The organism is Peribacillus tepidiphilus (assembly GCF_009466385.1).
Classification (GTDB): Bacteria; Bacillota; Bacilli; order Bacillales; family DSM-1321; genus Bacillus_BN; species Bacillus_BN tepidiphilus.
This window is the reverse complement of sequence record NZ_WIAQ01000007.1, coordinates 1-57671: the sequence shown is the minus strand read 5'-3', so window position 1 is coordinate 57671 and position 57671 is coordinate 1. Positions and strand designations below refer to the sequence as shown.

Annotated in this window: 55 protein-coding genes (1 of these 55 running past the window's edge); 22 read left to right on the top strand and 33 right to left on the bottom strand. The window is 38.6% G+C overall.

The annotated features are described in order from the left end of the window. A protein-coding gene (locus GD441_RS06310) for a YajQ family cyclic di-GMP-binding protein (RefSeq protein WP_153124859.1) crosses the window boundary here: on the top strand, nt 1-84 show its final stretch. It extends 408 nt beyond the left edge of the window; 84 of the gene's 492 nt are visible here — the last part of the coding sequence; its start codon lies beyond the left edge, outside the window; its stop codon occupies nt 82-84. A 306-nt stretch (nt 85-390) separates the two neighbouring features. Here the strand turns inward: GD441_RS06310 and GD441_RS06305 are convergent, their stop codons facing one another. The 3 genes from GD441_RS06305 to asnB all read right to left on the bottom strand — a co-directional run bounded on the left by GD441_RS06305 (nt 391) and on the right by asnB (nt 5690). Continuing rightward, nucleotides 391-2055, bottom strand: coding sequence for a glycoside hydrolase family 13 protein (locus GD441_RS06305; RefSeq protein ID WP_153124857.1), 1665 nt, complete (start codon nt 2053-2055; stop codon nt 391-393). Between the two features lie 83 nt (nt 2056-2138). Then, nucleotides 2139-3674, bottom strand: coding sequence for an alpha-amylase family glycosyl hydrolase (locus GD441_RS06300; protein WP_153124854.1), 1536 nt, complete (start codon nt 3672-3674; stop codon nt 2139-2141). Nucleotides 3675-3842: 168 nt separating this feature from the next. Then, nucleotides 3843-5690: an asparagine synthase (glutamine-hydrolyzing) gene (gene asnB, locus GD441_RS06295; protein ID WP_153124852.1), complete on the bottom strand. Its 1848-nt coding sequence runs from the start codon at nt 5688-5690 to the stop codon at nt 3843-3845. A gap of 393 nt (nt 5691-6083) precedes the next feature. On the opposite strand from asnB, the gene GD441_RS06290 reads away from it, so the two are divergent. Further along, nucleotides 6084-6653, top strand: a complete 570-nt coding sequence (locus GD441_RS06290) for a DUF2777 family protein (RefSeq protein WP_153124850.1) — start codon at nt 6084-6086, stop codon at nt 6651-6653. Between the two features lie 93 nt (nt 6654-6746). On the opposite strand, the gene GD441_RS06285 is transcribed toward GD441_RS06290, so the two are convergent. From GD441_RS06285 to GD441_RS06270, 4 genes are all read right to left on the bottom strand, one after another. Then, the gene (locus tag GD441_RS06285) at nt 6747-9662 is read right to left on the bottom strand and encodes a bifunctional diguanylate cyclase/phosphodiesterase (protein ID WP_153124848.1); all 2916 of its coding nucleotides are present in this window, start codon (nt 9660-9662) and stop codon (nt 6747-6749) included. Nucleotides 9663-9794: 132 nt separating this feature from the next. After that, complete coding sequence (locus GD441_RS06280) at nt 9795-10148, bottom strand: YisL family protein (protein WP_153124846.1); 354 nt, start codon at nt 10146-10148, stop codon at nt 9795-9797. 88 nt (nt 10149-10236) lie between these two features. Beyond that, nucleotides 10237-11133 (bottom strand): fumarylacetoacetate hydrolase family protein, encoded by an 897-nt coding sequence (locus GD441_RS06275; RefSeq protein ID WP_153124843.1) that lies wholly within the window; start codon nt 11131-11133, stop codon nt 10237-10239. 24 nt (nt 11134-11157) lie between these two features. Beyond that, on the bottom strand, nt 11158-12456 hold the full coding sequence (locus GD441_RS06270; RefSeq protein ID WP_225434151.1) for a DUF418 domain-containing protein: 1299 nt from the start codon (nt 12454-12456) through the stop codon (nt 11158-11160). Nucleotides 12457-12513: 57 nt separating this feature from the next. Here GD441_RS06270 and GD441_RS06265 point away from each other — a divergent pair, with 57 nt between their 5' ends. Next, nucleotides 12514-13128, top strand: a complete 615-nt coding sequence (locus GD441_RS06265) for a class I SAM-dependent methyltransferase (RefSeq protein WP_225434150.1) — start codon at nt 12514-12516, stop codon at nt 13126-13128. 74 nt (nt 13129-13202) lie between these two features. On the opposite strand, the gene GD441_RS06260 is transcribed toward GD441_RS06265, so the two are convergent. Next, entirely contained in the window at nt 13203-14795 is a 1593-nt protein-coding gene (locus GD441_RS06260) for a long-chain-fatty-acid--CoA ligase (RefSeq protein ID WP_153124841.1), read from the bottom strand. Nucleotides 14796-15047: 252 nt separating this feature from the next. On the opposite strand from GD441_RS06260, the gene GD441_RS06255 reads away from it, so the two are divergent. From GD441_RS06255 to GD441_RS06230, 6 genes are all read left to right on the top strand, one after another. Next, nucleotides 15048-15269 carry a spore germination protein gene (locus GD441_RS06255; RefSeq protein WP_153124840.1) on the top strand — a complete coding sequence of 74 codons (222 nt, stop codon included), beginning with the start codon at nt 15048-15050 and terminating at the stop codon, nt 15267-15269. A gap of 29 nt (nt 15270-15298) precedes the next feature. After that, entirely contained in the window at nt 15299-15493 is a 195-nt protein-coding gene (locus GD441_RS06250; RefSeq protein ID WP_153124838.1) for a spore germination protein GerPB, read from the top strand. Nucleotides 15494-15642: 149 nt separating this feature from the next. Beyond that, on the top strand, nt 15643-16221 hold the full coding sequence (gene gerPC / locus GD441_RS06245; RefSeq protein WP_153124836.1) for a spore germination protein GerPC: 579 nt from the start codon (nt 15643-15645) through the stop codon (nt 16219-16221). Between the two features lie 18 nt (nt 16222-16239). After that, nucleotides 16240-16419 carry a spore gernimation protein GerPD gene (locus GD441_RS06240; RefSeq protein WP_153124834.1) on the top strand — a complete coding sequence of 60 codons (180 nt, stop codon included), beginning with the start codon at nt 16240-16242 and terminating at the stop codon, nt 16417-16419. Between the two features lie 7 nt (nt 16420-16426). Further along, on the top strand, nt 16427-16822 hold the full coding sequence (locus GD441_RS06235; RefSeq protein ID WP_153124832.1) for a spore germination protein GerPE: 396 nt from the start codon (nt 16427-16429) through the stop codon (nt 16820-16822). A 3-nt stretch (nt 16823-16825) separates the two neighbouring features. Next, entirely contained in the window at nt 16826-17044 is a 219-nt protein-coding gene (locus tag GD441_RS06230) for a spore germination protein (RefSeq protein ID WP_153124830.1), read from the top strand. A gap of 219 nt (nt 17045-17263) precedes the next feature. Here the strand turns inward: GD441_RS06230 and addA are convergent, their stop codons facing one another. The 4 genes from addA to GD441_RS06210 form a co-directional block, all read right to left on the bottom strand. Next, nucleotides 17264-21001, bottom strand: a complete 3738-nt coding sequence (addA, locus tag GD441_RS06225; RefSeq protein WP_153125022.1) for a helicase-exonuclease AddAB subunit AddA — start codon at nt 20999-21001, stop codon at nt 17264-17266. Between the two features lie 20 nt (nt 21002-21021). Continuing rightward, nucleotides 21022-24519, bottom strand: coding sequence for a helicase-exonuclease AddAB subunit AddB (gene addB, locus GD441_RS06220; protein ID WP_153124828.1), 3498 nt, complete (start codon nt 24517-24519; stop codon nt 21022-21024). Nucleotides 24520-24992: 473 nt separating this feature from the next. Next, complete coding sequence (lepB, locus tag GD441_RS06215; RefSeq protein ID WP_153124827.1) at nt 24993-25544, bottom strand: signal peptidase I; 552 nt, start codon at nt 25542-25544, stop codon at nt 24993-24995. A gap of 39 nt (nt 25545-25583) precedes the next feature. Beyond that, the gene (locus GD441_RS06210; protein WP_153124825.1) at nt 25584-26195 is read right to left on the bottom strand and encodes a TVP38/TMEM64 family protein; all 612 of its coding nucleotides are present in this window, start codon (nt 26193-26195) and stop codon (nt 25584-25586) included. 191 nt (nt 26196-26386) lie between these two features. On the opposite strand from GD441_RS06210, the gene GD441_RS06205 reads away from it, so the two are divergent. After that, complete coding sequence (locus GD441_RS06205; protein ID WP_153124823.1) at nt 26387-26680, top strand: hypothetical protein; 294 nt, start codon at nt 26387-26389, stop codon at nt 26678-26680. Between the two features lie 49 nt (nt 26681-26729). Then, on the top strand, nt 26730-27149 hold the full coding sequence (locus GD441_RS06200) for a YhjD family protein (RefSeq protein ID WP_153124821.1): 420 nt from the start codon (nt 26730-26732) through the stop codon (nt 27147-27149). Between the two features lie 2 nt (nt 27150-27151). Here the strand turns inward: GD441_RS06200 and GD441_RS06195 are convergent, their stop codons facing one another. Continuing rightward, nucleotides 27152-27709 (bottom strand): competence protein ComK, encoded by a 558-nt coding sequence (locus GD441_RS06195; RefSeq protein ID WP_153124820.1) that lies wholly within the window; start codon nt 27707-27709, stop codon nt 27152-27154. 204 nt (nt 27710-27913) lie between these two features. On the opposite strand from GD441_RS06195, the gene GD441_RS06190 reads away from it, so the two are divergent. Continuing rightward, nucleotides 27914-28153, top strand: a complete 240-nt coding sequence (locus tag GD441_RS06190) for an IDEAL domain-containing protein (RefSeq protein ID WP_153124818.1) — start codon at nt 27914-27916, stop codon at nt 28151-28153. Nucleotides 28154-28439: 286 nt separating this feature from the next. On the opposite strand, the gene GD441_RS06185 is transcribed toward GD441_RS06190, so the two are convergent. After that, nucleotides 28440-29705: a M48 family metallopeptidase gene (locus GD441_RS06185; RefSeq protein WP_153124816.1), complete on the bottom strand. Its 1266-nt coding sequence runs from the start codon at nt 29703-29705 to the stop codon at nt 28440-28442. 245 nt (nt 29706-29950) lie between these two features. Here GD441_RS06185 and GD441_RS06180 point away from each other — a divergent pair, with 245 nt between their 5' ends. Next, on the top strand, nt 29951-30535 hold the full coding sequence (locus tag GD441_RS06180; RefSeq protein WP_153124814.1) for an SCO family protein: 585 nt from the start codon (nt 29951-29953) through the stop codon (nt 30533-30535). Between the two features lie 107 nt (nt 30536-30642). Here the strand turns inward: GD441_RS06180 and GD441_RS06175 are convergent, their stop codons facing one another. The 8 genes from GD441_RS06175 to GD441_RS06140 form a co-directional block, all read right to left on the bottom strand. Continuing rightward, nucleotides 30643-30954: an AzlD domain-containing protein gene (locus GD441_RS06175; RefSeq protein WP_153125020.1), complete on the bottom strand. Its 312-nt coding sequence runs from the start codon at nt 30952-30954 to the stop codon at nt 30643-30645. Further along, nucleotides 30954-31673: an AzlC family ABC transporter permease gene (locus tag GD441_RS06170; protein ID WP_153124812.1), complete on the bottom strand. Its 720-nt coding sequence runs from the start codon at nt 31671-31673 to the stop codon at nt 30954-30956. Before GD441_RS06170 ends, GD441_RS06175 begins: the two co-directional genes overlap by 1 nt. Before the next feature lie 135 nt (nt 31674-31808). Beyond that, nucleotides 31809-32603, bottom strand: coding sequence for an ABC transporter ATP-binding protein (locus tag GD441_RS06165; protein WP_153124810.1), 795 nt, complete (start codon nt 32601-32603; stop codon nt 31809-31811). Beyond that, entirely contained in the window at nt 32578-33609 is a 1032-nt protein-coding gene (locus tag GD441_RS06160) for an ABC transporter permease (protein ID WP_153124808.1), read from the bottom strand. The genes GD441_RS06165 and GD441_RS06160 overlap by 26 nt, the downstream gene beginning before the upstream one ends. Before the next feature lie 76 nt (nt 33610-33685). Next, nucleotides 33686-34696, bottom strand: coding sequence for an ABC transporter substrate-binding protein (locus GD441_RS06155; protein WP_153124806.1), 1011 nt, complete (start codon nt 34694-34696; stop codon nt 33686-33688). A 199-nt stretch (nt 34697-34895) separates the two neighbouring features. Then, nucleotides 34896-36449: a fatty acid--CoA ligase family protein gene (locus GD441_RS06150; RefSeq protein WP_153124804.1), complete on the bottom strand. Its 1554-nt coding sequence runs from the start codon at nt 36447-36449 to the stop codon at nt 34896-34898. 208 nt (nt 36450-36657) lie between these two features. Next, complete coding sequence (locus GD441_RS06145; protein WP_153124802.1) at nt 36658-37647, bottom strand: lipoate--protein ligase; 990 nt, start codon at nt 37645-37647, stop codon at nt 36658-36660. Nucleotides 37648-37662: 15 nt separating this feature from the next. After that, entirely contained in the window at nt 37663-38397 is a 735-nt protein-coding gene (locus tag GD441_RS06140; RefSeq protein WP_153124801.1) for an MBL fold metallo-hydrolase, read from the bottom strand. A gap of 182 nt (nt 38398-38579) precedes the next feature. Between GD441_RS06140 and yhfH the strand changes: the two genes are divergently transcribed. Beyond that, nucleotides 38580-38711 carry a protein YhfH gene (yhfH, locus tag GD441_RS06135; protein WP_153124799.1) on the top strand — a complete coding sequence of 44 codons (132 nt, stop codon included), beginning with the start codon at nt 38580-38582 and terminating at the stop codon, nt 38709-38711. A gap of 351 nt (nt 38712-39062) precedes the next feature. Here yhfH and GD441_RS06130 read toward each other — a convergent pair whose 3' ends face one another. From GD441_RS06130 to hemE, 6 genes are all read right to left on the bottom strand, one after another. Further along, entirely contained in the window at nt 39063-41276 is a 2214-nt protein-coding gene (locus GD441_RS06130; RefSeq protein ID WP_153124797.1) for a YhgE/Pip domain-containing protein, read from the bottom strand. Nucleotides 41277-41351: 75 nt separating this feature from the next. Further along, on the bottom strand, nt 41352-41927 hold the full coding sequence (locus GD441_RS06125) for a TetR/AcrR family transcriptional regulator (protein WP_153124795.1): 576 nt from the start codon (nt 41925-41927) through the stop codon (nt 41352-41354). A gap of 110 nt (nt 41928-42037) precedes the next feature. Continuing rightward, nucleotides 42038-42172, bottom strand: a complete 135-nt coding sequence (locus GD441_RS17420) for a hypothetical protein (RefSeq protein ID WP_263862427.1) — start codon at nt 42170-42172, stop codon at nt 42038-42040. Between the two features lie 293 nt (nt 42173-42465). Further along, on the bottom strand, nt 42466-43923 hold the full coding sequence (gene hemY / locus GD441_RS06120; RefSeq protein WP_153124793.1) for a protoporphyrinogen oxidase: 1458 nt from the start codon (nt 43921-43923) through the stop codon (nt 42466-42468). A 27-nt stretch (nt 43924-43950) separates the two neighbouring features. Further along, the gene (gene hemH, locus GD441_RS06115) at nt 43951-44889 is read right to left on the bottom strand and encodes a ferrochelatase (RefSeq protein WP_153124791.1); all 939 of its coding nucleotides are present in this window, start codon (nt 44887-44889) and stop codon (nt 43951-43953) included. A gap of 105 nt (nt 44890-44994) precedes the next feature. Continuing rightward, nucleotides 44995-46035 carry a uroporphyrinogen decarboxylase gene (hemE, locus tag GD441_RS06110; RefSeq protein ID WP_153124788.1) on the bottom strand — a complete coding sequence of 347 codons (1041 nt, stop codon included), beginning with the start codon at nt 46033-46035 and terminating at the stop codon, nt 44995-44997. Nucleotides 46036-46266: 231 nt separating this feature from the next. Here hemE and GD441_RS06105 point away from each other — a divergent pair, with 231 nt between their 5' ends. Beyond that, a complete protein-coding gene (locus GD441_RS06105; RefSeq protein WP_153124786.1) occupies nt 46267-46779 on the top strand; it encodes an antibiotic biosynthesis monooxygenase family protein in 513 nt (170 codons plus the stop codon). A gap of 181 nt (nt 46780-46960) precedes the next feature. Beyond that, nucleotides 46961-48355 (top strand): hypothetical protein, encoded by a 1395-nt coding sequence (locus GD441_RS06100; protein WP_153124784.1) that lies wholly within the window; start codon nt 46961-46963, stop codon nt 48353-48355. A 39-nt stretch (nt 48356-48394) separates the two neighbouring features. On the opposite strand, the gene GD441_RS06095 is transcribed toward GD441_RS06100, so the two are convergent. Continuing rightward, nucleotides 48395-49045, bottom strand: coding sequence for a phosphatase PAP2 family protein (locus tag GD441_RS06095; protein ID WP_153124782.1), 651 nt, complete (start codon nt 49043-49045; stop codon nt 48395-48397). Between the two features lie 167 nt (nt 49046-49212). Here GD441_RS06095 and GD441_RS06090 point away from each other — a divergent pair, with 167 nt between their 5' ends. The 3 genes from GD441_RS06090 (at nt 49213) to GD441_RS06080 (ending at nt 51167) form a co-directional block, all read left to right on the top strand. Next, a complete protein-coding gene (locus GD441_RS06090; protein ID WP_153124779.1) occupies nt 49213-50388 on the top strand; it encodes a M20 family metallopeptidase in 1176 nt (391 codons plus the stop codon). Nucleotides 50389-50703: 315 nt separating this feature from the next. Then, entirely contained in the window at nt 50704-50877 is a 174-nt protein-coding gene (locus GD441_RS06085; protein ID WP_153124778.1) for a hypothetical protein, read from the top strand. Next, nucleotides 50874-51167, top strand: a complete 294-nt coding sequence (locus GD441_RS06080; protein WP_153124775.1) for a hypothetical protein — start codon at nt 50874-50876, stop codon at nt 51165-51167. Before GD441_RS06085 ends, GD441_RS06080 begins: the two co-directional genes overlap by 4 nt. Nucleotides 51168-51237: 70 nt before the next feature. Here GD441_RS06080 and GD441_RS06075 read toward each other — a convergent pair whose 3' ends face one another. From GD441_RS06075 to GD441_RS06065, 3 genes are read right to left on the bottom strand one after another with little or no spacing between them, the layout of a single operon-like run. Continuing rightward, complete coding sequence (locus GD441_RS06075) at nt 51238-51963, bottom strand: EcsC family protein (protein ID WP_153124773.1); 726 nt, start codon at nt 51961-51963, stop codon at nt 51238-51240. 55 nt (nt 51964-52018) lie between these two features. After that, nucleotides 52019-53230 carry an ABC transporter permease gene (locus GD441_RS06070; protein ID WP_191992113.1) on the bottom strand — a complete coding sequence of 404 codons (1212 nt, stop codon included), beginning with the start codon at nt 53228-53230 and terminating at the stop codon, nt 52019-52021. Continuing rightward, nucleotides 53223-53966, bottom strand: coding sequence for an ABC transporter ATP-binding protein (locus GD441_RS06065; protein WP_153124769.1), 744 nt, complete (start codon nt 53964-53966; stop codon nt 53223-53225). The genes GD441_RS06070 and GD441_RS06065 overlap by 8 nt, the downstream gene beginning before the upstream one ends. Nucleotides 53967-54598: 632 nt before the next feature. On the opposite strand from GD441_RS06065, the gene GD441_RS06060 reads away from it, so the two are divergent. The 3 genes from GD441_RS06060 to GD441_RS06050 all read left to right on the top strand — a co-directional run bounded on the left by GD441_RS06060 (nt 54599) and on the right by GD441_RS06050 (nt 57179). Then, nucleotides 54599-55018, top strand: coding sequence for an HIT family protein (locus GD441_RS06060; protein ID WP_153124767.1), 420 nt, complete (start codon nt 54599-54601; stop codon nt 55016-55018). Between the two features lie 446 nt (nt 55019-55464). Continuing rightward, nucleotides 55465-56565 (top strand): 3-phosphoserine/phosphohydroxythreonine transaminase, encoded by a 1101-nt coding sequence (gene serC, locus GD441_RS06055; protein WP_153124765.1) that lies wholly within the window; start codon nt 55465-55467, stop codon nt 56563-56565. Between the two features lie 98 nt (nt 56566-56663). After that, nucleotides 56664-57179: a tryptophan transporter gene (locus GD441_RS06050; RefSeq protein ID WP_153124762.1), complete on the top strand. Its 516-nt coding sequence runs from the start codon at nt 56664-56666 to the stop codon at nt 57177-57179. Nucleotides 57180-57268: 89 nt separating this feature from the next. On the opposite strand, the gene yhzF is transcribed toward GD441_RS06050, so the two are convergent. Continuing rightward, entirely contained in the window at nt 57269-57463 is a 195-nt protein-coding gene (gene yhzF / locus GD441_RS17720; RefSeq protein WP_476742314.1) for a membrane protein YhzF, read from the bottom strand. Nucleotides 57464-57671 lie beyond the last annotated feature (208 nt).

The following is a 57671-nucleotide window of genomic DNA, read 5'->3' as shown; positions in this document are numbered from 1 at the left end:
AGTAAAGATGATCTTCAAAAAATCATTGCAGCAATTCGCGAGGCCGATCTACCAATCGATGTTCAATTTATTAATTTCCGTTAATAAAAACGCTTGGATAAGCCAAGCGTTTTAGGTTGGAGACAAAGTATATTTCTCGCACATTCAGACTGATTGAAAACGCTTGTCAGTCGAGGAACGAACCCGTGCGAGGAGCGGAGTTACCCTAAATGGTAATGAGCACCGGAGGAGGGTTCGTGACGAAGAATGCGAGCGTTTGTCAACAGTCTGAAACGCTTGGATAAGCCAAGCGTTTTTTACTTTACTATTTAGATCTTAGAGGTTATAGGACAGCTTTTTCTCTTTATCCTGCATTAATGGGCAGTAATCCACCACTTATGGAAATTCACTTTATTGGAATAAATATACTCTTGTTTCATAAGGATTAAGCTTGAGTGGATCCGTTAAAGCTTCTGTAGCATCATTGTAATTCTTTAATAGAAGCTTACCTTTTTTACTTTTAAATTCCGGCAAGCTGATCGTAGAAGCATCGATCGTAAAATTACAGATGATAAGGGCTATTTTGCCTTTCAAGCTTCTCGTATAGGCGTAAACCGTCGAATGATCCTCTAACAGCAGCTCATAATCCCCGTATACAAATACTTCATGTTGTTTTCTTAATTCAATCATTTTTTTATAAAAAGAGTAAATAGAATCCGGATCGTTCAGTTGTTTTTCAACATTGATCTCTTTGTAATTCGGATTAATTTTCATCCATGGAGTTCCAGTTGTAAATCCAGCGTTCTTTTCAGCATTCCATTGCATGGGAGTGCGCGAATTGTCACGGCCGCTCTTCCAGATAATCTCCATAATTTCTTCATGAGATCTGCCTTTTGCTGTTTCTATTCGATAATAATTTTTCATACTAACATCATCATAATCATCAATGGATGGAAACTGGACATTCGTCATACCAATTTCCTGTCCCTGATAAATAAATGGTGTACCTTGCATAAGGAAATAACATGCTCCAAGCATTTTAGCGCTTTCCTTCCAATACAAATCATCATTTCCCCATGTCGAAACACTTCTTGGCTGATCGTGGTTCTCAAAGAATAAGGCGTTCCAGCCCTTTTCATGTAAGCCCTTTTGCCAACTTGTTAATGTTTCCTTCAAGGCCAAGACATCTACTCCATTATTGGCACCTTTTTGCCATAAGCCAAGGTGCTCGAATTGGAAGATCATATTGAATTTTCCGTTCTCTTCTCCCACCCATTCATCCGCTTGATCGACCTTAACACCGTTAGCCTCACCGACCGTCATAATGTCATATTTATCAAAGGTTTCTTCTTTTAGTTCCTTTAAGTATTCATGAATTCCCTCTTGATTTGTGTGCATGTCAAAAGCAGGTACGTAGTCAAGCTTTTTAGGATTCGGCATATCTGGAAGACCTTCGCGCTTTTTAATGTGGCTGATTGCATCCACCCGAAAGCCGTCAATTCCTTTATTAAGCCACCAATTCACCATATCATATAACGCTTTGCGTACATTTCCGTTTTCCCAATTTAAATCTGGCTGCTTTACCGCAAACAAATGCATGTAATATTGGTCTGTTTTTTCATCATATTCCCAAGCACTGCCCGAGAAAATACTTTCCCAATTATTAGGTTCTTTTCCGTCTTTTCCATCCCTCCAAATGTACCAATCTCTTTTTGGATTGTCTTTGGAAGAACGTGATTCAATAAACCAAGGATGCTCATCACTCGTATGATTAATCACTAAATCAAGAATAACCTTCATTCCACGTTTATGAATTTCTTCAAGAAGAAGATCAAAGTCCTCCATTGTCCCAAACTCATCCATAATATCTTGATAATCACTAATATCATAGCCATTATCAGCATTCGGGGACTTAAAAAACGGGCAGATCCAAATGACATCTATTCCTAATTCCTTCAGATAGTCAAGTTTAGAAATGATTCCTTTTAAATCGCCGATTCCATCTCCATTACTGTCCATAAAGCTACGTGGATAGATTTGATAGCAAACGGCTTCCTTCCACCATATTTTCTTCATATGCAAAGCCTCCCTATTTTAAAGCGAACTCAATGTAACCATACATTACGATATTGATAGGAATTAAGAGGTCTTTTAGAAAATTACTCGGACTTTCTTTTGGATCGTTTCCACACAACTACAATGAAAGCGATGAAAGCGGCATATACTGATCCCATAGCCAACAAATAGGAGGTATTAATTCCCGTTTTTTCGGCTAATGCATATATCTCGGCCTTTTCACGATCTATGATGAGGGTGTATTTTCCATCCTGCTCACGGACCAAGTCTCCTTCAAGGAGCCCTCGCAATTCTTTTCCCGGCTCTATTTTTTCACTATCAATGGTTATATTTTGGGATTTTGATGTATTATTAATGGCTACAATGATTGTTTCCTCTTTATAAGTCCTTTTAAAAACAGCCAGTCCACCATCTTTATGTAGCAATTCAAAATCACCACGGGTTAAAGCAGGAAGTTCTTGACGAAGCTCGCCAAGCTTGGTTACATAATCAATAATTTCTTTATCCGCTTTAAATCCCATCAGTCTTCGATTATCTGGTTCTTCACCGCCAGCTAATGCAATTTCAGAACCATAATAAACGATTGGTATTCCTGGTACCGTGTATAAATAAGTCAATGCCATTTTCCAGCGTGTTCCTGGGTTTTGCTTGTACTGAATAATATCTTGGGTAAATCTAGGCATATCATGGTGATCCAAAAATGTCCCTAGCAATTCCGGTCGGTTATCATTCGTTTTATTTTTATCGATGGAAGCGAATAGTTCCCCAAAACTTTGATCTGGCCTAGCGAATGCTGTGCGAAGAAGCTTGTTTTGAGAGTAATCCAAAAATCCGTCAATGCCACTATCCTGATAGGAAGCAACGGCTCTTAAATCGTGATCTTTTACGTCACCTAACAAATAAAAATCTTTCTTGACTGACTTTACTTCCTTTGAAAAATCACTCCAAAAATCTTTCGGGACATGCATGACAGCATCTAGTCTATAACCATCAACGTCTGTTTCTTTCATCCACCATTTTGCAGCATCAAGTAAATACTTACGTGTTTCTGGATTATCTTGATTCAAGTCTGGTAAGCCAAAAAGCCAGTTGTTTTCTAATTCCTTATGATTGTCCCAATTTACAATGGGCTTCTTCTCATGGAACCAATCTTTTTTCTCCGGATCATGAACCCATGGATGATTCGGTCCGACATGATTCACGACGAAATCCAGTATGACCTTCATATCACGTTTGTGTGCCTCTTTTACTAGAGTTTTGAATTCGTCAAGCGTTCCAAAATGCTCTTCCGTATTATAAAAATCAGACACCCAATATCCATGATAGCCCCTTTCTTCATTGTCAAAGACCGGTGTCAGCATAATAGCGGTAAAACCCATACCCTTAATATAATCAAGCTTATCCATGATCCCTTTAAAATCTCCGCCGTTATATGCTTTCGGATCATTTACATTTACCTTGAAATCATTCTTGGTACTTCCATTATGAAAACGATCCACCATAATAAAATAAATGCTTTCATCCTGCCATTTGCGTCCTTCTTTTTCTACAGCTCCTGCTGGTAGAGCGTAAAAAAGAAGAAACGGAATCAACATGAGCGCTCGTAATTTCTTTCTCATCTTCCGCTCCCCCTTCATTTCCTTTTACGCCTTTAAGATTATCCTTTTGTACCACCAACAGTCAAACCAAAAACGAAATATTATGAAAAGATTACAAACAGTTTAGCAAACTTTTATAATTTTATACATGAAGCACCTGTACATGTTGTACAAGTGCTTCCCTCTTTTTTATGATTCAACAATTCCAATATTATAATCCTCAAACCAAACGTGAATTTGTCCCAGATGGGCGAGAAGCTGTGGACCAGACATCAGTTGACCAAACCAGGGAATTTGAAAAGCGGTTCCTTGTGTTTCAATCAATTCTTCTAGCTTTTTAGTATCCAAAAATTCATATAGAGCAGAATTTTTGTTTTTTAATAGTTCTTTCAGCCAATTTGTAACTTTTATTGTATAGGCTGGATGATGTGTTTTCGGATATGGACTTTTCTTTCGATCAAGCACTTCATTCGGTAAAACCCCTTCTAGAGCCTTCCTTAATAACCCTTTCTCACGGTGTCCCGTCATTTTCATATCCCAAGGTACATTCCATACATATTCTACCAATCGATGATCCGCGAATGGTACACGAACTTCAAGACTTGCTCCCATGCTCATGCGATCTTTTCTGTCTAGTAAAGTTGTCATGAACCAAGCCATGTTCAAATAAAATAACTCTCTTCTTTTCGCTTCTTCAGTTGTTTCTCCTTCAAGCTTAGGAGATTCTAGCACTGTTTCCTTATATTTCGCTTGAACGTACTCAGCTATGTTGAGCTTTTTACGCCAATCACCTTTTAATAACTGCGACCTTAATTCCGTGGAACGCATCCATGGAAAACCTTCTCTGTTCAAATCATCGCTTCTGTGGAACCATGGATAGCCGCCAAAAATTTCATCTGCACATTCCCCTGACAAGCTAACCACGAAATCCTTCTTTATTTCTTTGCAAAACCAAAGTAAAGATGAATCTACATCAGCCATACCTGGCAAATCTTTCACATGAACTGCTTCTGTTAGGTAATCTGCCAATTTCTCTTGAGAGATGACACAACGATGATGTGTAGTACCAAATTCTTCTGAAATCATTTTGATCCAAGGCTCATCGAAATCTGGCTGAAAATCATTTTGTTTAAAATAACGATCATTCTCTTCATAATCGATGGAGTAAGTATGGAGCGCAGGCTTTCCTTCTACTTTATACGCCTCTGCCGCAATAGCAGTAATGGCACTTGAATCTAGACCACCTGATAAAAAGGTACATAAAGGTACATCTGATACGAGCTGTCTTGTTATTGCATCCTTCACAAGAATCCTTACTTTTTCTGTCGTTTCTTCAAGTGAATCAGTATGTGTTACACTTTTCACATTCCAATACCGCCAAATTTTCAATCCTTCACGAGACAGTTTTAACGCATGTGCCGGCCGTAGTTCTTGAATATTTCTAAACACGCCTGAGCCAGGTGATCTTGAAGGACCTAATCCAAAAATTTCTGCCAGTCCTTCTCGGTCCAATTCAGGCTTCACTTCTGGATGAGCTAATATCGCCTTTAGCTCAGAACCAAATACGAGACCATCATTAATGAATGAATAAAAAAGCGGTTTTACCCCTAATCTGTCTCTAGCCATAAACAAAACATTTTCTTTGGAGTCCCAAACGGCAAAGGCAAAAATTCCGTTTAATAGATCTACACATTTTTCTTTCCATTCTATGAAAGATGTGAGTAAAACTTCAGTGTCAGAATGACCTTTGAACGAATATCCTTTTAATAATAGCTCTTTTCGTATATCTTCCGTATTATACAATTCACCATTGTAGCAAATTGTAAAACGGTTGCCGTTTTTTTCCCTTGTCATTGGTTGCTTTCCACCGACAGGATCTACGACTGTGAGCCTTTTATGCCCAAAACATGCATGTGTATCATACCAAACATTGCTATCATCGGGTCCGCGTTTTCTCAGAGTTTCCGTCATTTTATTTACGATCTCTTCTTTTTTCACATTTCTTTTCAAGTCCACCCAGCCTGTGATTCCGCACATGGTACTCATCCTTTCATTCCAACAATTCCACTAAAAGCTGTGGACAAATATTCCACAAAGGAAAATTGGATTCATTATTTTTACTATTCTTTTCAAACCGAATTCGCTGACAAGGCAGCCGTTGATCCTATATTTATCTTAGCCTATGCACGAAAAGTCAAATGGTTAATTGTCCTACCTTATAAAATCGAATAGACATCAAAACCACTCTGTAAGTAATAAACTTACTAAACTGAAATTTATTTCAAAAGGACTCCCATTTTCTCAGATTGCATAGGGCATAATATATTCAAAACAGCTTGCTGAATTTGCAGACAAATCATATTTTGATGTATGTTTTGTAGAATATTTGTCAAAAAAGAAGGAGAGGTTATCCATTTTGGAGGTACATTTATGAATCGGCAGCATCGTACAAAATTGCTAAACCACCAATCCCGTGCCTATCATGAAGGGGTTGTAGAATTTATTAATCAAGAATGGACATTTTTTAATGATCTGACAGACGAAGCATCTTCCCTAGATGATTTTTTGCACCAAGAAGTCGAAATCAATCGTAATAATAGATGGAGAAAGGGGCTTCTAATGGAGGAAGGAGCCGTAAAACTTTCAAAGGAAGTGGTTTATCTCTATGACCAGGAAGAAATAAAAATAAAAAAGCATCTTCAATACTCATTTGATCAATTACTGGATGACTTACATGACGATTCCTTTTTTCAGTTTGTCATGACACTAAATTCTTTACATTTCTCTATATATGATTGTATTTACGGATATAATCAACTTACCTTTCTCGAAAATGAACCAAATAAATCTGGTGCAAATTTCTTCATTTTTGATAATGAAAAAGATATTTGTAGCGTACAGCACCATTTTGTTTACTCTTCACAAAAGCACGATCGGTTTGAATTTACGCTAAACAACGGGAAACGAATTATTATTGAAAAACTAAACTCGTCAAAATAGAAAAGCGAAAAGCGTCTGCTTAGCTTTGTTTAACGGAGCGATAAATAAGAAGTCCGCCATTTATATGTTAAGGAAATGGCGGACTTCGATCTTTTATAATGATTGAGACATTGAATTCTTTAATCCTTCTTCAAACTCTTTTTGTCGAAGAGGCTTATTGATGTAAAAGCCTTGTGCATAATGGCATTTTAATTCTTTTAATAAATCCATTTGCTCCTTGGATTCTACCCCTTCGGCAACTACCTTGACAGATAAGCCGTGTCCCATCGTGATGATGGCTTTGACGATCGCGATATCTGAAGTATCTACCTTTAAGTTGTTAATGAACGAGCGATCAATCTTCAAATAATCAATCGGCAAGTTTTTCAAATAACTGAGTGAAGAATATCCTGTTCCAAAGTCATCAATGGATACCTTAACTCCAAGCTTCTGCAATTCCTGCATTACAGAAATGCTATAATTGATGTTCCGAATCATCACACTCTCTGTCAGCTCAAGATGTAAATATTGAGGGGCAAGACCTGAATCGTGCAAGGCTCGCTTTACTTGCTTGACAAATTGGGGCTGCTGAAACTGATGTGCCGATACATTGACGGAAATAATCAAATTGCCTAAACCACTTTCCTGCCACTTTTTGTTTTGCTTACACGCAGTTTGTAAAACCCATTCTCCTATTTCATCAATAAGTCCTGTCTCCTCAGCAACCGGGATAAATTCTCCTGGTGAAATTAAGCCGTTGACCGGATGTTCCCAACGAATTAATGCTTCACTCCCATAGATTTTTCCAGTGTTAAGTTCCATTAATGGTTGATAGCAAAGGAAGAATTCTGGTTTCATTATGGCTCTTCTTAAGCTGCTTTCCATTTCCAGGCGTGACAAAGCTTCTTGATTCATTTCTATGGAATAATAGGTAATACGGTTTCCTCCAGCATTTTTTGATTGATTCATAGCGGTATCGGCATTTTTCAATAAGCTTTCTACATCATATCCGTCATTCGGATAAAAAGAGACGCCAACGCTCGCTGTTACAAAAAATTCTTGATGATTATAAAATATAGGCTTACGAATGCTTTCAATGAGGGACTTAATGGTTTTCCGAATATATTCCACTTCGGAATTTTTTGTCATCATTAAGATGAACTTGTCGCCTCCAAATCGTCCTAGATATGTACCTAATGGCATTCGTTCTTTTATCCTGTTCGTCAGTTCCTTCAATATCTGGTCGCCTGCATAATGCCCCAAGCTGTCATTAATGATCTTAAATCGATCCATATCAATAATTAACACAGCTAATTTACGTTTTTTCTTTTTGGCACGCTCTATATGCTCTTTAATCATTTCTGTGAATTTCACACGATTTGGCAAGCCCGTTTGAGAATCATAATAAGCAAGCTGCTCCATTTGATCACGAATCTTCTTTTGATCCGTTATGTTTTTTCCAATTCCATATATGCCTATGATTTCATTATTCACCGTGATGGGAATATTTTTCATTTGAAAATGCTGCTTTCCTTCACTTTTTGTAAGCAGTTCTAATTCATATATTTGTTCTTTCCCTTTTAAAGAGTTGTAGAAATGTCTTTTTACCTTTAGTACATCTTCTTTCTGAACATAGTTTAGAGCAGAATCACCGATGATTTCATCAACATCATAGCCAAAGGCAGCTGCAAAGCTTGGATTTGCACTTGTAAATCGGCCTTTTAAATCTACCGAGTAAATAATATCGGTATTATTATTAAATAGAGATTTATAGTTTTGTTCAGATGCCATTAATTCCTGATTTAGACCTTTGATTTCACTTGAAGTGGCTTCAATTAAATGCGTCAACGTTATAACAGATTGGATTTCTTCAGGAATGGTGTATTTGTAAATTCCATGAATCTCCTTTTTTACCGGTTCATTTTCTGATAGTGCAATAGCTGTAGTGGTATATTCTTTTACCTGTAATCCCTCTTTGTCCAATGAACAAAATTCGCTGCTTGAAAAAAATCCAGTGGTTTTTCCGATTCCATTTAAAAGCTCCATTTCTTTGGACGTATAGTCTTTTAGCAGCTTTTTTCTGGAAGAACTGCAATAAGCAAAGACTGTTTCATAAGAATGCTTTGCGAGTGATTTTAAATCATGTAAAGAGTCTTGAATCATTTTGGGAATATTTACGTAAGCAAACGATAATACATCGCCTTCTTTTACATTTCCGGCTACCTGGATCGCACCGTTAGACAAGAAATCCTTAATAAATACCGTAAATTCTCTGCCATTTCTTTTCACTAACAGTGGAAACTCCGCCCCAGTCTTAGGAAGCCCTTTTACAAAATCTTCTCCTAAATATTTTTTTATTAGCTGTACGGGTTTTTTTGATTCAATTCCGTAAATGATCCCATCTTTTACTTTATTAACCGTGAATGTCTTTCCAATCGGTCTCCATTGATAGTTCGTATATGTTTTGACAAACAAGTCTTCATTATTTAATACAGCCGCTACAACACCGCTATTTGTCATCTCATTTTCATTAAACACTAGTGTGTCATTATTTATTCCTGAGGCATCGGCAGCACCGCCAATCATGATGACATCCTGATTCTCTTCCTTTATTCCTTCTAGGAAGGAATGGATGTCCACATTTTTTGTAGGGAATGCTATAACAATCTTTGAGCCCAATTCACAAAGCTCGTGAACAACCTTTTTTCCCATCCTTCTACTATTAGAGAAATCCTTCGTATGTAGAAGCGTACTTTTAATGACTGTTTTTTCAAAGGCAGTAAAAGATAGAACAATTTGGTTGTCAGACAGTTTTCCATCTTTAATCACACCATTCGTCGTACATCCAATGATTACGAGCTTCGGAATAGCGGATTTTAATAGAGAAATGATCGCATTGATTTTTTCCGTATTATAGATTCCTGCGAATATTTGAGCCATTATACTAGGATAATCTTGCAGCTCATTTTTTAGGATAAAATCCTCAAGTTCTGAAAACCCTTCAAACGTACAATTAAGGGAAACGGCCATCCTTTTCACCACACTAACCAATTGACTAACATATTCTTCCTCTAAAATATCATAAATATTGTTAATTTTGTGTGAAAAATAAAAAAACCGCCATTTTTTTTTGGCGGTTCAGACTGTTGACAAACGTCTCTACTATCCTATGTAAAATCCTTGAGGCAAGACCAATCCATAGTAAATGACGATAAGCAATGCTGCAATGAAAAGAATCCACATAACCCCCTTGATCGAGCCCTTTACAGATCGAACAAGCACAACCTCCATCAGCCCGATCACAAAAATACCAAGCAATGCTTTGACTACATACGCTCCTGTTAATGCAGTGACAGCGATTAGATGGACTCCAGTAGCTACTATTAAAATATAAAAAACTCTCAAAATCATATGGGTGATTTTGTAGCCTTTTTGATTGCCTGATTTGAATAATCCAAGAGCGACAAATAATAAGATCAAAGCCACAAACCATGTTGTAATGTGCATATGCGTCATAACATAATCCTCCTAATTCATCATCTATTTCATCTTATCACAAGAGAATGAAATATCCTATTAATACGTTTACAACATGATTATGTTTTTATTGAACCGAGTTTTGTAAAGTACCAATAGATTGGACGGATATTTCAATCACGTCCCCACTCTTTAAAAACTTAGGCGGGTTAAAGCCTTTTCCAACTCCAGCAGGTGTACCGGTTGCAATGATGTCTCCCGCTTCAAGCGTCATTCCTCTTGAAATGACAGAAATGATTTCTTCTATAGGAAAAATGAACTGAGATGTGTTCCCCTTCTGCCTAATTTCTCCGTTTACTTTTGTCACAATATCCAGCACTTTCGGATCTTCAATGAGGCTTTTATGGACGATATATGGTCCCATTGGACATGAGCCGTCCAAGCTTTTCCCTAATAAAAATTGCTTATGCTTAGCTTGCAGGTCCCTTGCAGTCACGTCATTGATGATTGTATATCCAAAAATGTGATCCAAAGCTGCCTCTTTTGGAATAGCCTTACCCGTTTTTCCAATGACAACGGCTAACTCCCCTTCGTAATCTAGCTCATTAGTAACCTCGCTATGATTAGGAATTCCTTCCTTATGACCTATAACAGTGGTCGGAGCCTTAGAAAATAGCATAATATGTTTAGGAATGTCTGCTTCACTTCCCATTTCAATGGCATGGTCCCGATAATTTTTCCCTACACAAAAAATATTCTTGCTTGGTTTTGGGATTGGAGCAAGAAAAGTTACTTCATCCTCATCTAATAAAAATTCCCCAGTTCTTTTTGTCCATTCAAACACTTCGTTGATTTTAGCAAGGGCTTCCTCTCCACTTTGAATAATAGCAAGCATATCGTTCGGGATATAATCTGTATGCCCAGCCAATTTCTCTGCAGCCGGCTGCAATAGCAATAGCTTATTCCCCTCACCCTTTGCTGCTACATACGTTTCCCCTTTGTACTGAACAGTTGCCAATTTCATCTTTTCCCATCCCTTCTTTACTTTTTACATAGATCTTAACTTTGGCCTAGTTCCGTAGGTTAACCATCGCCACAAGTACTCCACAGGACCTATCTTATATTTCGCTAACCAAGCTTTGCTCATCCACAACTGCAATGTGTAAATAATCACAACCATCACACAACCGGTCGTAAATGATATTTTCCCATATAATCCTAGTCCGTAAGAATAAAAGATCAATGTACATAATATGGACTGAAATAAATAGTTGCTAAGCGACAGTCTGCCAACATATGAAAATGATATAAAGGTACGTCTTGCTAATTTATTGCGCAAGAATAGAGTCACCCCCGTTATGTAGGCGATTGATAGCATTGGACCCCCAAGTTGGTCTTGGATTAAGGAGCTTGCCCCATAACCTTCTAAATAATAAGGAGAAAGTTTCAATAACACACCTGCAGGCAATGTAATCCAAAATAAAAGTTTCAAAGGCTTTGAATGAATTTGAGGCTGCTCTAGCCATTTTAGTTTTGCAAACCCAGCTCCAATTAAAAACAGTGGAAAAATCGATAAAAAGAGAAGCATTAAGCTGACGAAATTATTTACAGTATACCAATCTTCAAATCGCTGAGCGGTGATTTCCAAAAAACTTCCATCCCCATATACTTCTAAAGACTGTTTAATCTTTACAGCATCTGTCATCCAATCCCCGCTATCCCATCCAACTAGAGACAAAACAGTAAAAAGGATGGCAAGCAAGCTAAACGGAATCATGTACATCAGCATTCCAATCCAAAGCAAACTTTTTCCCGAAATTTTATAAAACAGTAAATAAAAAAATCCAAATAAAGCATAATTGATGAGAATATCTCCGTGCCAGATTAAAAAAGCATGTATGATGCCTATTACTAGCAGAACGATTAATCTTCTAGAATACACTTTAGGGAAGGACATTCCTTTTTCTGTGAGCCTTTTCTCTAAAATCACTGCACCATACCCAAATAAAAATGCAAATAACGGATAAAAGCTTGCTTGAGCCAAAAAATCTATAATTCTATAAAATACCTCATTCCATGTACCTTTATAATAGGTGTACGGATTTATGTACAGCATAGGACTGTAAAACGAAGGCATGTTGACTAAAAAGATCCCCAAAATAGAGATCCCCCGTAAAATATCTACAACTGCAATCCGCTCTTTTTCTCCTATCGGTGTAATTGACAATTCATCCACCTTCTCCATTTTTATTTTGTATTCATTATAGCAGGAAAAACGAAGAACAACTTCTTTGCCATTCATTTTGGTTACAATATTTAACAAAAAGTGAAGAAAAACTGTAAGCATATCATTCATTCCATCTAATTGGTATAATCATAAAAAATAATTGTAAGGAGAAGGCAAGTGAAATATACAGGAGAACGAGTCATACCAGATGAAATGAAGCCTACAAACGGTATGCTTCTAGAGCATTTAGCCCGCTATCACTTTAGCAGCTTATTTCTTAAAGGGCGCGTGCTGGACTTGGCTTGTGGGTCAGGATATGGAACACAACTCATCACAAAGCTTGGAAAAGACAAAATTGATGAAGTGGTCGGTGTCGATATAAATGAGGAAACCATTAAGTATGCTAGAGGGAGATATTTCCACCCAAAGATCAGCTATATCGTAGCAAATGCAGAGGACCCTAATCTTCCCAATCAACTTGGACAATTTGACAGTATCGTTTCTTTTGAAACGCTCGAGCATCTCCGAAATGAAAAGCAATTTCTCCATAACCTTTTTGCTCTTTTGAAGGAAGGTGGTACTTTGGTGCTTTCCACTCCGTTCGGCAGAGGCCGGGGTAAGCCGACGAATGAACCTTTTCATGTTCATCAATTAACGGAAGAGGAATTTAAGGGGCTGTTTCATTCATACAGTCAGGTTGATTTTTATTATCAAAAAGGCGTTCTGATCGAGCCTATGCCAGGAAGAACTGGCATTCATTATTCCTTTGGGATTGCTGTTTGCACCAAATAATACAAGCTCTAACATAGTAAAAAGGGATGACCCCTTAGGACACCAAATGTGAACCTTCGAGTCATCCCTTCTACTTAGTTTACAAAGCGTTCTGATTTCCCATGAGCTTTCCAATAATCATTTCTGAGATGCACTTTTTGAATTTTACCTGAAGCTGTTTTTGGCAGTTCTTCTACGAATGTTACACCCGTAATGGCCTTAAAATGTGCAAGTTTTTCCCTCGAGAACTTAATTAATTCTTCTTCAGTAACAGAATGTCCGCTTCTTACTACTACAAAAGCATGCGGAGTTTCTCCCCATTTTTCGTGTGGTACGGCAATAACAGCCGCTTCTGCCACTGCTGGATGCTCATATAGGTTTCCTTCCACTTCAATAGATGAAATATTTTCACCACCGGAGATGATAATATCCTTTTTGCGATCAACTATATCGATATTTCCGTATGGATCAACTGTTGCCATGTCGCCGGTATGAAGATATCCATTGCGGATTGCTTCCATCGTAGCTTCTTCGTTTTTCCAATATCCCTTCATTACACCATGAGAACGGACGATTACTTCTCCAATTTCCACGCCATCCTTTGCAACATCCTCGCCATGTTCATTCACAACACGTACATCACAGCCAATCATCTGATGTCCTGCCTTCGCCTTCATCCTGTATTGATCTTTCATTGGCAAGTCTCTTAATTCGGAGCGGATGGTTGAAACAAGGCTCAAAGGAGACGATTCGGTCATACCGTACACTTGAATGAACTCCCAACCAAGTTCTCTTTCTACTCGCGTAACAAAAGCCGGTGGAGGAGCAGATCCAGCAATAACCACTCGGACATCCTGTTCAATTTGCGGAATATTTTGTTCATAATATTGCAGTAAGGAATTTAATACAGTTGGTGCCATATGCATGACCGATACTTTATGCCTTTGTATAGCATTGAAAATCGATTCCGGTGTTGCTTTTTTTAAACAAATATGCGTTGCTCCATTAACCGTATAATAGAAAGGAGACCCCCATCCATTTACGTGGAACATCGGAAGAATATGAAGATAGACATCCCGATCCGTTACTCTTAAATGATGCATCGAACATATAGCATGTAAATAATTGTTGCGATGTGTAAGCATCACTCCCTTTGGATTGCCGGTTGTTCCACTCGTGTATAAAAGGCTGCACACATCATTTTCATCAAGCTCAGCACGGTCAAACGACTCTGAAGAATGACTTTGAAGCCATTGATCATAATCGACTTCATTCGTTTCTGGAGCTTTATAATGAACAATAATATGTTTAACTGTTGTAAGCTTTTCCTTAATTGGCTTAATTAAACTATATAAATCCTGATCCACTAGCAAAACCTTAGATTCACTGTGATTTAAAATAAACAAGTAATCTTCCGGCTTTAAGCGAATATTCAAAGGTACCATAATGGCCCCGAGTTGAAATACTCCGTAAAACCCTTCTAGCATCTCTAGAGTATTGGGTGCTAAATAAGCGACACGATCCCCCTTATTGACGCCTAATTCGCGCAAACCATTTGAGAGCTGATTGACTCTTCCATTCAGTTCATTGTATGTAAATACTCGATCGTCGCAGTAAACTGCTTTTTTTTCTCCATACAATTTTACAGCTCTGTCTAAAAATTGAGTTAACACTAACGGTACATTCATTCTTTTCCCTCCTAAATATATTAGAAGATTCTAAATATAAAATATATTATCACATTTCATACTTATAATACATGTTGTATTTATACAATTACTATCTGTTGTATAACATTTTTGTGTCTTTTTTGTGAACTGATCTATTTCTTAATTGCTTTGTACCCTATTTTTTATGCTTCTGGCATTCCACAATATTTTTCACACTATTTGAATATAGGCATACGTTATTAGAAAAAGAATGATGAAGGTGATGAGCCTATGCCCGGTATTGTCGGTTTTGTTCAAGTCATTAACGTAAGCAGCAGCGGAGTTTTTCATATTGGTGATGTCTATTCCATTGCCCCTATCTCAGAAGCCAAAACTTTCTCAGGTGCAGGTTCTTTCAATACGGGACAAAACCTATCCATATACAATCAGCTAAGCTCAACAATCACATACGATAATGACCAGGCAGATCAACCCATCTTATTAAATATGTAAGCCTAGTATTTATGAAAGGATTTGAAAATATGAAATTTCATATCCATCAAACGATTACCATTAATATGATAAAAATCCAAAGTATAAGTAATTCATCTGTTTTTCAGATTGGAACCTCTGGGATTATTAAGCCCTTCTCCACTCTCTCGAATTCAGGCGGTTTTACTCAGGTAGCTCCTCTTCCAGTCTCAACCACACAAGTTCAGGAGCATTCAACTTTATAGTCTTATAGGCTTTCACCTATTTTTCAACTTTGCATACACTAAAACAACAAATTCGTCAGAGGATCTTTGCAAGTGCCTTGATTTCCAACCATTCCTAATAAGAATGTAAAAATTGGCGAGCTCTTTCGACAGAAGAACGGGGTGAAAGTATGTACACAGATTTATATTCATACGCTGCCCAAATGCAAAAATATCTTCAAGCACAGGAATATCGAATAGCCTTGCTTGAAAAAGAAATTCAAGTTTTAAAAAAGCAAATTACTGAAATAAAAGAAAAACCCTCTGTTACCGTTGAGAAAATAGAATATAAATTTGATCAGTTGAAGGTAGAGACATTGGAGGGTACTTTAAATATTGGTCTGAATCCTCAGGACCTCCAGAATGTCGATGAATTTTCTGTACCTCAAGCCACTCCCACTTTTCAAACTAGGGAAGCGATCAAAAAAGCATGCATGGAAGAGCTGACTGAATATATTCACTCAAACACAGTAAATACAATTAAGCACTTTGAACAATTCTACAGAAAAGAAATAGATGAAGCGTATCAAAATCATATTGAACAGGATTTACTTAAGCAGCTTGAAAAGCGTGTGGATTACTACTTAGATAACAGTCTGCCGGAAGAACAATCGGAAAATCAAAATGATTTTCTGAAGGAAAAAATAAAGCATCATATCATAACGGATATTACGCAAGCAATATCTGCTTTTATCATGAATATTCCTTAGTAGTAGGAGGATTATAGGATGGAGTTACATGTTACGAACGAAAACTTATGCGTTGGTCATATACAATTAAACAGTGTTTCAAGCTCTTCTCTTTTTCTTGTAGGTGATGCCAATACCATTCAACTGTCCTCAGCCTTTGATACGCCGCCAGAGTCCCTCATTATCGGACCATTTGTGCCGCTAGCTCCGAAAGGATAGGAGAATCATGTTAAGCAGAACCTCTCATGTTGAAACCGTTTCTTTAAAGGCTGTATCATTTAGTTCTGTCTTTCAAATCGGAGATACCTCTTTTATCGATGGATCTACAAAAGCATTGGCTGTTCAAAGAGAAAAAGATATTTTTTTTGGCACGGAAGGAAACTTTAACGATTATCCTGTTTTCTCATATCCTACAGGATTCATTCCAATTAATGAAAATATGATTCTTATGAAAAATAATCGAAACCCTCTTATTAAGGTTAGGAATATTGATGTGTTGGCTGTTTCCTTTTCTTCAATATTAGGAATCGGAAACACGAATTCCGTACGAATGCAATCACGCATTAAACATATTCGCCAACTTGATATAAGAAACCATAACAGTGAGAATAAGGAGGTCTAATCGATGCCTGCTATCGTAGGTCCTATTCAGGTGGTCAATATTGGCGGTGGAACAATTCATTTCGGGGATACGTTAATCATCTCACCAAAATCAGCCTCCAAAACAGTTACTGGATCCGGCTCCTCCAATACGGGAGGATTTATCATTACCAATAACGGTTTAAGTGCAAGCAACGTTCTCGATACAAATCTTGTCGATCAACCGATCCTTGGAAATAATTAATCTCTAAAAGGGGTTGTTCAGAAAGTCAGTTTTCCTGACTTTCTGAAGCCCCTTTTTTAAATCATTTTATTTTTAAAAAAAAGGTTCTTTTCACATAGATTGTTGTTTTTAGACTATAAAGTTTGCCCGTTGATTTCCGTTCCAGGCACTTCATTTAGTACGAGAATTGGTTGTTTGATTATAAAACTAAACTACTTACCTAAAGGGACAGCTCTTTTATTAGAGTTTCAACAAATGACCTCCATCAAAGAAAAACAGGTATCTTTCATCTATTTTTCTCTTTAAGATGGATTCAATCGCTCTTGTATAGAGTTCAATCTGTTTTTTGTATCGGTTTTTTAATATTTCCTTTGCACCAGCGAATCCATGTTCAAAGCGATTGGTAATGGCATCAGTTTTGTAGTCAAGCAGGACAAAACCTTGCTCATCCTCTATGATGCAGTCGATTACCCCTTGAACGAGCACAGTCTCTTCCTCAGATTGCCAATCATTGTATGCCTCGCTTGCAGGCACCGCCATACTAAACGGTACCTCTCTAAGGACTCGATCAGCTTTCTGCATGCGCTGTCCTATTTCAGTTTGGAAAAATCTTATGATGTTTTCCATGCTGACGGCCACAAGCTGTTCTTCTGTTAAAAACTCTCGCCGAACTAAATCCTGTAACCATTCATACAAAAATTCTTCTGTGATGTTTTCTTTTAACGGTATGTGCTGCATAACCAAATGCATGATGGTTCCGCGTTCGGCTGGTGTCAATGATTTTTCCTGCATAAACGATGGACGCTCAAGTACACTTCGTTTAAACTGTGAAATCAGCTGTGTGGAGCTTGCTTCATCTCGCATTTCATTTTGTCTTTTCAACTCAGAAACGGATTGCTTCGCCCGGCGTATCACAGCATCACGGTAAGAATACTGCCAATTCATCCTTTGGACAATTTCTTTTTTATAAGGCGTTTCTACTTCCACCTTCTGACCAGATTTTACAGCCATCATCAAGCTTTCATCCGCTGTCTCCTGATCATTTTGATCTTCTTGCAGCTGGGATGCCTCAATGATCCTTATTTTCCAATCGGAAGGATGGTGGCTAATTTCTTCAGGGAGTAAGCCATTTGTATTTCCGTTGTTAAATAACTCCTGACATTGATGATGTCTGGAAAGAGCAGGACCAATCCAATCCATATAGCTTTTGGCTGAAGCCCTGACATAATCCTGAAGCAGCCATTCTGTGTGATTGCGGTATTTCTCCCATTCCATCAGGCTTTTCTCAGCATCCTTCAATGAACCGATTAAGATAAGCTTTTCCTTCGCACGTGTCATTGCTACATAAAGAACACGCATTTCCTCCGAGATGCTTTCAAGCTGTTTCTTTTTCTTAAAAGCAACCTGAGGTAGTGAAGGAAACGTAATTCGAAGCTCAGGATTTACATATTTCGCCGCAAATCCTAATTCTTTGTCGAGCAGGTAAGCCTTTTTTAATTCTCTCGTATTAAATTGTCTGGAAAGACCACCAAGAATAACAACCGGAAATTCCAAACCTTTACTAGAGTGAATCGTCATAAGTCGAACAACATCTTCCTGCTCCCCTAATGAACGAGCTGCACCAAGATCATCCCCTCTGTCCTGCATCCTTTCAATAAAACGCAGGAATCGGAACAGCCCTCGGAATGAACTCGCTTCGTATTGTCTGGCCCGATCATAAAGGGCACGCAGGTTCGCTTGCCGCTGTTTTCCGCCCGGCATTCCACCAACAAAGTCATAAAACTTTGTTTCTCTAAAGAGCTGCCAAATCAACTCAGAAAGCGCCGTGGATTTTGATAAAGAACGCCATTGGTGCAGCTTTCCAAAAAACTGTTCCACTTGATCGTAGAAAAACTCATTTCTCTCATTTTTCCCAAGAGAACAAAATTCCTCCAGCGCCTCATAAAAGCTGCCTGTTTTCTTTGTTAGCTTGATTTGTGCCAATTGCTCTTCATCCAATCCTACAATCGGTGAGCGCAGAACGGCAGCAAGTGGAATATCCTGCATAGGATTGTCAATGACTTTTAAAAGAGACAACATAATGGCGACTTCTGTTGCCTCAAAATAACCTGTTGACAAATTCGCATACACTGGAATTCCCTGTTTTTTAAACTCCTCCATAATTTGAGGAGCCCATGGCATCGAGCGAAGCAAAATGACAATATCGCGGTACGTAATATTACGATAACCTTTTGTCTTTGGATCATAAATTGGACGTTTCTCTGAAATATATTGCTTGATAAGCTTTGCCATCATTCTTGCTTCTAGAATAACGGTTTCAAGCTCTTCTTGTTCAAAGGCAGCTTCATCCTCTGATGCTGTCTCCTCTAGCTCTTCAGCTTCCGGCATTTTTTGATTAATGAGGTACATCTCTACCGGATACGCCTCTTCCTCCGGATAAGGTGCCCCTTTTTTCAATTCAGCATCCTCATCGTATGAAATCTCTCCAACTGTAGCACCCATCAGCTGTTTAAAAAGATAATTTGTCCCGTGCAGCACTTCTTTTCTGCTCCGGAAATTTTGGTTTAAATCAATTTTCAACCCCGTACCTTTTCCATCGTGGGTAAATCTGTTGTATTTCCCTAAGAAAAGGTTCGGCTCAGCTAATCGGAAGCGATAAATTGATTGTTTTACGTCTCCCACCATAAACAAATTACCGGTATATTCACCATCTGATGTGACGAGAGACAGGATGGTTTCTTGAACAAGGTTTGTATCTTGATATTCGTCCACAAGCACTTCTTTAAACTGCTTTCTATATTCCAGTGCAGCTTGTGATGGAACAAGATCTCCTTCATGATTTTCAGAAAGAATACGTAAGCAAAAATGCTCAAGGTCTGAAAAATCAACCATTCCTTTTTCTTTTTTTACAGCTTGGAATTTTTCTTCAAACTGTCGGACAAGCTTCACAAGCATTTCTGCAAAGCCCTTCATTTCCCTCATATCTCTCAAGAAGTTTTCCGGTCGTCTTGAGAAGTATTCTTCCTTTAGCTTTTCAACCGTCTTCTTTGCTTTGTCCCTAAGATCCTTTGATTGCTTAGCGAGTTCTTCGTCGCATTCATTCTTCTTTACCGTTGCAAGTCTTGGGAAGTTTAAAGCTTGAATTTCTTCATACATGCGCTCCCAAGACAATGCTATAGCTCCCTTCAACCGTTGAATAATTTCCAAATCTTGCGAAAACGTAGCAGCGCGGGCTGCTGGACCGTTAGGTAGCTTTGTTAGTTCAAGCGCTTCCTGTAAAAGGTCAGTTGCTGCTTGAAGCCCAAGTTTAATATCCAATTGTATATACTTATAAAAAGGAAGCTCTTCTATTTTTACGTTTTCTTCCAGATCATACATGCTGACAAGATTTCCGAGCCAAGCATCTGGATTAGGATGCGACCTAGAAAACTCGTGCAGCGTACGGACGATTTCCTGAAGAGCGGAGTCACTTCTGTCGTCCGTGAAAGCATCCACTAGTCTGAAAAATTCTTCATGATCTGGCACGCTGTAATGCTCTTCAAATAACTCTTCTAACACTTCATCCTTGATTAGTTCAATTTCTGTTGAATCCGCAATTCGAAATCCAGGATCTATATCGATTAAATAATAATATTTACGAACAACCTCTAGACAAAAGGAATGAAGCGTTGAAATAGAAGCTCTATTGATGAGACTGAGCTGCTTCCGTAAATGCTGGGAGCGGGGGTTTTCCTTGATTGCCGTTTCTAGAGCTTCCGCTATTCGGTGGCGCATTTCCGCTGCCGATGCATTCGTAAAGGTCACGACTAACAGTTCATCTACATTGATGGGATGATCTGGGTGAATCAGCTTATTTATAATCCGATTCACTAACACAGCGGTTTTACCAGATCCGGCCGCAGCCGCTACAAGGACATCCTGATCGCTCGCCCAAATCGCTTTCCATTGGTCACTTGTCCAGCTTAATTCTTGTGGCATGACAGGAATAGGCGTTTTGCTCACTGTTCTTTTACCTCCTCTCGAATGAATTGAAATACATCCTCTTCTTTAAATGCCTTTAACGTTCTATACTCATTTTCTTCTAGTGATTGATCAAATTGACAAACACTTTTAAATGAACAGTATGTGCATGGGGTTTTGTCCTTTAGCTTATACGGTGAAATCTCTACATTCCCTCGGACAATTTCGTCGCCGGCTTTTTGATAGATTTCTCTTACATGCTGTTTTAACGCAAAGAAATCTTCCTTGCTGGCTACTTTAGAGTTTTTACTAATTCCACTTCCCGATTTTGTAAAATCAACAGGAATTATGCTTGATTTACAAGAGGATCCAATTTCAAGCGTATGATCCATCATGGTTAACATCTCTTGATCGCTTAGCAATAATCCTTTCATTTTATAGCTCTTCATTAACTCTGCTTCAATTTCTTCCAATGTCAGCATTTTATTGCTTTTCACAATTGGATTATGAACGTGGAAGTATAGAACTCCTGCTGGAATCGCCTCTTTACCGATTAATGAAGGAGCGTAAGAGATGATAATGTCCAAGTAGGTAAGCATTTGTAGAGCCAAACCGTAATAAACCTCATTTAAATTTAATGAGTTGGAGGATGATTTATAATCTAACACCCTTAAATATGTCCCGTGCTCATTTTCAGCTTTATCAACACGGTCGATCCTTCCAATCAATTCCATTGTCGTTCCATTCGCCAATGTAAAAGTGAGAGGAGGAAGCTCTCCGTTACGACCAAAACCCAACTCTAGCCCTACAGGAGAAAATCCGCTCTTTCTAGCATGCTCACTAAGAGCATAGGATGCGCGGCCAATGACTTGCTCAAGCTTCCGCTTCAGATAATGATGGCGATTTGTACTTAGCAAAATGGAGTTTTGTAGTTTTGGTGCTAGGCTTTCAACCGCCATTTTTGCAAGCTGTTCGCATTGGTGCTTAGATAAGGAGGCCCAGGAAACCTTCTTTTCAAACAGAGAATCTGCAATGATTTTTAATGCTCCGTGGAACATCTCCCCAATATCTGGCGCTTCTAATCTATAAACTTTTCTTTCTTGCAGTTTCAAGCCGTGCGAAGCAAAATGAGAAAACGGACAGCTATTAAATTTCTCCATTCTCGACACACTTGCAAGAATATGATCACCATATAGCTTTTTCGTTGTATCCTCGCTTAATGACTTTGTTTTATTTTCATAGAATAAGCTCGATAACACCCTGCTAGCCTTGTCTTTTAAATGAGGGGTTTCCATGTAATAATTATAAAGCTCCCACCATATTGGATCGACAGGATACCCTCGTTTCTTTTGCTGCAGCTGAGTTGTTAAATAAGAGATCGCTACATCATCATTGACCATATAAAGCAGCTGTTCTTCTTCTGTTTCCTCTTGGGGTTCGTTATTTAGAAACTTCATTTCTGCACGAGGTAATACTTCTATTATTCTTTTAATATAGGAAGACGCTAAAATGGACTTTCCTTCTTCATCTGCCAAAGGATAGCTGACGTACAATTTATTGGAAGGAAGAGTAAAAGCTTTGTAAGCAGTAAATTCTTCATCAAGCATTCGGGTTCTTGAACTTGGAGCAACCTGAAGTCCTTGTGAAATAAGTGCTTCTCGATCACCGTCATTAAAAATTCCTTCATCAGACAGCTTCGCAGGAAGAACACCTTCATTTAACCCTATTACAAATGCCACTTTTATATCGTTAATCCTAGATAAATCAATATTTGCGACAAGAACCTGGTCCATAGCCGGAGGCACTAGTGAGAATTTCAAGGATTCCAAGCCCGCATCCAATATTTGGGCAAATTGCTTAATAGATAGCTTCGAATCTCCCATCATCTCTACAAATTGGTCTAAAAGCTCGATGACAGCTTTCCATGCCCCTTCATGCTCTCTTGAAAGCTGAAGCAACCCCGCTTCTTCTGCCTCAAATTTTAGTTTTTCAAGCTTCTCTGGTACTTTACTTTCTTCTAAAAACAAGTACAATGCTTCGCAATATTCTCTTCCATCTTTTGCTCGCTTCAAACGGTTAGCAAGCGTCTTGATCGGTGCTGAAAATAATTCCTTCAGCTCATTGATTTCGTTTTCCAGCTCTTTTTCTTGATCCGTTTGAGCTCTTTCCACCAGCTCCAGACCGCGAATTCTTCGATAACCCCAGCGATCCTTTGATGTCCATTGACTTCCTTTTATTCCTCGTGAAAGAACATAATTTTCCAAACGATCTACCTTAGCTCTCATCCTTCTTTTATCACGATCAATTGGATATAAAAGCTCTGTTTTGATCGCACGGAACACTGGCTCATAGCGCCAATTTCCAATAATAGTTTCCAATGCGGAACGAATCAGTTCCAGCAGCGGATGATTTAGCATCGTTTTTTTTGAATCAATGAATCTCGGAATTCGGTAATCATCAAAAATGGTCGTAATTAGATCATGATAGGAGCTCCCATCTCTTAAAACGACCGCAATATCTTTCCAGCGCATGCCTTCATCTCTAACATGCTTGATAATTTGCCTAGCGACTCCTTCAATTTCAGCTCTCCTGTTTGCGGCTTGAAGGATGGTTACATTCGTCTCTTCATTCCAAGCAACAGCAGGGCGAATATTGAAATTTTGTTCCAAATGCTGCAGGCTGCCGTTTTCTTGAAACCTTACCAGATCGCTAAGTTTTTCATCCTTTTCCACTTCAATGTTTAACCGAAGTGCCATTTGATAAAGACTTTGATAAAGATGGCCAGACATTCGGAATAAATAAAGATCTTCAGGAGGTTCCTGCCTGAACGGACGATCCAGAGTTAGCGATACGGTCACTCTTTTACTTACTTTCATTAATTGCTCAACCACCAAAAGCTCCTGGGGTGTTAAGCTGTAAAATCCGTCAATATAGATTTCTGCTCCAGCCAGATAGGAAGAGGAAGCAAGCTTTTCTGCTAACAGTTTTAAGTAATCCTCTGAATCGATATACTTTCCGAAAAGCTCCTTTTCAAATGCTTCATAAACGATTTCCAAGTCATGCAGCTTATCCTTTAACCCTTGTGATAATGGAGTTTCTCCATTGGAATGGACATGAATTTCCTCAGGACGAATGCAGTACCGTTTGAATTCTGTCAGCATTTCCTCCATCTGAGCGATAAATCCCGGCTTATCAGCTGATTTTTGAAAAAGTTTTAAATCTTCCTTCCGCTCCTCAATAATTTTTCGAATGAGCATATTGATTCCCGCACTGTTCAAATGAACCCTGCTCATTCCGCCTGTTTCCTGCAGTACTCTCCAAGCAAGTCGCGTAAAGCTGAACACTTGAGCGCGAATCATACCATTTAATCCGGGAGTCGTAACAAGCTTATATTCTGATGAAAAAGTCATTTGTTCTGGGACGATATATAGAATCGGATGACCTTCAGGCTCATTTCGAAGCTTCTCCCTGATTTCATTTACTATTTTTGTTGTCTTTCCCGTTCCGGAGCGCCCAATCAGAAAGCGAAGAGACATGCTTCATACCCCCCTTTAAGATTACGATGTTACTTGTACTTTCAAGTATATCAAAAAACCTGTCAAATTTTTGGATAACCGATTTAAATTAGGAGAGGATTTTTGCTGAAAAATTGTTAGTAGAATTCAGGGACTATAAAGTTTGTCCGTTGATTGCAGCAAGAGGCACTTGCTTTCCGCGGGGAGGGATGTCACTCCTCGGCGTTACCGCCTGTGAGGTCTCCCACTTCCCTCTTTTTCCCCAGGACATTGAATAAGCTTTCTCGAATAAACTCCGCACGAAGGAAATGCGAATGCATTTTCGAGGAGTCAAATGCCATCCGCTACAATCACCTCAGATCGTTAAAGGTAAATTACACTATAAAAGCAACAAACTTTACGAAAACAGCTAAATTAAAAGGACAACTCCATTTATCTCCCTCCTTCACCACTTGTGAATGAAAGAATGTAAAACCTTTTAAGAGTCGTCCTTTTTAAAACTTCGTATTAAATTTTTCAAGCGGCCAATACCTGACTTCTACTTTTCCTACTACATCCTTTATCGATACAAAACCAAAGTGCCTACTATCAAGGCTTTCAAGACGATTATCCCCCATAACAAATAAGCGGTTTTCGGGGACTATTTCCACTCCTGTTAAATCCGACAGCACAAAGTCCCCTGTTAGCTTTTGACCAATAAGCGGATTCTTATATTGATTAAGATAAGGTTCGTCATACTTCTTTCCATTAATAAATAATTGGTCATTCTCATAACGGATCTGATCTCCAGGAAGACCGATTACTCTTTTGACGTAGTCCTCATTTCCTCCATGGAAAACAATGACATCGAACCGATTCATGTCGGAAATTTGGTAACCGATTTTATTCACAACAAGCCGGTCTCCATCCTCCAATGTCGGTTCCATTGATTTCCCCTCCACTTCATAGCTTGAAAAAAGAAAAGTGTTTACAAGGAAAAACAAGATGATCCCCAGTGCAGCTGCTTTAAGCCAGTCCAAAAAAATGCTGCCCTTCTCTTCTGCCATCTCATTCCCTCCATTTGCTGCTTTGGTCCGTACTGTATATTATCCATTATGTCTTTCAAGACTTTTATTTAATCTTACTTCAATTCTTTTTCCAACATACCAAAGAATAAAAATAATGATTAAAACGATAGCTGTCCTAATTGGCTGCTTAATGAGCGAAGGGATATCATATCCAACGAAGCTAATGGTAAAAATCATGACTAACTTCCCAGCCAAAACAGCCAATGAATACTGGATCATGTTTATATGAGAAAGGCCTGCCACAACATTCACAACAGCAGATGGAGTAAACGGAAAGCACAACAGAACAAAAATTGGTCCAAACCCATGATGGTCAACCCAATTTGTCAATTTATGAACCTGCTTATTATTTTTGAGGAATGTTAATACTTTTGTATGGCCATATTTTTTCACTAGTAAAAACACCATTAGCGCTCCGAGCGATGAGCCAATCCATGACAATAAAAATCCTACCCAGAGTCCAAAAGCATTCGTGTTAGCCATTACAAAAATGAACAGCGGCAAAAATGGAAGAAACGCTTCAAAAAATGGAAGCAAAATCGCTGGTACCGGACCAAATGAACGGTACTCATTCAATAAATCCTTAATATTTTCGAGTGTAAAAAACTCCTGAAAACCCTCAAATCCCATAAAATTCTCCTAATTAAACACAATGATTTACAAGCTAGTACTGTACATACTTATTCTTAGCCTAAATCTTCAAAATTTGCAAACAGAAAAGCGGAAAGCGCCTGATTAGCTCTGTCGGGAAAATGTTCTTCACCCGAAGAAGTCCCAAAGACTTCGCAGGGGGAAGGTTATTTTACCCGAAGAGCTGGCGCTTGGAGCTAGACAAAGAAAAGCGGAAAGCGCCTGATTTGGAAGAAGTTGATTTAAGCGTTCAGTGCTTTGATTTAAGCGTTCATCCCTTTGATTTAAGCGAAAATACCCTCGATTTAAGCGAAAACCCTGGTGATTTAAACGAAACCTTTTTTACGGTCTGCCTACTCCCTATAGACGACCGATATTTTGCTCCTGGCAACCGATCAATGCATGCTGTTCTCCATCATTTGGAGTTGCATACTTTTAAAATTTTAGTTACGATAAAAACAGAACAAATGTTCTCATATTTTTAAATAACCTAGCATATACTATGAAAAAGTGACAGCTTAAGGAGGAAGGAGCATGACGAGAATTCCTGAACATGACCGTGACATGATTGAACAGGCTATTTACCTACCAATGGTCCTTACCGTGCTTAATCGTGATCTGCTGCTTTTGGAAAAAGGTGATTTTAAACTGAAAAGGCCATATAAGGAGTTAATCGAACAGGCGATGAAAGCTGTTCAAACTGAACTTGCAGAGGTAAAGAGGTATTTGCGGAAGGAAAATATTAAGGTTAGCCAAACGAAGCGTGATGATACTTTTACAATGTTTTTGTTTCTTTACAAAGGCTACGAAGAATACCATAACTACTTTAATCCACGAATTCGAAACAAAGTAGAAGAGCTGATGCACTACTATCTGTACAAAAGATTATCTGAAACGCAAAAAATATCCATACAAAAGAAGCCGGATCAAATCGGCCATTCAACACTTTCTTGACTTTATTTTTCAATTAGATCAATAGGCTGAGACAAACTTTTCCGATTTCTTTCGGAGTATATGTAATACATTTTCCTCTCTGTTTCGGCAATTCGCTGTACGAGCCTCGTTTTTAATAATGCCGTACGCAGGATTTGATTTTCGATGGTGCCAAAAGAAACAGGAATTGTAACATTGCATCTGTTCCGGAATAGTATTTTGGATTCTTTCGAAGTGTGCTTAAAGATAGAAGAGATGTGTTCATGGGAAACCCACATGCATTGAGGACTGGCTGGAGAGTGAGTGGGAAAGAAAAAAATGGAACTCGTAGGGTCAATAGCAATGGGTGATTTGTGAGTGATCCCTGTTAAACTGCGCGTTCCTTCCTTTCTGCCTTCGTAACTGGAGCCATAGTACTCACAGCTGTATTTAATGATTTCTATCGGCTTAAACGGCGAGATAAATTCCGCATCTAACTCTGTTATGTAGGAATAGGTTTTACTTCCATAGGCAATCGGCTTCACAAGCAAAGTATAAGGGTTTATTTCATACTCTTCTATTATTCTTTCACCTTTTTTCATTGGCTCTTCTCCTTTACAATACATTTTTTACCATATCTATTATATCATACTAGGAAAAAATATAACCTCAAAATTCACAAAATTTCCAATAAAAATAAAGAACCACTGTTTTACTAAATACACTTTGAAAATATTTTAAATTTTCAGTTGATTTTATCACCTCTATTCCATATAATATTAAAAAGGTGTCAGGGGTGATGTTTCATGAACCACGAAAAATCTTACACTGAAATGATGAAAGCTTCTGCAATGAATAAGAATAAACAAAAAGAAACGTTTATGCAGGATCTCTTTATCGAAATGATGATTCATGAATCTATTTTAAAGCTGGAAAAAGAAAAGCTCTTAAAGAAAATCGATGAAGCCCTCGACATGAAGAACCATGAGCTATTTAACGAACTGAGTAAAGAAATGAAAACGTTGATGAAGAAATTTGGAAGCTAAGTACATGAGGAAAGTATTCCTAGGGATGATGTTTGATATCTAAGCGGTCAGCAGGATTTAATGAGAATAAAAAAGAAACCTCGCAAGGTTTCTTTTTTATTTTTAGAGTGTAGACAAAGTATATTTCATGCACTTTCAGACTGATTGAAAACGCTTGTCAGTCGAGGAACGAACCCGTGCGAGGAGCGGAGTTACCATAGACGGTAATGAGCACCGGAGGAGGGTTCGTGACGAAGAATGCGAGCGTTTGTCAACAGTCTGAAATAAACCTCGCAAGGTTTCTTTTTTATTTTTGTTTCTCGTCATATTGCTCCAAAGTCGAGATCCGTTCAAGCATCGTCGGATGACTGTAGCGGAAAATTTTCACCAGCAAAGGCGGGTTAACCTGGCTTAAACCTGCTTTGGAAAGTTCTTGGAAAGTGCTGACTGCTGCTTTTTTATCCTTTGTCATTTCAATAGCATACGCATCAGCTCTCCTCTCCTGATGACGGGAAACCGCATTCGTAATTGGACTCGAAGCAAATAATAGGACTGAAATGATGAGCAGAAACAAAGGCAATGATTGAATTCTTGAGATAGAGGAAATGTTGAGTACCCCTCCCCACTTCCGGATCATCACATTCATTAGCTTGGAAGTCAACCACAAACCCACAAGCGTTAGAAGTAAATACCCCGCAATTCCAATATAAATATGCTTCTCCACATAATGAGCCATCTCATGAGCCATTATGAAAAGGATCTCATCTTCGCTTAATTTATTCAGTGTTGTATCCCATAGCACGATTCTAGAGTTAGAGCCGATACCCGTGACGTAGGCATTCATGCTGTTTGTTTTTTCAGCCATGTTCACTTCATACACATGATCTGCAGGAATTTTTGCCTCTTCAGCAAGTTCCAATATTTTCTCTTCGAGCACTTTATTTTTTAGTGGATAAAAATCATTATAAAGAGGATCAATTAAAACAGGCTGTACAAACATAAGAAAAAGAGTAAATGGTACCGATAGCATCCAAGCATACAACCACCAACGCTTTGCACTCTTTTTCATAAGCCAATACAATACGGAAACGATGATGATCATAAGTCCAAAATTCACCCAAAAATCGATCACCTCATCCTTCATCCATGAAGAGAAGGATTGGGTAGAAATATTGTATTTTTTGGATAAATAATACCCGGCATAATTAAATGGAAATACAACCAAATAAGAAACAATTGAAAGCCAAAACAAGTAAATAGCATTGTTCAAAATTCCGATTTTCTTGAAAACTGAAGAAGATTTTTCAAATCGTACAGAAAAACCCGCTACTAAAATGATGAGATAAAATAGCCATTCATATGGTGTGGACAGAAAAAACAGGTAGTTTCGAATTTCCGAGTATTCTTCACTTAAAAGCAGTTCTCTCCCATTCATAAAAGTCCTAGGATCTGCCGATGATCCTTTATACGAAGCCGGAATGCTTGTATCAGCCCATTTAAAAATATACATATACAATAATCCGGCTATAAATAGATACACTAGCACGGAATAAAACACAAGCTTTCTTGCCATATTCTCCCCCCTAATAAATAACCTGCATTACTAGTTTAGATAAAAATGGACAACTTAGAACAATAATTTTTTTAGCCATCCTTTGTCATTTAGAAAAAAGAAAAAGTTCAAATAATCTTCAATGTTTTTCCTATTTTTCTTTTCCCAACCGATCATTGGTCATGTATCATGAATATATATATTCATCATTTTAATAGCATTTATTCAATTACCCTAAATAAATCAACTTGTTTTTGAGGTGACGTATGAAGAAGCTCTATATTGTTTTTGTACTATTAATGGTGGCAGGAATCAGCACAGGAATATATTATTTTACGGATTACAGACAGTCGAAAATGGAGTTTCCTAAGGACGTAACGCTAGAAACGTATAAGGGTGAAGCTTACAGTTTTAAAAATATGGAGCCGCGTGTCCGTCTTGTAGAGTTTATGTATACACAATGTCCGGATGTTTGTCCGAATACTACGTTTCAGATGAAGCAGCTTCGGGATGAATTGGTGAAAAAAGGCGTTTTTGGAGACAAGGTAGAGTTTATAACCATAACTTTTGACCCTGTCCGAGACACAAAAGAGGTACTCCAAAAATATGCAGATACGTTTGAAATGGAAAAAACAGATGGTTGGTATTTACTACGAGGAGAAAAGCAGGATATAAAAAAACTGGCGGATAATTTTAATTTCCAATACCGTGATCCTGGTACGGGTCAGTATGTCCATACAAGCGCAACTTATTTACTAAACGCTGATAATGAAGTCATTAAAGTATTTGGAATGGGTGAAAACAGCTTTAATAAAGATAAAGTTTATAAAGCCATCATGAAACAACTGTAAAACAGAAAAGCGGAAAGCGCCTGATGAACTTTGTTCAAAAATGATATTTTATTATTAGCAAAAAAGGGTAATCCCCAAATGTTATGTAAATCCAGGGATTACCCTTTTTAGCTAAATAAAAACGAATAGGCACTTAACACAGCGATCGAGCCCAGTACGACAAAGATGACATTGGCTCCTATAAAAGCTAGAGTAACCGCAGCAAGCGCCCCTACTACTCCAAACATAATATCCTCTTGAATAAGAAGAATACCAGGAAATATTAATGCTCCTAGTGTGGCATACGGGATGTTTTTTAGAACCCCCTGTAAAAAAGGAGGCATTTCCTTTCCCTTGAATAAAACAAAGGGCAGCAGTCGAGGAATGTAAGTGACAAGGCCCATGCCGATGATCATGAATAATATGGTGCTAGTCTCCATCATTCGCCCCCCCCTTTTTTCTTCACCCATTCGATCCATTCTACAAGCGTAGCCGATAAAAGCGTCGCTGCAACAATTGCCCAGCCCGTAGATAGTAAACCGGAAAGAGTAAATATGCTGTTAAAGGCTGCAGCAGTCACTGCAAGAAAAGCAACCTTCTTACTTCCTTTTAACGATGGAAAAAGGAGTCCTACAAACATAGCATACAAGGCAACAGACATGCTTTCCTGCAAGGTTTGAGGAAGGCCTGCACCGAAAAGATGTCCTACCCCTGAAAAAAATACCCAGCTGCAATAGGAAATCCCAACAACACCAAACACATAGCCGGTTGTCACTTTCCCTTCCTTTGTTGCAATAACAGAAAAAGTTTCATCCGTAATCCCAAAAGCATATGTAATTTTGGCCCATAATGAATCCTGCTCAACCTTTTGACTTAAAGACGTAGTCATAAGAAAATGTCGGATATTTACAATAAATGTGGTTAGGACAATTTCAGAAACGCCCGTACCAAGTGAAATGAGATTCAATGCAATATATTGAGAGGCTCCCGCATAAACAATCATGCTCATCAGTACTGTTTCCGACATGCTAAGACCGGTCGTTTTAGCCAATAAACCAAAAGTGAGCGCAATCGGGAAGTATCCAATCGCAATACTTAAACCTGCCTGAATCCCTTCCCTAAAATGAGAGGATGCACTTCGTAACGCCGTCGTTCCCAAAAAAAATCCCCCCTAAGAAATCTATAATACTTATATTTTCTTAAAATATAGCCAATATTTCAAATATTTTTTTCTTAAAAACAAAAATTACACGACTTTCCCTTAGGAAAAGCCGTGTGATTGGTAAAATATTTACTAAATTAGCATCGCACGATCACTGTTGAGCTGCTGGCCTCGAATACGCTGGAATTCTTGAAGTAGTTTTTCAACCGTTAGGGCTGCTTTCTCATCTGAACTAGCCTCAAAGATAATCTGACCTTTATCCATCATAATCAGCCTGTTACCAAGCTCTAAGGCTTGCTGCATATTATGAGTTACCATTAAAGTGGTTAGCCCATATTCGTTAACGATTTGTTTAGTAAGGGCTGTAATCAGCTCGGCTCTGGAAGGATCCAATGCAGCAGTGTGCTCATCAAGGAGCAAGATTTTTGGCTCCGTAAATGTTGCCATTAATAAAGAAAGGGCCTGACGCTCTCCACCCGACAACAAACCAACTTTAGCATTAAAACGATTTTCGAGACCGAGATGCAAAGTCTCTAGTTTACTTTTAAAAAAGTCGCGTCTCTTTTTGGTAACTCCAAAACTTAAAGCTCGGTTCCTTGTTCTTGCATAAGCGATGGCCAAATTCTCTTCAATGGTCATATTCGGTGCCGTACCGGCCATTGGATCCTGAAACACGCGTCCTATTAATCTTGCACGCTTATGTTCAGCCGTTTGGGTCACATCGTTCCTATCAATACTCACTTTGCCGACATCGGGAATCATTTTTCCAGAAATAATATTCATCAATGTGGACTTTCCGGCCCCATTACTGCCGATCACCGTAACAAAATCGCCTTTTTTTAAAGATAGATTGATATTTGTGAGCGCCATTTTTTCATCAGGCGTACCTTCATTAAATACTTTATAAATCTGATTTAGCTGTAGCAACCTGCTCACTTCCTTTTTGAATAACTTCGCCGTTATGAATAGGGAGCTCTTGCAATCTTTTTCTCTTTCGGTTCTTTGTCTTCTGTCCGTCAACTATTTTCGGCATAATCAATGCAAAGATTACAATAACAGCTGTAATCAGTTTCATATCTCCTGTATCAAGGATTTTTACCTGAAGGGCAAGAGTTACTACAATACGATACAATATCGCGCCGCCTATTACGGCAAATGTTGCTCTTACAATATTTTTAGCACCGAAAACCGCTTCACCGATAATAACAGAAGCAAGACCGATGACAATCATACCGATTCCCATTCCTATATCGCTGAATCCATTATATTGGGCGACAAGGGCACCTGATAAAGCAACTAACGCATTAGAAATCCCCAGTCCTAAAATTTTCATCATACCTGTGTTAGCTGAAAAGCTAGCAATCATTTGCTCGTTATCTCCCGTTGCCCGGAGCGCAAGACCTACTTCCGTTTTCAAAAACGCATCCATTAAAAACTTAATCATCAAGGAAACAACCAGCATACTCAACAGAATTCCCCATCCTGTTGGAAGCGTTCCCTTTAATCCTACCGCTGATAACAGATTTCCCATCATTTCATCCATGCCTGCAGATGACCAAGTGCTCTTAATTTGGGCAATAAGGGTTTCTTCCGTGAACAAGGGGATATTGGGTTTTCCCATAATTCGAAGGTTTATAGAATAGAGGGCAATCATCATTAAAATTCCCGATAATAGCGGATTAATTTTTCCTTTCGTATGCAAAAGACCAGTCATAATTCCCGCAAGAAAACCTGCTGCTAGTGCAGCAAACGTAGATATCAGGGGATGGTGGCCATTCACGATCATGATCGCAGCTACGCCAGCTCCTGTCACAAAGCTCCCATCTACCGTCAGATCGGGGAAATCTAAAACTCTAAAAGATAAATACACACCAAGTGCCATAATGGCATAAATAACACCTGCTTCTACTGAACTAAAAATTGCACCGGGCATATAAATCTCCCTTTCTATGTTGGTCATAAATCCAATAGGGCTTCAAGATTTCCAATGAAGCCCTATATGTGCTAACTTATTCTTCTAATAATTCAGCTGTAGACTTCCATTCTTCCTTCATTTCGACTCCCATTTCCGCAGCAGCTTTCGGATTGAGAAGCAGCTTTAAGTTTTGAGGATATTGAACAGGAAGCTCAGAAGGTTTTTTCCCTTCTTCCAAAATCTTCACAGCCATTTGTCCAGCCTCGTAACCGATGTCATAGTAGTCAAAACCGTAAGCTGCGAAACCTCCGCGGGCTACAGAATCAAGCTCTCCCACAAATAGAGGAATATCATGCTCATTTGCTACCATCACGACTGACTCTAGGGCAGAAACCACTGTATTATCCGTAATGATATAAATGGCATCTACTTTTCCAGCTAACGACTCTGCCGCCTGTTTGACATCAGCGGATGTAGCAGCAGATGCTTCAACTAATTCAATCCCCGCGGCATCCAATTCTTTTTTCACTAATTCAATTTGAGCAACAGAATTCTGTTCTCCAGCGTTATATACCGTTCCAACTTTTTTTACATTCATTTGCTCAGCCATGAATTTTACAGTATTCGGAATGGCATCAGGATGCGTATCTGTTGTTCCTGTCACGTTTCCGCCTGGGCTTTCCATCGATTCCACAAGCTTTGCACCTACTGGATCTGTCACAGAAGTAAAGACAATTGGAATATCTTTCGTGGCATTCAAGGCACCTAAAGCACTTGGCGTAGAGTTTGCAAAAATCAGGTCTACACCATTTGAAACAAAATTATTGGCGATGGTTTGGTTGTTATTTTGATCACCTTGAGCAATCTGCACATCATATTCAACTGTTAGCCCTTTGTCTTCTAGAGCTTTTTTAAATCCTTCAAGAGCCGCATTAAGTGATGGATGCTCCACGATTTGAGTGACTCCCACCTTATACGACTTCCCTTTTTCTGACGACGTTACTTCTTTTTCCGGTTCTGTTTTCGCTTCATTACTACCACAACCGGTGAGCATTAAAGCCGACATCATGCCGATTGAAGCAATCCATTTCCAGCTCCGTTTCATGAAAGTTACCCCCTAATACTTTTTCGCTTTTATGCTTTTATGCATTAAATTATAATCAAGTTAATAGACAAATAGCAACATATTTTTAAAAATTTTTAGAATTTTACATAAAATATAAAAGGATGACTCAACTTGAATCATCCTGTATTAACCGTGCGATCTGGAATCTTTAATTTTGGCTCTTTACGCATAGATTGCCTTAATTTTTATTTAATACAACGTCCTTCAGAGCTCTTCTGAGGATTTTCCCGGTCGTATTCTTAGGAAGCTCTTCCAAAAATTCGATATGGGATGGGATTTTATATTTGGCTAAATGCTCCTTGCAGTATTCGGTCAATTCTTTGACCGACAGCTGGCTATTTTTTCTCACGATAAAAGCATGGACGGCTTCGCCAAAATTTGGGTCAGGCACTCCAACAACTGCAGCTTCAGATACTTCGGGATGCGCATACAATACTTCTTCCACTTCACGTGGATAAACATTGTACCCCCCCACTAGGATCATATCCTTTTTTCTGTCTACGATATAGAAATAGCCTTCTTCGTCCATTTTTGCCAAATCGCCAGTGTAGAGCCAGCCATCCTTAATCGTTGCGGCTGTTTCCTCTGGCATCTTATAGTAACCTTTCATGACATTCGGACCTTTTACAATGAGTTCTCCTACTTCTCCTACAGGAACTTCTTCACCAAGCTCGTTGACTACTTTATTTTCCACATGAATGATATTCGTGCCGATGGATCCTGGTTTTCTTGGGCGATCGAGCGGATTAAAGCATGTAACAGGAGAAGCTTCTGATAAACCGTAACCTTCCGAAACTAGGACGTTGAACTTCTTTTCAAAGTTTTTCAATAACGCGACAGGCATGGAAGATCCTCCTGAAATGCAAAGCCGCAATGATTGTAGATCTTCTGGATTGCCTTCAGGATATTGATATAAGAAGTTATACATGGTTGGAACACCAGCAAACACAGTTGCTTTATACGTTTTTGCCAAATGAAAAATATCCTTCGGACTAAAGCGCGGAACAATAAGCAACGTACCCCCGGACATTAGTGGGGCATTCAGTGCCACCGTTAAACAAAAAACGTGAAACATTGGAAGTGCGGTGATCACACGATCGTCATTCGTAATCTTTAAATAATCTGCCACATCTTTTGCATTGCTGTAAAGATTTCGCTGCGTCAGCATAGCTCCTTTCGGTTTTCCCGTTGTTCCAGAGGTATACAAGATCACTCCAACATCCTCTTCGTCCAGTTCTGGTCCTTCAAAACTCGCGGAGCCGGAAGCTACAATTTCTGTAAACGATTTCAATTTTGGATAAATAGATAATTTCGTTCTGTCTTGTCCTTCTGTCTGCTGCGGTGTTGCACATTCGATGACATATTCAACCTTACTTAAACCCGCATGCATTTTTTCAAAGAGTGGAACAAGGAGATCAAGAGTAATGACAACTTTAACATCTCCATTGTTCAATATGTATCCAATTTCATCTGGTGTGTAAATCGGGTTAATCGGGATGACAGTGGCACCAGCCCTTAAGGCACCGTATAAACCAATTACAAAATAAGGTGAGTTTCCCAGTAGTAAAGCAACATGATCTCCCTTTTTTATCCCTAAACTTTCAAGTCCCCCGGCAAACTTTGAAACAGCAGCATCTAATTCTCCATAACTGGTTTGCTGACCTAAAAAATGATAAGCCATTTTATCGGGAAAATTAGACGCTGTTTCGTGAAGCTGAACACTTAAATTCATAAACTTCCCCCCTTTTGTTGAATGAATGAATAATCACTCACTTTCCGTCAAACCTATTATATCGTAGCCAAAAACACTTCATCAATAAAAAATACCTAAAAATACAAAATATTTAAAACTATCCGGAAATAATACTTCTCTCTTATTTTATCAATAAGAAAAAAGAGCCTTATCCAAATAAAGTTGAATATGGCTCTAGTTAATTACCTCAATATATTAAATCCACAAATTCTTGCTGTGTGATATTTCCAAAGTAATGCTGAACATCGATCCTGTCTACCACCCTTTGGATTTCAGATTTTTCGTATCGAATGCCTTTCAGCTTATTTTCCACTTCAGAAACGTCTCCTACACCGAAGAAATCTCCATAAATTTTACATTCTTCAATAATCCCCCTGTTAACTTCTAAGCGGACATCGATTTGACCAACAGGAAAACGGTGTGCATGCTGGATATTGAATTTCGGTGATTTGCCATAATTCCAATCCCAGCTTTGATATCTTTCTTTTGAGAGCTTATGGATCTTCTCCCAGTCTTCATCAGTTAAAACATACTCCGGTATTTCATCCATACCCTCAAAAATATTTTTCAATAATACTGAACGAAATTCCTCTATTGTCATTGGTTCTTTGAGAAATTCTGAAATATTTGCTACACGGCTACGGATGGATTTGATCCCTTTGGATTCAATTTTGTCTTTGCGAACCTTAAGGGCGGACACCACATGATCGATTTCAGAATCAAATAAAAGGGTACCATGAGAAAACATTCTCCCCTTTGTTGAAAATTGAGCATTCCCAGATATTTTACGACCTTCAACCAAAATATCATTTCGCCCGCTTAGCTCTGCATTCACTCCCAGTTTACGTAACGCTTCAATAACCGGCTGTGTGAACTTCCTAAAATTATGAAAGCTCTCTCCGTCGTCCTTGGTAATAAAACTAAAATTCAAGTTTCCTAAATCGTGATATACAGCTCCTCCCCCAGATAATCGGCGTACAACCTTTATTCCGTTGGCTTCTACATACTCTGTATTAATTTCCTCAATTGTATTTTGATTTTTCCCGATAATAATGGAGGGCTCATTAATGTAGAATAAAAGATAAGTCTCATTAATATCGAGGTTTTTCAAGGCATACTCCTCAATCGCCAAATTGATTCGAGGATCGGTAATTCCCTTATTATCAATGAAAAGCATGCATTTATCCTCCTATCACAAATGTATTTCTAAACCGCTCTCAGCAAGATAAATAACTCCTCCAAATACTTCAGAGGCTTCTTCTTTTAGCTTTGAGATGTCACCAAAATGAGGTAGATGCGTTAAAATTAATGTTTTTACTCCTGCAGTTGCTGCAATGTGAGCCGCTTCTTTGCTAGTCATATGACCAGCTTTTGCAGCATCCATATCACTGTAAAAATTACTTTCAGCAAGCAACAAGTCTGCATCTTTTGCAAATTCAATCAACTGATCCATGTAAGCTGTATCAGCCGTATACACTAAAACCTTTTCTCCCGCCTCTATTCTCATCGCATAACAAAGCTCAGGATGCTTTGTTTTCATAAAAGAAATTGTAAAAGGACCGGTCTTTACGATTTGATTTTCGTCATAAACCATTCCTTTCGTTATGTCACGATATGTAAGTTTGTCAAATTCATACTTATTTTTATTATGCGCATAAATCGGTACATTCTTTTTTTCTTTTCCTAAAATCTGCTGTATGAGTAGAGCATGCTGCAAAATTCCTACATCCGCTTGATGATCAGGATGATAGTGAGACAAGATCACTGCATCGATATCATTTGGATTCATATAGTTTTGCAGCTGTGATACAACACCGCTTCCGCAATCTACAAGTAGTGAAAAACCATCATGCTCAATTAAATAACCGGAGCTTGCTTCGTTTTTCGCGGGATAGCCCCCCCAAAAGCCAATCACTTTTAGCTTCACATCTGTTTCCTCCTATAAAAGTGTGCACCTCCTCATTAATATAAATCAAAATGGCCATTTTTGCATGTAATCAAATTTGTTATAAAACATTTGTTGACATTTTATTTCTGTTATAATACACTATCAATAAGAACTCAGTAATATTTGAATATACTGAAAACTTTAACTTGGAGGTTGAAACCATGATTCAAAGCAGCGTTGAATTTTTTAAAAATCTTCCACCAAAAAAATGTGTAGAATGTGGCAACACGATTGAAGAACAGCATGAATGCTACAGTAATAAATGTGATTCTTGCAACCATATTTCTAGCTAATGTTTCGGGACTTTCAAACTACTTACAGTAGTTTTAGGTTGGAGACAAAGTATATTTCTCGCACATTCAGACTGATTGAAAACGCTTGTCAGTCGAGGAACGAACCCGTGCGAGGAGCGGAGTTACCCTAAATGGTAATGAGCACCGGAGGAGGGTTCGTGACGAAGAATGCGAGCGTTTGTCAACAGTCTGAAACTACTTACAGTAGTTTGTCACCATATTATATGATGTCAGAGTAACAACTGGCTCATACTCCCTCTTTGTTGCGAAGTACGTCTTAAAACGTACATTTCCGAAGTTTTTCGGAATAGCAAAACCAGCCGCTACGTGCGACTGGTTCTTTTTTTTTTATTATGCTTCTACTTCATTCGTTTTTGTTAATGTGAAATACGTTCTTTTAAATTTGAACAAGAAATAGCACAACGTTAAGATCATAAAAGCAGCCATAAAGCCAACTAAAATACCCGTATTTAGCCACATCACAGCATAATCCCCGCTAGAAATTACTGCTTTAAATCCTTTTACAGAGTATGTCATTGGCAGAATAGAATGAAACCATTGTAATTGTTTCGGAATAAGCTCCAACGGGAATGTTCCAGCACTTGTTGTCAATTGAAGAATCAGTACAATAATAGCCATAAATCTTCCAGGATCGCCAAAGCATGTCACTAAAAATTGAATCAAAGCGATAAACGCCAAGCTAGTAAAAATAGAGAATAAAATAAACAATGGAACACTTTTCACTTCAATTTTCAAAGCCAATAAAAGGATTCCTGATGCAATCAATGCCTGAACAATCCCTACAAACGCCATTACGCCAAATTTCCCTGTAAACCATGCAAACCCGTTTTTTGGAGCAAGAGCAGGCTCTCGTAATGGAAAGACGATTGATAATAGCAATGCCCCAACAAACAATCCTAGTGATAAGAAATATGGGGTAAATCCTGTTCCATAGTTTGGTACTTCATTAATCCCTTCTTTATCTACTTTTACAGGCTGGGCCATCATATCATAAGTTTTGTCGTTCGGTTGAACAGAAGATGCTTTTTCAGCTGCTTCTCCTAGTTTCTCGTTAAATTGTTTTGCACCTGATTCAATTTTGGAACTGCCATCAGTTATTTTCTTTGAGCCATCCGCTAACTGACCTGCACCGCTTGAAAGCTGTAAAGATCCATTCTTTAACTGGTCTGTTCCAGATGACAATTGCCCTGTACCAGCAGCAATCTTAGAAGCTCCATTACTTGCTTCTCCTAATTTATCTCCAAACATAGAAAAATGATCGACAAATTGTTGTTGTCCGTTGTGCAATTTATTAAGTCCAGCACCTAACTGGCCACTTGCAGCATTTAATTGCTCCATGCCTGATTGAAGTTTCTTTTGACCTTCGTTTAATTGGTCCATTTTTTCAGCCAATTGACTTGATCCGCCAGCTAGTTTTTCAGCGCCATTGGCCAATTCCTTCGTACCTTGCGAAAGCCCGGCACTTCCATTTAATAACTGCGTGAATGCTGCAGTCAATTCTTTTTGCTTTTCCTCAGGCAATGCTGCCATATAAGGTTTCAATTGTTCCTGAAGATTTGCAATCCCCTCATTCAGCTGTATAGCCCCTACTGATGCATCTTTGGCTCCCTTACTCCATGCCTGTAAGTTCTGCTCTAGGGAAACAGATCCAGCTTTTATTTGTTCTGTTCCCTTTACGATTTCGTTCATGGATGTGTGAGCTGTGTTCATCCCTTGTTGTAAGGCAGAGCTTCCAGATAATGCTTTACTTAAACCATTGTTAATCTCATTTGCACCGTTTTCCAGCTTGCTCGCCGCATCATGTAATTTCGCTAGCCCACTTGCAAGCTGACCAGCTCCTTTTTCAAGCTCTTTCGTTCCCGAGTCAATTTTACTTACTCCGTTAGAGAACTCGATTTGTTTTTTTGCAAGCAGCTCGAGCTTTTCTTGCATTGTTTTTGCTCCGTTATTTAATTCCGAAATCCCAGCATACAATTTCCCAGCATTGTTGCTTCCAGTCTTATAACCATCAGCCATTTCTGAAACTTTGTCAAAAACAGATTCAGCATAGGTTTCACTAATTTTTTCAGAAAGGGAGGCCTTGATTCTTTCCATTGCCGTTTCGCCAATTTGAGCTGAAAGAAAGTTGTAGCCCTCATTTGGAACATATTTAAGCTCAAGCTTCTTCGGTGATTCATCTAGAATCGTGGTAGCATTCTTAGAGAAATCTTCTGGAATTTCGACTAGTAAGTAATACTTTTCATTTTTTAATTGCTTATAGCCTTCTTCCTTACGAACAAACTCGAAATGAAAATTCTTTGATTCTTTTAACTTCTTAACTAGATCATCTCCGAGTTTTATTTCCTCTCCTGCAAATACTGCACCTCTATCCTCGTTTACAACAGCAACCGGCAAATCCTCTAACCGATCATATGGATCCCAAAATGCCCACAAGAACATTCCGCTATATAATATCGGAATAAACATAACGGCAAGAATCGGAATCAGCAATTTTCGGTTTTTCAGTATTGCTTTCCATTCTTCCATTAAAGACTTAACAGCCATTTAATAAATCCCCCTTGTAAGAATATATGACCAAAATGTCCATTTAGTCATTTAATTAATAAAATATAAGGATTATCACACTTTTGACAATCCTTTAAAGATGTATAGTTGAAAAAGCTTAGCAATTTCCTCTTTTTCAAGAGGTTCATGATTTAATTCCCAATCGAAGATCAGCGCAATATACATTTTGAGCATAAGGAATGCTGTCAGCTCTGGGTCGCAAGGAGCAATTTCCCCTTTTTTTACAGCAGCTTCAACCTTATCTTTAATATAAGTAACGATGGCGTTTTCCATTTCTTTTGCCATATCTGCTACTGCTTTCGTGCCAATCTCTTTTTCTTCTTGAAAAAGTTTAATTGTAAACTGATGGTTCATCCTAAATTCAAGTATCTCGTATAGAGCGGCATGTACATTTTCATGAAAAGGACGGTCATCTGAGAAGACTTTTTCCGCTGCATGCTTCATTTCTAAAATCGAAGTATTTACAATTTCCTTAAAAAGCTCTTCTTTGTTTTTAAAGAAGTTGTAAATGGTTCCTTTACCTACATTAGCGAGTTTTGCAACTTGATCCATCGTAGTCGCCTTATAGCCAAACAGCGTGAATGATTTGGTAGCTGCTTCTACTATTTGCTGCCTTCGATCAGCGTTCATGATTCTCACACCTCTTGAATCGAAATAAAAATGACCGATTGAATAAAACGGTCACTAAGTTCAATGAAAATGATAGCACAAGTAATGTGTGTTTGCAATCAAATGAATGATTAACTTAAGAAATAAAGGATCAAAAAGGCTACGAAAGCAAAAAAGCAAATGTTTAGAATAAAGTTGATGATTGTATCTCTTACTCGAAGTAATCCTTCATGTTTTGTGACTAGCTGGCGTTCTTTCCTATTCATACTTTTTCCCCTCGCCTTTCTTTTTTTATTATGGCTCGTTTCGCATCGATTGTTGTTTTTAGACTATTAAGTTTGCCCGTTGATAGCACAACATTCCTTCTTATATTTTTTATCGACCATTTCTTCTGTTTCTTTGTTCTTTATCCTTAGTTTTCTTGATATTCCCACCAAACAATCCTTTTTACACGATTTAGCAATGCTAGGGGCTAACAATAGACGCTCCTCCCCCTGTTCGAGGGCAAACAAAAAAATGGCCTTGGAAGAATCAAATCTTCCAAAGCCATTTTTATAGTTTACGCATTTTGAATTTGTTTTTGTGTATTCTCAGCAACTGAAGACAAATATTGAAGTACTTTTTCTACAGCTGCTTCACCTTGGTCGATGCAGTCTGGTAATCCCAAACCTTCGTATGAGCTTCCAGCCACAAAAACACCAGGCATATTTTCTGACAAATCTTTCTTTAGCTTTTCAACACGTGATTTATGTCCGACCGTATACTGCGGCATGGAATCCTTCCATCGTGATACAATAGAAAACTCCGGTGCTGCTGTAATGTTCATTGTTTTGTTTAAGTCTTCCAGTACGATTTGAATGATTTCTTCGTCAGAAAGGTCCACAACTGCTTCATCTCCGGCACGTCCTACGTAGCAACGCAAGAGCGCTTTCCCTTTCGGAGTAGAGTGAGGCCATTTTTTGTGTGTCCATGTACAAGCCGTAATGGTATAATCACTATTTCTTGATACCACAAAGCCAGTGCCATCGATATCTTCTTTAATAGCTGACTCGTCAAAAGCCATCGCAACCGTTGCTACACTCGTAGAAGGCATATCCTTGAACGGCTGAAAGAATGGATAGTTAGAAAACATAGATAGCGCTGCTTGATGAGGCACGGTTACAACAATTGCGTCGGCATGAAGCACTTCTTTATTGTTTAAAACCACATCATACCCGTTTTCTGCCTTTTCCACGTTTTCCACTTTTGTACCTTTTAATACCGATCCAGGCTCTAAATGGTTTTCAATCGCTTCCACAAAAGATTGCAAGCCGCTTTTTATCGTCAAGAAAATTCCTTTATTCTTGGATTTTCCTTCTCCCCCAGCTTTTTTAGGAGGCGATGGGATCCCCTTTTTCATACCAAGAATTAGGCTTCGATACTTCTGTTCCACATGATAGAATTGCGGAAATGTTGACATTAAGCTAAGTTGATCGATATCTCCGGCATAAATACCAGATAATAAAGGTTCAATAAGATTTTCCACAACTTCGTCGCCAAGGCGTCGTCTAAAAAACTCTCCCAACGATTGGTCTTGGTTTTCTTTTGATTTAGGCAGGACAAAATCTGCTGCAGCTCGAAGCTTTCCAAACGGTGAGAAAAGTCCAGTTGTAACAAATGGGGCAATCTGAGTAGGAATTCCCATAATCGAACCACCTGGCATCGGATGAAGCCTTTCTCTTACAAGCACATAAGACTTTCCAGCCGTATTGTTCACAAGCTGATCATCCATCCCTACTTCCTTTGCCAGCCTTGAGGCACTTGTTTTACGCTCTAAGAATGAGTCCGGACCCCTTTCAATTACGAAACCATCCCTTACGATTGTTTGCACCTTTCCCCCTAAACGTGGAGAAGCCTCAATAAGCTTTACTTCGAAGTCCTTTTTCCTCTCTTTGGCTGCTTTCTGCAAATAGTAGGCAGTCGTTAAACCAGTAATTCCTCCCCCGATAATAACAACCTTCTTTTTTTCCTGCTTCACAGTTTCATCGCCTTCTTTTTTCAAAAATTAATTCTTTAGGCCAAGCTTTTTTAAAATAACTGTAGCCATTGCATCAATAAAGTCTGGATGCGAATTAGGCATTTCCGGTCGGTAATAAGATGCCCCAATTTCATCCGTTACAACTTTACATTCATAATCATTGTCATATAAAACCTCTAAATGATCCGCTACAAATCCTACTGGTGTATAAATAAATGCTTTATAGCCGTTTTCTTCATATAATTCACGAGTTAAATCCTGCACATCCGGTCCTAACCATGGCTCAGGTGTGTTGCCAGCACTTTGCCAGCCGACCGCATAGTTTTCGATACCTGCTCCTTTAGCTATCAAATCTGCTGTTTCTTGCAGCTGATCAGGATATGGATCTCCAGATTGAAGAATTTTCTCCGGTAAACTGTGAGCTGATACAATCAGTACAGCAGCATCCCGTTCTTCACTACTCATCTTGCTGAACGTTTCTTTTACTCGATCTACCCAGTATTGGATAAATTTCGGTTCGTTATACCAGCTTTCAATGAAGGTAATGTCTGGACCTCCCAGTTCATCTGCTTTTTTTTGGGCTCTTCCGTTATATGATTTAACGCTGAATGTAGAAAAATGAGGGGCAAGGACAATGCTAACAGCTTCTTTCATGCCATCCTCTTTCATTTGTGCTACCGCATCTTCTACAAACGGCTCAATATGCTTTAAGCCTAAATACGCCTTAAATTCTATCTCATCTTGAATGCTGTTTAGGTGCCTTTCTAAGGATTTCGCCTGTTCTTCCGTAATTTTTGCAAGAGGAGAAATGCCGCCGATTGCTTCGTAACGATCCTTCAAATCTTGAAGCATTTCTTCTGTTGGCTTTCTACCATGGCGAATATGTGTATAATACCGCTCAATATCTTCTTCTTTATAAGGAGTACCATACGCCATGACTAATAGCCCCATTTTTCTTTTTCCCATGTTTCTAACTCCACCTTATATAAAAAAATTCTGATTTATCCTCTTCTATTCTGCACAAACATCATATTTTTACCAGCCAAATGCATCATTGATAGGCTAGGTAAATCATTTTTTTGAAGCAGAGTATTCATGGATAAAATCTGTCAGACGTTTTAGCGTTTCTGGCTTTACTTGAGGGAAAACACCATGACCTAAGTTAAAAATATAACCTGGCTGGGCCATTCCTTGATCCAAAATCGCTTTTGCCCGTTCTTCAATGACTTCCCATGGAGAAAGAAGAATCGCAGGATCTAAATTTCCTTGAACTGCTTTGGTGATCCCCATCTCTCTTGCTTGTGAAATTGGCAGTCTCCAGTCTAGACCAACTACATCAAGAGGAAGATCATTCCATTCAAGTGCAAGATGGCTTGCACCAACTCCAAACATAATAAACGGAACATTTTCTTCTCTTAAGCTAGAGAATATACGATTCATCACCGGCTTAATGAACGTACGATAATCTTCAACATTCAATGCGCCTACCCAGCTATCAAAAATTTGGATTGCTTTAGCACCAGCCTTAATTTGAGACTTCACATAGGTAATGGTCATATCACCAAGCTTGTCCATTAACGCAAACCATGCTTTCGGCTCTGAATACATGAAGGCTTTCGTTTTGTTGTAGTTTTTTGAAGGTCCTCCTTCAATCATATAAGACGCCATTGTAAAAGGAGCACCTGCAAATCCAATTAATGGTACCTTCAATTGTTCTTCCGTTAATAATTTAATCGTTTCTAAAACATATGGAACATCTTCTTCTGGATGAATTTCGCCCAGCTTTTCAACATCTGCCAAAGAGGTAATTGGGTTAGAAATAACCGGACCGATCCCTGCTTTAATTTCCACATCAACGCCAATTGCTGGAAGTGGTGTCATGATATCTTTATATAGGATTGCAGCATCCACACCGTATTGTTCTACGGGAAGTCTTGTTACATAAGCGCACAGCTCTGGTTGATGAGTTATTTCAAATAATGAATATTTTTCTTTTATCGCACGATATTCAGGCTGAGAACGACCTGCTTGTCTCATATACCATACAGGAACGTAGTCTGTTTGTTCCCCGCGAGCTGCTTTTAGAAATGTGTCGTTAATCACCATTGACATATACTTTTGCCACCTTTCAAGCTAAATAAAAAATTTCCCATCTGCACATAGTCATATGAATTCAATATAACCCTTTTCCACTATCTATGTATAGATAACGTTACTATTTGTCAAAAAATAGCCTTATTTCCCATATGTTTTGAGCATTCTTCCTTGATGTAAAAAATAGTAATACAAGTTACAATGTAAAAGTGTATAGGTAGTTAAAAATACTAATTGAGGTGAAAAACCATGTTTTCTTATATTACTTCAGGTACATATGAGTACTTGCGAAAAATAAAAGATCAAAATAAGAATGAAACCATCATTTTGATGCAAAATGCAGAAACCGCTTTACTGCTTCATGAGACGCAAGGATCGACTATTTTTAAAGAACCAAGAAAATATGAAGTAATTGATTCAGTTGGTGAGTTAAGACAGAACGGTTATATTGTTATGAATAATATTCCAGTTACAGAAGAAGGACGTCCTGTCTTTGAATACCGCTTTAAAAATCGAGCAGGTCAAATTGAAAAACAACCTGGCTTTTGGGCTATAAGAATTCTTCGTCCTCTAAAGTCAGACACCTACATTATTTTAACACAATGGGAAAATGAAAGGGCTTTTAAAAATTGGCAGGGCTCACAAGCATTTGAGAAGGCTCATGCGAAAAAACAAAGCGACGATGCTTCAACCACAGTCAAGAAAATATTTTCTGGTCCATCTTATGTAACTCAATATGTCGTTCCGGATTTAAAAGAGTAACGAGTAAGGTCATTGCACCCGCAATCATAATGGTTGGGGTGCTTTTTGTATGGTTTGGAGCTTGTTAATGAGACAAATACAGAAAGAATTTCTCACCCCTTAATCGTTTATTCATATCCTGTAATAAGCATTAGAGGGCATATGCCCTAATTATTTAGGATTCTAAGAAGGGGGACACTATATGGGAGTTGAATTAACGGCTCTTCATGGAATATATGTCGTTTTTATTCTCATAATCATCGGATTTATGGTTATACGGAGAGATACAACTCTTATTTGTATCGCAGGAATTTTCACGTTAGCACTTGCTGCAACTGGTAGCATTTCCGGATCGGTTAGTGGAGTTTTTAACAGTTTCATATTCGCTATAACTGAACTGCTCTCCACTATTCTAGTCATTTCCATTATTGTCGCTATGAGTAGGGTTCTTACGATCACCGGAATCAATGATGTTATGATTTCACCATTCACCAAGTGGATTCGTACACCTGGATTAGCTTATTGGATCATCGGAATCCTTATGATGCTCATTTCATGGTTTTTCTGGCCATCTCCGGCTGTTGCGTTACTTGGTGCTGTGCTACTGCCTGTTGCCATCCGTGTAGGCTTGCCAGCATTAGGTGTGGCAATGGCGATGAATTTATTTGGCCACGGGATTGCTCTATCCGGTGACTTCATCATTCAAGCCGCTCCAAAGCTTACTGCAGATGCTGCTGGAATTTCTGTAGGAGAAGTCATCTCTGCAAGTGTGCCTCTTGTTTTTACGATGGGAATCGTCACCACCGTTACTGCATTTTACTTCCTCAAAAGAGATATAAAGCTGAAAAAATTGTCGGTCGAAAGCATGGTTGTCCCAACCAATGGCACTGACTCAAATGAAGCGACACTGCTCACAAAAACACAAAAAACGTTCTTTTCCATCTTAATTCCTTCCGCATTCACATTAGATGTGATTGCCATGTACCTGTTAAAATTGCAAGGAGGCGACGCTACCGCACTTATTGGCGGGACTTCTGTTTTCATCTTAATCCTCATTACTCTTTCAGCTCACGGGAACAAAGGACTCGAAAAAATAACTAGTTATTTAATAGAGGGATTTCAATTCGGATTTAAAGTTTTCGGCCCTGTTATTCCGATTGCCGCTTTCTTTTATCTTGGAGATTCCGGCTTTTTCAAAATTCTTGGTGAAGATGCCCTTCAAGGGTCTCAAGGAATCGTCAATGATCTTGGTATTGCATTAGCAAACATCGTACCATTAAATAAAGAGGTTGCTGCTGTAACACTGACTTCGATCGGAGCGATTACCGGACTAGATGGTTCTGGCTTTTCAGGCATATCGCTGGCAGGTTCAGTAGCCAATTTATTCGCTACTGCACTTGGTGCCGGAGCTGCCACGCTGACTGCTCTCGGACAAATTGCAGCCATTTGGGTAGGTGGCGGTACACTCGTTCCATGGGCACTTATTCCTGCAGCAGCTATTTGTAACGTTGATCCTTTTGAATTAGCTCGTCGAAACTTACTTCCAGTTACCATCGGTCTTGTTGTCACTACGATTGTTGCAATGTTTCTCATTTAAAAAAATCCATGCCGCTTTTAGTAGAAGCGGCATGGATTTTTATGCTTTATTCATAAATGTATAAAGCTCTTGATAAGCTTTGAGGCAGCTCAGTACAAACAACCCTCCGAGAGCATATCCTCCAATAATGTCTGATGGATAATGCGCACTCAAAACAATCCGGCTGATTCCGACAAGAACGACCATCATGTAAGCAGTTACCCAAATAAACGCCTTAACAGACTGAGACTTCATTCCCTGTGTTAAAAAATAAGCAATCACCGTATAAAAAATAATTCCGACCATCGCATGTCCGCTTGGAAAACTGTATCCGAGAGCGTCAATCGAAGCGTCAATAGCAGGTCTTTCACGTTCTACCATTTTTTTTATAAATTTATTAAGCTGGTCCCCTCCAGCTACAGCTAGCACAACAATCGCCATGGCCACATAATTTTTTTTGAAAATCCATAGATAAGCCAGTAGCAAAAGACTTCCAATGCCAATTACGGTTTTGGAACCAAATTCAGTAATCACCACAAAAAAAGAATGAGACACCCCTTTATTCCATTCAAGGAAAAAACTTTGTATAGGCGTTTCCCAGCTTAATTCATTACCATTGTTGACGGCTAAAAAAACATATAAGAACACTCCAAAGCATAGCAGTAATAAAAATGAGTACAAATAGGATGGATTTTTTTTGGCTGTTTTCACTTTATTACCCCCTTATTCATCATTTAATAGTGTTTCCACCCAACCAATATTAATCTAAGCAAGAAATAAATTCCACAGAGTTTTTCAAAACTCTAAAATATGGAATAATGATATACTTACTTAAAGAATATTACCAATAGTTTATATATTCAAAGAGGTGGTCAAGCATGTTACGTTCATTAAATAAAATCCTTGAGGACTATTTTTCAGAGATGGTATCGATCCGCAGGTACTTGCACCAGCATCCTGAGCTATCTTTCCAAGAAACTAAAACAGCTCGATACATAGTAGATTTCTATAAACAGCTTGGAGTGGAAGTGAGAGAACAGGTCGGAGGTAACGGAGTGGTTGCCAAAATAAAAGGAGGAAAACCTGGAAAAACAGTGGCACTTCGGGCTGATTTTGATGCTCTGCCTATTCAGGACGAAAAAGATGTTCCATATAAGTCAACAGTTCCTGGGGTTATGCATGCATGCGGTCATGATGCTCACACGGCTACTCTCCTAGTGCTGGCCAAAGCCATAAATGAGTTGAAGGAAGCCTTGCCTGGCGAATACGTGTTCATTCATCAGCATGCAGAAGAATATGCTCCGGGTGGTGCAAAACCAATGATTGAGGACGGTTGCCTCGATGGAGTTGATGTTATTTTCGGTACACATCTTTGGGCACTGACGCCGACAGGAACAATCGAATATCGCGTAGGACCTATTATGGCCGCTGCTGACCGTTTTGTGATCAAGCTTCAAGGAAAAGGCGGACATGGTGCCCAGCCCCATAAAACAAAGGATACCATCGTTACGGCTGCCCAGCTAGTCATTGCCCTTCAACAAATTGTAAGTAGAAGAGTGAATCCAGTTGACTCAGCTGTCGTCACAGTGGGGTCATTCGTTGCCGACAATGCCTTTAATGTCATTGCTGACAGTGCTACGCTCGTCGGAACCGTAAGAACATTTAATGAAGAAGTAAGAGATTTCATTGAAGCTGAAATGGAAAAAATCACAAAGGGCATTTGTTTAGCATCGGACTGTTCATATGAATATGAATATTTCAGAGGCTACCCTGCCGTTGTCAATCACGAGGAAGAAACCATGTACTTAATTGAAGCAGCTAAACAAGTTGCAGAAGTGAAGAACATTTCAGAAGCTGAGCTAAATATGACAGGAGAAGATTTTGCTTATTATCTACAGCACGTAAAAGGCACATTCTTCTTTACCGGCGCTATGCCTGTAGATCCAAATGCTGTTTATCCGCATCATCATCCTAAATTTGATATTGATGAAAAATCCATGCTAATCGCAGCAAAAACACTCGGTGCCGCAGCTCTAGGTTATCATGAAAATTGAAATACGTAAGGGACTGTCTCAAATGCCTTATGAAGAGAACCCACGAAGAAAATAAATTTTTCTTGTAACTTTTTTGAGTATTTTCTTCTTGAATGTACAGGATATGAGTCGCTATTCCGATATATCGGTCATCAGGTACAATATATCGGTCGTCTATAGAGAGCTGGCAAAGGTGAAAAAGGTTTTGCTTAAATCACAAGGGTTTTCGCTTAAATCAAATGGATAAACGCTTAAATCAAAGCACTGAACGCTTAAATCAAAAAAATTTCCGCTTAAATTAAAAGAATTAGAGCTCGCTTAGGTGCAAGATTTCGGATGGCATCTCCATATATCGGTCGTCATCACCAAGATATCGGTCGTCATGACCAGGATATCGGTCGTCATTCCAATATATCGGTCATCATGACCAAGATATCGGTCGTCATGACCAAGATATCGGTCGTCATTCCAATATATCGGTCATCACGACCAAGATATCGGTCGTCATGACCAAGATATCGGTCGTCATGACCAGATATCGGTTGTCATTCCAATATATCGGTCATCACGACCAAGATATCGGTCGTCATGACCAAGATATCGGTCGTCATGACCAAGATATCGGTCGTCATTCCAATATATCGGTCATCACGACTAAGATATCGGTCGTCATGACCAGGATATCGGTCGTCATGACCAGGATATCGGTCATCACGACCAAGATATCGGTCGTCATGACCAGGATATCGATCGTCATCACAAAAGGTGATTTTGAGTATTCAATAAAAGCTGTCCCATAAGTCGGTGATTCCCACTTATGAGACAGCCCTTTTCATAAGCATTCGTTTAGAATGTCCAATATTTATCATTTCAACGGACATGATCAGTATCCTTCAAGCATCTCATTCGATAGCAATTTATAGCGGTTTCCCCAAGTGTTTCAAGCAGCTGATAATTGGCATATGCGCCTATAGCAGCACCAATACCCGGAAGAAGCTGTAGCATCTTTACAAAATCAATATAATCACGATATTCCTGCTGAAAGACTTTCCAATCCATATCTTCCACTCGATGTTTGTATGTTTCCCAATTTTCTATTACATCCATCGTTTCATGCCTCTTTTTTTCACTTGAAAAAGCAAGCTGGAATACGTGCAAAATATAAACACGCTCTTCCATTTTACTTACGTCATATCCATATACTGTAGCCACTTCGAATAGAAATTTCATTTTAATGCTTAGCAGTAGAGGAAAATCGGCAAGACTTAAAAAAATGCCGCCAGCCCCTGTACCTGCTCCCTCTACCATTGCCGTTTTCCGATAAAAAGCAAGCTTCTGTAAAGCAAGCTCATCTTTTTCCTGAAGTGATGAAGCTAGATCCGTTCCTTTTTTGGTCGTCCAGTTTGCCCCTGTAAGAGTTGTCTTAACCATCGTTTTAATCGCCTCTGTTAAGGCTGTGTGTATTTTTTCAGGAATGATTGTATTTACCTTATTTTGAACTTGTTTAGAGAAGCGTTGCATCATACTCGGCTTCTTTTTCATTCGCAGCTTCCATTTACGCAATTCTTCATGAACTTTTTCCTCATACCTGTTCATAGCCATCGCTCCCATAGTACGTATAGGAGTAATACGATTTACAGCACTTATTGTTTCACTTGGTTGAACGAATTTTTTTCATCATATAAAAACGGAACCCAATCACAAACAAAATCCCTGCAGTTAAGGCTATAATCGCTTGAACAATGTCTCCTGCTATCCAAGTAAAAAGAGAGAAAATAACAGCTTGACCTATTAATATAATGGTCAACAGCTTCATTAATGATTGTTCTCTATATGTTTCTGGAACAGGATAAAGGTGAAGCCACATTTTCATATCATGATGAACACTAATCGTTAATAGCTGAAATCCTGTTAAATATAAAAACAACAGGACTACCAGTAATTTCGCCCACACGACGTTACATGCAAAAAGAATGATACTGCCAATTGCTGAAAGCCGTAATGTTAGACCAAAATAGTCATTACTCCTTACTAACGTTCGAGCATACAAGTACGTGTATGTTTCTACATGAGTAGATGGAATGAAATGTAATACAAAATCCATCCATTTTCTTCTCGTCACTTTATTTTTCAGTTTTGGAACATCTGTAAACAGGTTCGCAACACGATAAAACAACATCATTCTTTTGTTTTCAAGCTCAATTAGCCTTTCCCATTTTAACAGCTTGCCACTGGCGATCTTTTCAAAATAGATCCACAAGCCTCCAATTACTATAGAAAGAACGAGTAAATAAATAAATGGAGCATGTAAAAATAAGAAATATAAAAATAAGACGTTCACTAGAAAACGGACAATAAAATCGATAACTCCTGAAGATGTTTCAGGCAAACGCTGTATGTTCCATCGAATCTTTAAATTAGCATATTTGACAATCAAAAGGACTGAGATGAAATATAAAAAATCACCAAATGCTCCTCCAGTCACTTGTACATACAGAGGCATACATGCAGCGAGAACCATAACTAATAGATAGCCTTGAAACATAAGACTGACAAGTAGAGATTTATTCACGTACCCCTTTAAATCCTTTTCAATCGGAAGCAAATAAATGACGTCAGGCTCTTTAAAGAAAGTAAGAATGGGACTGTTCGTTAAAACGAAACCAATGACAATAGCCATTAATATTTCAGCAGGGAAGCTTGAATCAAGCGTTTTCACCCATTCACTGTAATAATAGGCGATTCCCCCAAGTCCAATTAACAGCACAAAAAGTAGATGTCCATTAAAAATATATTGCACATATTTTCTGATCTCTTTATTGAACGATCGAAAGCGATCCCTCCATAAATGTTCTTTATTCATGTTCGTTTTCTTCCTTTGTGAGCTGAATGTATAAGTCATCCAGAGTGGCATCAGGCATAGAGAACTGCTCTCTTAGCTCCTCCAGTGTTCCCTTTGCCCGTACCGTACCATTATGTAATATGACAAAAGAATCACAATAACGCTCTGCAGTAGCCAATATATGAGTAGACATTAATATACCTGCTCCGCTTTCTTTCATTTTTTTCATCAAGTCAAGAAGAGATTGAATGCCAAGAGGGTCTAAGCCGACAAAAGGCTCATCTACAATATAAAGAGACGGTTGTACCAAAAAGGCACACATAATCATAACCTTTTGCTTCATTCCTTTAGAAAAATGAGCTGGAAACCACTTTACCCTTTTTTCCATCCGAAATTCTTTCAAAAGTGCTTCCTTTCTTTCTTCAAACACTCTTTCATCCAAGTTATAAGCCATCGCCGTTAATCTCAGATGCTCATCTAGCGTCAACTCATCATATAAAATAGGCGTTTCAGGTACGAAGGTAAACTGTCTCCGATAAGCGTTCACATCATCAGCTGCCGTCTTTCCATTTATTTTCACACTACCGCTTTTCGGCTCCATGAGACCAATTATATGCTTGATTGTTGTACTTTTCCCTGCTCCGTTCAAACCAATCAAGCCAACCATTTCTCCCTGATTCACTGTAAAGCTGACATTTTTTAATACCGGCACTCTCGTATAGCCGCCCGTTAAATCGTTAATTTCCAATAATGACATAGCCAGTTTTTCCTTTCTACTCTTTGTTTCATATTTTATCAAAAACCGCTTAAAACAAAAAATCATTTCCACAATTACCCACGGAATTTATCTCCCTACCTGGACATGATAATGAGTGAGGAGGCAAGGGATCAGCGCAATGGAAAGAAGTTCGGGAATGAATTTTCAACCATTGAAATGAGGTGTCTGTTAAAGACAGAAATCTGACTTAGAAGCTGGTTGATTTTCCTAAACGGCAAGGGGATGGTCATCTTGCAAGGAAAAAAATACCGTTCAAAAGTACCTTTGTAAATTCCTTATAAATGAGGTGTTTGTTAAAGGCTTCCTACTGCTTTATACGTTATGAGTAAAACTTATAAAGAATTAGGGGATGGTGGCTTTGAACGTAAAAAATTATCATTGAGCATACACTGATCATAAAATGAGGTGTTGATCAAAGATAATCAAGCCTAAGTTAAGTCGCTGAGAACTGCTTACCTCATAGAAGGCAGGATGCATCTACGTTGCATTCTGCCTTTTTATCATATCATTTTGTCAGCCTAAACTAGTGCTTTCCGCTTTTCGTTTGACTACTTTGTCAATAATGGTAAAATGATGTCAAATAATTTTGGCATCTTAAAGGAGGAAGAACAATGAGTGATTGCATTTTCTGTAAAATAATCAATGGTGATATTCCATCCGCAAAGGTATTTGAAAACGAACATGTCCTGGCTTTTCTTGATATTGGACAAGTCACAAAAGGCCATACATTAGTCATTCCTAAAATACATAAAGAAAATATTTATGAATTGACACCTGAAATAGCAAAAAACATTTTTGAAGTAGTACCTCAAATTGCTAATTCCATCAAAAAAGAATTCAATCCAATCGGATTAAATTTAATCAATAATAACGGAGAAAAAGCTGGACAATCTGTTTTCCATTTTCACCTTCACCTTGTGCCACGCTACGGAGAAGGAGATGGTTTTGGAGTAGTATGGAAAACACATAACAGCGACTATACACCAGAGGATCTGCAAAATATTGCAGCTACTATTGGGAAAAATTTGTGATTACAAGGATGGCTGTACTAGCCATCTTTTTTGTTTTGGCTGTTTTCGTAAAGTTTGTTGCTTTTTATAGTGTAATTTAACTTTAATGATCTGAGTTGATTGTAGCGGAGGGCACTTGACTCCTCGAAAATGCATTCGCATTTCCTTCGTGCGGTGTTTATTCGAGGAAGCTTATTCAATGTCCTGCGGGAAAAAGAGGGAAGTGGGAGACCCCACAGGCGGTAACGCCGAGGAGTGACATCCCTCCCCGCGGAAAGCAAGTGCCTGGAGCGGAAATCAACGTGCAGACTTTATAGCCTAAAAACATCAATTTATGCGAAAAGAGCCTTTGTTTTCAAATAATTTTCAAGAAAAATAAATATTTTCTAACAAAAAAGGTGTTCTTTCTGATACTATAGAAAGTAATTTTTATACTTTACTTAGACAAAGTGAAGGGAGACATTTGTATGAAGCGAGCGTACAATTTTAATGCTGGACCGGCTGCTTTGCCATTAGCCGTACTGGAAAAAGCAAATGCAGAATGGCTAAATATTTTCGGATCAGGCATGTCCGTAATGGAGTTGAGCCATCGCAGCAAGGAATATGAGCAAATTCATGCAAAGGCGCAAAATTTGCTTCGTGAGTTAATGAACATTCCTGAACATTATGAAGTCCTGTTCTTACAAGGAGGAGCCAGTCTTCAGTTTTCCATGGTACCTATGAATCTTTTGCCTAAAGATCAGGTTGCCTATTATGTATTAACTGGTGCATGGTCCGATAAGGCGTTAAAAGAAGCAAAAAAAGTGGGTAAAACGAAAGTTGCAGCATCTTCAAAGGAAGACAACTATACGTATATCCCTCCTATTGAAGAAATCCAGCTTGGAGAGGATGCAGCGTATCTTCATATTACGAGTAATAATACCATCTACGGAACGCAATGGAAAGTGTTCCCAACAAGTTCAACTGTACCTATTGTTGCCGACATGTCGAGTGATATTTTAAGTAAAAAGATTGATGTAAGTTCTTTTGGACTAATATATGCTGGCGCTCAGAAAAATTTAGGTCCTTCAGGTGTAACAGTCGTTATTATTCGCAAAGATTTAATCAATAATTCCTTATCTGAGCTACCAACTATGCTGAATTACGAAACGCATGCCAAAAACAATTCCCTATACAATACCCCTCCGACAATGGCTATTTACCTATTGTCCCTTGTCCTTGAGTGGGTGAAAGAGCAAGGCGGAGTCGAAGCAATTGAAAAAATCAACGAACAAAAAGCAAAGGTTCTGTATAAAATGATTGATGAAAGCGAGGGCTTTTATAAAGGGCATGCCCTTCCTGACAGCCGCTCTCATATGAACGTTACCTTCACTTTACCAAATGAAGAGCTAACTAAAAAATTCCTATCTCAAGCGAAAGAAGAAGGTTTTGTCGGCTTAAGCGGGCATCGTTCCATCGGAGGATGCCGAGCTTCCATTTATAATGCTGTCCCGCTAGAGCATTGTGAAAGATTAGCAGAATTCATGGAGACATTTAGAATAAAAAACAATTTGCTTCTAAAAAAATAGTTTCTGTTATATAATGTGTATAAGTTTTTCGCAGCAGGCAACAAGAGCACTGCTGGAGGAACATGAGAATTGCTAGTTTAGCAGAGGAGAAATGAGAAATGAATACAAAAACATTAGTATCCCTTTCCCTATTGGTTGGAATTGGGGCAGCACTCCACACAGTGATACCTGGAATTTTTCTTGGAATGAAACCGGACATGATGCTTACCATGATGTTTTTAGGAATTATTCTGTTTCCTGAAAAGAAAAACGTCTTGCTTCTTGGGATTGTCACAGGCTTAATTTCAGCTTTGACAACTACATTCCCTGGCGGTTTTGTGCCAAACATCATTGATAAGTTCGTAACAGCCTTTCTATTCTTTGTGCTGTTGACTGTCATAAAAAAATTCCACCACTCCATTGTAAGTGTTAGTGCTTTGACAGCAATCGGAACAATCATTTCCGGCATTGTATTTTTAGGTTCTGCCTACTTGATTGTAGGTCTTCCAGGTCCTTTCCTAAGTCTGTTTGCAGCGGTTGTCTTACCAGCAGCTGCCGTTAATACAATTGCTATGGTTGTTGTTTACCCGATTGTCAATGGAATTGTGAAAAAAAGCAACATTGCCACAAATTAATTCTTAAAGTCATGAGGGTAACATTGGTGCTCGACGATCTTCCCTTTGGAATGATCATCCGTTCATCAAGTTACCCTCTTTTCTGTAGATTATTTTAAAAATAGTTGAAAAACATATCCGATTAACAGGAATACAGCTCCACTTATTCCAAGAACAGCCGCCTTTCTTCGCAAAACCTGTTTGGGAGGGTAGACTCCTGCTTTTCCGGATGACAATAAAAAAAATAGCATTCCAAGTAACAAAAGGCTGGAAATACTAAAAAGTACCGTAACAGCTTGTTCCATTTTCCACCTGCTCTCCATGGTTTTTCCCATATATATGCAGGATTGCCCTCTCTTATGTAGCCCGATCCAGTCAAGTCCTTAATATTGTGTAAAATACAAATTACAAGGTTTCAACCTATTTTTGTTTGTTGATTGATTTTATTTGATTGGTAGGGGGTACCCCCTACCAATCAAATAAAATTTCGCGCTTCGCGCATGCCTTCTATTT

What these genes read in the sequence shown, in the direction of transcription:
- GD441_RS06305 (WP_153124857.1), bottom strand. Translation starts at nt 2,055, where the DNA reads ATGAAGAAAATATGGTGGAAGGAAGCCGTTTGCTATCAAATCTATCCA.
- GD441_RS06300 (WP_153124854.1), bottom strand. Translation starts at nt 3,674, where the DNA reads ATGAGAAAGAAATTACGAGCGCTCATGTTGATTCCGTTTCTTCTTTTT.
- asnB (WP_153124852.1), bottom strand. Translation starts at nt 5,690, where the DNA reads ATGTGCGGAATCACAGGCTGGGTGGACTTGAAAAGAAATGTGAAAAAA.
- GD441_RS06290 (WP_153124850.1), top strand. Translation starts at nt 6,084, where the DNA reads ATGAATCGGCAGCATCGTACAAAATTGCTAAACCACCAATCCCGTGCC.
- GD441_RS06285 (WP_153124848.1), bottom strand. Translation starts at nt 9,662, where the DNA reads ATGGCCGTTTCCCTTAATTGTACGTTTGAAGGGTTTTCAGAACTTGAG.
- GD441_RS06280 (WP_153124846.1), bottom strand. Translation starts at nt 10,148, where the DNA reads ATGACGCATATGCACATTACAACATGGTTTGTGGCTTTGATCTTATTA.
- GD441_RS06275 (WP_153124843.1), bottom strand. Translation starts at nt 11,133, where the DNA reads ATGAAATTGGCAACTGTTCAGTACAAAGGGGAAACGTATGTAGCAGCA.
- GD441_RS06270 (WP_225434151.1), bottom strand. Translation starts at nt 12,456, where the DNA reads ATGCTTACAGTTTTTCTTCACTTTTTGTTAAATATTGTAACCAAAATG.
- GD441_RS06260 (WP_153124841.1), bottom strand. Translation starts at nt 14,795, where the DNA reads ATGAATGTACCGTTAGTGTTAACTCAATTTTTAGACAGAGCTGTAAAA.
- GD441_RS06255 (WP_153124840.1), top strand. Translation starts at nt 15,048, where the DNA reads ATGCCCGGTATTGTCGGTTTTGTTCAAGTCATTAACGTAAGCAGCAGC.
- GD441_RS06250 (WP_153124838.1), top strand. Translation starts at nt 15,299, where the DNA reads ATGAAATTTCATATCCATCAAACGATTACCATTAATATGATAAAAATC.
- gerPC (WP_153124836.1), top strand. Translation starts at nt 15,643, where the DNA reads ATGTACACAGATTTATATTCATACGCTGCCCAAATGCAAAAATATCTT.
- GD441_RS06240 (WP_153124834.1), top strand. Translation starts at nt 16,240, where the DNA reads ATGGAGTTACATGTTACGAACGAAAACTTATGCGTTGGTCATATACAA.
- GD441_RS06235 (WP_153124832.1), top strand. Translation starts at nt 16,427, where the DNA reads ATGTTAAGCAGAACCTCTCATGTTGAAACCGTTTCTTTAAAGGCTGTA.
- GD441_RS06230 (WP_153124830.1), top strand. Translation starts at nt 16,826, where the DNA reads ATGCCTGCTATCGTAGGTCCTATTCAGGTGGTCAATATTGGCGGTGGA.
- addA (WP_153125022.1), bottom strand. Translation starts at nt 21,001, where the DNA reads ATGCCACAAGAATTAAGCTGGACAAGTGACCAATGGAAAGCGATTTGG.
- addB (WP_153124828.1), bottom strand. Translation starts at nt 24,519, where the DNA reads ATGTCTCTTCGCTTTCTGATTGGGCGCTCCGGAACGGGAAAGACAACA.
- lepB (WP_153124827.1), bottom strand. Translation starts at nt 25,544, where the DNA reads ATGGCAGAAGAGAAGGGCAGCATTTTTTTGGACTGGCTTAAAGCAGCT.
- GD441_RS06210 (WP_153124825.1), bottom strand. Translation starts at nt 26,195, where the DNA reads ATGGGATTTGAGGGTTTTCAGGAGTTTTTTACACTCGAAAATATTAAG.
- GD441_RS06200 (WP_153124821.1), top strand. Translation starts at nt 26,730, where the DNA reads ATGACGAGAATTCCTGAACATGACCGTGACATGATTGAACAGGCTATT.
- GD441_RS06195 (WP_153124820.1), bottom strand. Translation starts at nt 27,709, where the DNA reads ATGAAAAAAGGTGAAAGAATAATAGAAGAGTATGAAATAAACCCTTAT.
- GD441_RS06190 (WP_153124818.1), top strand. Translation starts at nt 27,914, where the DNA reads ATGAACCACGAAAAATCTTACACTGAAATGATGAAAGCTTCTGCAATG.
- GD441_RS06185 (WP_153124816.1), bottom strand. Translation starts at nt 29,705, where the DNA reads ATGGCAAGAAAGCTTGTGTTTTATTCCGTGCTAGTGTATCTATTTATA.
- GD441_RS06180 (WP_153124814.1), top strand. Translation starts at nt 29,951, where the DNA reads ATGAAGAAGCTCTATATTGTTTTTGTACTATTAATGGTGGCAGGAATC.
- GD441_RS06175 (WP_153125020.1), bottom strand. Translation starts at nt 30,954, where the DNA reads ATGGAGACTAGCACCATATTATTCATGATCATCGGCATGGGCCTTGTC.
- GD441_RS06160 (WP_153124808.1), bottom strand. Translation starts at nt 33,609, where the DNA reads ATGCCCGGTGCAATTTTTAGTTCAGTAGAAGCAGGTGTTATTTATGCC.
- GD441_RS06155 (WP_153124806.1), bottom strand. Translation starts at nt 34,696, where the DNA reads ATGAAACGGAGCTGGAAATGGATTGCTTCAATCGGCATGATGTCGGCT.
- GD441_RS06150 (WP_153124804.1), bottom strand. Translation starts at nt 36,449, where the DNA reads ATGAATTTAAGTGTTCAGCTTCACGAAACAGCGTCTAATTTTCCCGAT.
- GD441_RS06145 (WP_153124802.1), bottom strand. Translation starts at nt 37,647, where the DNA reads ATGCTTTTCATTGATAATAAGGGAATTACCGATCCTCGAATCAATTTG.
- yhfH (WP_153124799.1), top strand. Translation starts at nt 38,580, where the DNA reads ATGATTCAAAGCAGCGTTGAATTTTTTAAAAATCTTCCACCAAAAAAA.
- GD441_RS06130 (WP_153124797.1), bottom strand. Translation starts at nt 41,276, where the DNA reads ATGGCTGTTAAGTCTTTAATGGAAGAATGGAAAGCAATACTGAAAAAC.
- GD441_RS06125 (WP_153124795.1), bottom strand. Translation starts at nt 41,927, where the DNA reads ATGAACGCTGATCGAAGGCAGCAAATAGTAGAAGCAGCTACCAAATCA.
- GD441_RS17420 (WP_263862427.1), bottom strand. Translation starts at nt 42,172, where the DNA reads ATGAATAGGAAAGAACGCCAGCTAGTCACAAAACATGAAGGATTACTT.
- hemH (WP_153124791.1), bottom strand. Translation starts at nt 44,889, where the DNA reads ATGGGAAAAAGAAAAATGGGGCTATTAGTCATGGCGTATGGTACTCCT.
- hemE (WP_153124788.1), bottom strand. Translation starts at nt 46,035, where the DNA reads ATGTCAATGGTGATTAACGACACATTTCTAAAAGCAGCTCGCGGGGAA.
- GD441_RS06105 (WP_153124786.1), top strand. Translation starts at nt 46,267, where the DNA reads ATGTTTTCTTATATTACTTCAGGTACATATGAGTACTTGCGAAAAATA.
- GD441_RS06100 (WP_153124784.1), top strand. Translation starts at nt 46,961, where the DNA reads ATGGGAGTTGAATTAACGGCTCTTCATGGAATATATGTCGTTTTTATT.
- GD441_RS06090 (WP_153124779.1), top strand. Translation starts at nt 49,213, where the DNA reads ATGTTACGTTCATTAAATAAAATCCTTGAGGACTATTTTTCAGAGATG.
- GD441_RS06085 (WP_153124778.1), top strand. Translation starts at nt 50,704, where the DNA reads ATGGCATCTCCATATATCGGTCGTCATCACCAAGATATCGGTCGTCAT.
- GD441_RS06080 (WP_153124775.1), top strand. Translation starts at nt 50,874, where the DNA reads ATGACCAAGATATCGGTCGTCATGACCAGATATCGGTTGTCATTCCAA.
- GD441_RS06075 (WP_153124773.1), bottom strand. Translation starts at nt 51,963, where the DNA reads ATGAACAGGTATGAGGAAAAAGTTCATGAAGAATTGCGTAAATGGAAG.
- GD441_RS06070 (WP_191992113.1), bottom strand. Translation starts at nt 53,230, where the DNA reads ATGAATAAAGAACATTTATGGAGGGATCGCTTTCGATCGTTCAATAAA.
- GD441_RS06065 (WP_153124769.1), bottom strand. Translation starts at nt 53,966, where the DNA reads ATGTCATTATTGGAAATTAACGATTTAACGGGCGGCTATACGAGAGTG.
- GD441_RS06060 (WP_153124767.1), top strand. Translation starts at nt 54,599, where the DNA reads ATGAGTGATTGCATTTTCTGTAAAATAATCAATGGTGATATTCCATCC.
- serC (WP_153124765.1), top strand. Translation starts at nt 55,465, where the DNA reads ATGAAGCGAGCGTACAATTTTAATGCTGGACCGGCTGCTTTGCCATTA.
- GD441_RS06050 (WP_153124762.1), top strand. Translation starts at nt 56,664, where the DNA reads ATGAATACAAAAACATTAGTATCCCTTTCCCTATTGGTTGGAATTGGG.
- yhzF (WP_476742314.1), bottom strand. Translation starts at nt 57,463, where the DNA reads ATGGAACAAGCTGTTACGGTACTTTTTAGTATTTCCAGCCTTTTGTTA.